At 71.9% G+C, this 54817-nt stretch carries 54 protein-coding genes, 1 tRNA gene and 2 pseudogenes (1 of these 57 running past the window's edge); 26 read left to right on the top strand and 31 right to left on the bottom strand.

Annotated features, from left to right (window positions below):
- On the top strand, nt 1-485 hold the 3' portion of the coding sequence (locus AB0B40_RS09860) for a 1-phosphofructokinase family hexose kinase (protein ID WP_345051369.1). It extends 445 nt beyond the left edge of the window; 485 of the gene's 930 nt are visible here — the last part of the coding sequence; its start codon lies off the left edge, out of view; it ends in the stop codon at nt 483-485.
- Between the two features lie 142 nt (nt 486-627).
- Here the strand turns inward: AB0B40_RS09860 and AB0B40_RS09855 are convergent, their stop codons facing one another.
- Together AB0B40_RS09855 and cdgB are read right to left on the bottom strand one after the other, a co-directional pair.
- Nucleotides 628-1554 (bottom strand): CBM35 domain-containing protein, encoded by a 927-nt coding sequence (locus tag AB0B40_RS09855; protein WP_345051372.1) that lies wholly within the window; start codon nt 1552-1554, stop codon nt 628-630.
- Between the two features lie 117 nt (nt 1555-1671).
- Nucleotides 1672-3327 carry a diguanylate cyclase CdgB gene (gene cdgB / locus AB0B40_RS09850; protein WP_362263646.1) on the bottom strand — a complete coding sequence of 552 codons (1656 nt, stop codon included), beginning with the start codon at nt 3325-3327 and terminating at the stop codon, nt 1672-1674.
- Nucleotides 3328-3675: 348 nt separating this feature from the next.
- Between cdgB and AB0B40_RS09845 the strand changes: the two genes are divergently transcribed.
- Complete coding sequence (locus AB0B40_RS09845; protein ID WP_345051378.1) at nt 3676-4248, top strand: flavin reductase family protein; 573 nt, start codon at nt 3676-3678, stop codon at nt 4246-4248.
- A 115-nt stretch (nt 4249-4363) separates the two neighbouring features.
- On the opposite strand, the gene AB0B40_RS09840 is transcribed toward AB0B40_RS09845, so the two are convergent.
- Both AB0B40_RS09840 and arfB read right to left on the bottom strand, forming a co-directional pair.
- Nucleotides 4364-5203 (bottom strand): sigma-70 family RNA polymerase sigma factor, encoded by an 840-nt coding sequence (locus tag AB0B40_RS09840; protein ID WP_345051381.1) that lies wholly within the window; start codon nt 5201-5203, stop codon nt 4364-4366.
- An 88-nt stretch (nt 5204-5291) separates the two neighbouring features.
- Nucleotides 5292-5729, bottom strand: coding sequence for an alternative ribosome rescue aminoacyl-tRNA hydrolase ArfB (arfB, locus tag AB0B40_RS09835; protein ID WP_345051384.1), 438 nt, complete (start codon nt 5727-5729; stop codon nt 5292-5294).
- A gap of 155 nt (nt 5730-5884) precedes the next feature.
- Between arfB and AB0B40_RS09830 the strand changes: the two genes are divergently transcribed.
- A complete protein-coding gene (locus AB0B40_RS09830) occupies nt 5885-6460 on the top strand; it encodes a TerD family protein (protein ID WP_345051387.1) in 576 nt (191 codons plus the stop codon).
- Between the two features lie 221 nt (nt 6461-6681).
- Here AB0B40_RS09830 and AB0B40_RS09825 read toward each other — a convergent pair whose 3' ends face one another.
- Nucleotides 6682-8076 carry a M1 family metallopeptidase gene (locus tag AB0B40_RS09825; protein ID WP_362263645.1) on the bottom strand — a complete coding sequence of 465 codons (1395 nt, stop codon included), beginning with the start codon at nt 8074-8076 and terminating at the stop codon, nt 6682-6684.
- A 63-nt stretch (nt 8077-8139) separates the two neighbouring features.
- Between AB0B40_RS09825 and AB0B40_RS09820 the strand changes: the two genes are divergently transcribed.
- Entirely contained in the window at nt 8140-8640 is a 501-nt protein-coding gene (locus tag AB0B40_RS09820; protein WP_345051392.1) for a hypothetical protein, read from the top strand.
- 24 nt (nt 8641-8664) lie between these two features.
- Here AB0B40_RS09820 and AB0B40_RS09815 read toward each other — a convergent pair whose 3' ends face one another.
- The 3 genes from AB0B40_RS09815 to AB0B40_RS09805 all read right to left on the bottom strand — a co-directional run bounded on the left by AB0B40_RS09815 (nt 8665) and on the right by AB0B40_RS09805 (nt 11552).
- Nucleotides 8665-9354, bottom strand: coding sequence for a pentapeptide repeat-containing protein (locus tag AB0B40_RS09815; protein WP_345051395.1), 690 nt, complete (start codon nt 9352-9354; stop codon nt 8665-8667).
- Between the two features lie 127 nt (nt 9355-9481).
- Complete coding sequence (locus tag AB0B40_RS09810; protein WP_362263644.1) at nt 9482-10888, bottom strand: FAD-dependent oxidoreductase; 1407 nt, start codon at nt 10886-10888, stop codon at nt 9482-9484.
- 10 nt (nt 10889-10898) lie between these two features.
- Nucleotides 10899-11552, bottom strand: a complete 654-nt coding sequence (locus AB0B40_RS09805; protein ID WP_362263643.1) for a rhomboid-like protein — start codon at nt 11550-11552, stop codon at nt 10899-10901.
- Nucleotides 11553-11678: 126 nt separating this feature from the next.
- Between AB0B40_RS09805 and AB0B40_RS09800 the strand changes: the two genes are divergently transcribed.
- On the top strand, nt 11679-12434 hold the full coding sequence (locus AB0B40_RS09800; protein WP_345051402.1) for a carbonic anhydrase: 756 nt from the start codon (nt 11679-11681) through the stop codon (nt 12432-12434).
- Between the two features lie 60 nt (nt 12435-12494).
- On the opposite strand, the gene AB0B40_RS09795 is transcribed toward AB0B40_RS09800, so the two are convergent.
- Nucleotides 12495-12568: transfer RNA gene (locus AB0B40_RS09795), tRNA-Thr, on the bottom strand.
- 204 nt (nt 12569-12772) lie between these two features.
- Here AB0B40_RS09795 and msiK point away from each other — a divergent pair.
- The 3 genes from msiK (at nt 12773) to AB0B40_RS09780 (ending at nt 15379) form a co-directional block, all read left to right on the top strand.
- On the top strand, nt 12773-13909 hold the full coding sequence (msiK, locus tag AB0B40_RS09790) for a diacetylchitobiose ABC transporter ATP-binding protein MsiK (protein ID WP_345051405.1): 1137 nt from the start codon (nt 12773-12775) through the stop codon (nt 13907-13909).
- A gap of 193 nt (nt 13910-14102) precedes the next feature.
- Complete coding sequence (locus tag AB0B40_RS09785) at nt 14103-14561, top strand: hypothetical protein (RefSeq protein ID WP_345051408.1); 459 nt, start codon at nt 14103-14105, stop codon at nt 14559-14561.
- An 86-nt stretch (nt 14562-14647) separates the two neighbouring features.
- Nucleotides 14648-15379, top strand: coding sequence for a nucleotidyltransferase family protein (locus tag AB0B40_RS09780; RefSeq protein ID WP_362263642.1), 732 nt, complete (start codon nt 14648-14650; stop codon nt 15377-15379).
- 136 nt (nt 15380-15515) lie between these two features.
- Here the strand turns inward: AB0B40_RS09780 and AB0B40_RS09775 are convergent, their stop codons facing one another.
- The 7 genes from AB0B40_RS09775 to AB0B40_RS09745 all read right to left on the bottom strand — a co-directional run bounded on the left by AB0B40_RS09775 (nt 15516) and on the right by AB0B40_RS09745 (nt 22313).
- A complete protein-coding gene (locus tag AB0B40_RS09775) occupies nt 15516-17186 on the bottom strand; it encodes a DoxX family membrane protein (RefSeq protein ID WP_345051413.1) in 1671 nt (556 codons plus the stop codon).
- Between the two features lie 161 nt (nt 17187-17347).
- The gene (gene rlmB / locus AB0B40_RS09770; RefSeq protein WP_345051416.1) at nt 17348-18289 is read right to left on the bottom strand and encodes a 23S rRNA (guanosine(2251)-2'-O)-methyltransferase RlmB; all 942 of its coding nucleotides are present in this window, start codon (nt 18287-18289) and stop codon (nt 17348-17350) included.
- A gap of 93 nt (nt 18290-18382) precedes the next feature.
- The gene (gene cysS, locus AB0B40_RS09765) at nt 18383-19786 is read right to left on the bottom strand and encodes a cysteine--tRNA ligase (protein ID WP_345051419.1); all 1404 of its coding nucleotides are present in this window, start codon (nt 19784-19786) and stop codon (nt 18383-18385) included.
- Nucleotides 19787-19844: 58 nt separating this feature from the next.
- Nucleotides 19845-20249: a PPOX class F420-dependent oxidoreductase gene (locus AB0B40_RS09760; RefSeq protein WP_345051422.1), complete on the bottom strand. Its 405-nt coding sequence runs from the start codon at nt 20247-20249 to the stop codon at nt 19845-19847.
- Between the two features lie 54 nt (nt 20250-20303).
- Entirely contained in the window at nt 20304-20801 is a 498-nt protein-coding gene (gene ispF / locus AB0B40_RS09755; RefSeq protein WP_345051425.1) for a 2-C-methyl-D-erythritol 2,4-cyclodiphosphate synthase, read from the bottom strand.
- The gene (gene ispD / locus AB0B40_RS09750; protein WP_345051428.1) at nt 20791-21543 is read right to left on the bottom strand and encodes a 2-C-methyl-D-erythritol 4-phosphate cytidylyltransferase; all 753 of its coding nucleotides are present in this window, start codon (nt 21541-21543) and stop codon (nt 20791-20793) included. The genes ispF and ispD overlap by 11 nt, the downstream gene beginning before the upstream one ends.
- A 287-nt stretch (nt 21544-21830) precedes the next feature.
- Complete coding sequence (locus AB0B40_RS09745) at nt 21831-22313, bottom strand: CarD family transcriptional regulator (RefSeq protein ID WP_003953493.1); 483 nt, start codon at nt 22311-22313, stop codon at nt 21831-21833.
- 615 nt (nt 22314-22928) lie between these two features.
- Here AB0B40_RS09745 and AB0B40_RS09740 point away from each other — a divergent pair.
- Entirely contained in the window at nt 22929-23627 is a 699-nt protein-coding gene (locus AB0B40_RS09740) for a DUF461 domain-containing protein (RefSeq protein WP_345051430.1), read from the top strand.
- Nucleotides 23628-23706: 79 nt separating this feature from the next.
- Here AB0B40_RS09740 and AB0B40_RS09735 read toward each other — a convergent pair whose 3' ends face one another.
- A complete protein-coding gene (locus tag AB0B40_RS09735) occupies nt 23707-24387 on the bottom strand; it encodes a response regulator transcription factor (RefSeq protein ID WP_014673455.1) in 681 nt (226 codons plus the stop codon).
- Entirely contained in the window at nt 24384-25634 is a 1251-nt protein-coding gene (locus tag AB0B40_RS09730; protein ID WP_345051433.1) for an ATP-binding protein, read from the bottom strand. The genes AB0B40_RS09735 and AB0B40_RS09730 overlap by 4 nt, the downstream gene beginning before the upstream one ends.
- A 250-nt stretch (nt 25635-25884) precedes the next feature.
- On the opposite strand from AB0B40_RS09730, the gene phoU reads away from it, so the two are divergent.
- From phoU to AB0B40_RS09715, 3 genes are all read left to right on the top strand, one after another.
- Nucleotides 25885-26574 (top strand): phosphate signaling complex protein PhoU, encoded by a 690-nt coding sequence (gene phoU, locus AB0B40_RS09725; RefSeq protein ID WP_345051435.1) that lies wholly within the window; start codon nt 25885-25887, stop codon nt 26572-26574.
- Between the two features lie 117 nt (nt 26575-26691).
- Nucleotides 26692-26847 (top strand): hypothetical protein, encoded by a 156-nt coding sequence (locus AB0B40_RS09720; protein ID WP_345051437.1) that lies wholly within the window; start codon nt 26692-26694, stop codon nt 26845-26847.
- Between the two features lie 142 nt (nt 26848-26989).
- Nucleotides 26990-27238, top strand: a complete 249-nt coding sequence (locus AB0B40_RS09715; RefSeq protein ID WP_345051440.1) for an SCO4226 family nickel-binding protein — start codon at nt 26990-26992, stop codon at nt 27236-27238.
- Nucleotides 27239-27296: 58 nt separating this feature from the next.
- Here the strand turns inward: AB0B40_RS09715 and AB0B40_RS09710 are convergent, their stop codons facing one another.
- The 4 genes from AB0B40_RS09710 to AB0B40_RS09695 all read right to left on the bottom strand — a co-directional run bounded on the left by AB0B40_RS09710 (nt 27297) and on the right by AB0B40_RS09695 (nt 30531).
- Complete coding sequence (locus tag AB0B40_RS09710) at nt 27297-28136, bottom strand: GAF and ANTAR domain-containing protein (RefSeq protein WP_345051443.1); 840 nt, start codon at nt 28134-28136, stop codon at nt 27297-27299.
- Nucleotides 28137-28223: 87 nt separating this feature from the next.
- A complete protein-coding gene (locus AB0B40_RS09705) occupies nt 28224-28478 on the bottom strand; it encodes a hypothetical protein (protein WP_345051446.1) in 255 nt (84 codons plus the stop codon).
- Between the two features lie 180 nt (nt 28479-28658).
- Nucleotides 28659-29228: a DUF4232 domain-containing protein gene (locus AB0B40_RS09700; RefSeq protein WP_345051448.1), complete on the bottom strand. Its 570-nt coding sequence runs from the start codon at nt 29226-29228 to the stop codon at nt 28659-28661.
- Nucleotides 29229-30198: 970 nt separating this feature from the next.
- A complete protein-coding gene (locus tag AB0B40_RS09695) occupies nt 30199-30531 on the bottom strand; it encodes a hypothetical protein (protein WP_345051451.1) in 333 nt (110 codons plus the stop codon).
- Nucleotides 30532-30643: 112 nt separating this feature from the next.
- On the opposite strand from AB0B40_RS09695, the pseudogene AB0B40_RS09690 reads away from it, so the two are divergent.
- Both AB0B40_RS09690 and AB0B40_RS09685 read left to right on the top strand, forming a co-directional pair.
- Nucleotides 30644-30772: pseudogene (locus tag AB0B40_RS09690) on the top strand (conjugal transfer protein TraS); the annotation flags it as partial.
- 43 nt (nt 30773-30815) lie between these two features.
- Nucleotides 30816-31028 (top strand): annotated as a pseudogene (locus AB0B40_RS09685) (hypothetical protein); the annotation flags it as partial.
- Nucleotides 31029-31031: 3 nt separating this feature from the next.
- On the opposite strand, the gene AB0B40_RS09680 reads toward AB0B40_RS09685, so the two are convergent.
- Nucleotides 31032-31793: a phosphoglyceromutase gene (locus AB0B40_RS09680; RefSeq protein WP_345051453.1), complete on the bottom strand. Its 762-nt coding sequence runs from the start codon at nt 31791-31793 to the stop codon at nt 31032-31034.
- A 271-nt stretch (nt 31794-32064) separates the two neighbouring features.
- Here AB0B40_RS09680 and AB0B40_RS09675 point away from each other — a divergent pair, with 271 nt between their 5' ends.
- From AB0B40_RS09675 to AB0B40_RS09660, 4 genes are all read left to right on the top strand, one after another.
- Complete coding sequence (locus tag AB0B40_RS09675) at nt 32065-33711, top strand: stealth family protein (protein ID WP_362263641.1); 1647 nt, start codon at nt 32065-32067, stop codon at nt 33709-33711.
- An 11-nt stretch (nt 33712-33722) separates the two neighbouring features.
- Nucleotides 33723-35861 (top strand): stealth conserved region 3 domain-containing protein, encoded by a 2139-nt coding sequence (locus tag AB0B40_RS09670; protein ID WP_362263640.1) that lies wholly within the window; start codon nt 33723-33725, stop codon nt 35859-35861.
- A gap of 90 nt (nt 35862-35951) precedes the next feature.
- The gene (locus AB0B40_RS09665) at nt 35952-37211 is read left to right on the top strand and encodes an MFS transporter (protein WP_362263639.1); all 1260 of its coding nucleotides are present in this window, start codon (nt 35952-35954) and stop codon (nt 37209-37211) included.
- Nucleotides 37212-37338: 127 nt separating this feature from the next.
- Complete coding sequence (locus tag AB0B40_RS09660; RefSeq protein ID WP_362263638.1) at nt 37339-37812, top strand: carboxymuconolactone decarboxylase family protein; 474 nt, start codon at nt 37339-37341, stop codon at nt 37810-37812.
- Between the two features lie 50 nt (nt 37813-37862).
- On the opposite strand, the gene AB0B40_RS09655 is transcribed toward AB0B40_RS09660, so the two are convergent.
- Nucleotides 37863-38288 carry a DUF2000 domain-containing protein gene (locus tag AB0B40_RS09655; RefSeq protein ID WP_362263672.1) on the bottom strand — a complete coding sequence of 142 codons (426 nt, stop codon included), beginning with the start codon at nt 38286-38288 and terminating at the stop codon, nt 37863-37865.
- Between the two features lie 121 nt (nt 38289-38409).
- Between AB0B40_RS09655 and AB0B40_RS09650 the strand changes: the two genes are divergently transcribed.
- Nucleotides 38410-39207: an AraC family transcriptional regulator gene (locus AB0B40_RS09650; RefSeq protein ID WP_345058707.1), complete on the top strand. Its 798-nt coding sequence runs from the start codon at nt 38410-38412 to the stop codon at nt 39205-39207.
- Here AB0B40_RS09650 and AB0B40_RS09645 read toward each other — a convergent pair.
- Nucleotides 39186-40853, bottom strand: a complete 1668-nt coding sequence (locus tag AB0B40_RS09645; RefSeq protein ID WP_345058709.1) for a glycosyl hydrolase family 28-related protein — start codon at nt 40851-40853, stop codon at nt 39186-39188. The genes AB0B40_RS09650 and AB0B40_RS09645 overlap by 22 nt on opposite strands.
- 141 nt (nt 40854-40994) lie before the next feature.
- On the opposite strand from AB0B40_RS09645, the gene AB0B40_RS09640 reads away from it, so the two are divergent.
- A complete protein-coding gene (locus AB0B40_RS09640) occupies nt 40995-41474 on the top strand; it encodes a hypothetical protein (protein ID WP_345058711.1) in 480 nt (159 codons plus the stop codon).
- Between the two features lie 15 nt (nt 41475-41489).
- On the opposite strand, the gene AB0B40_RS09635 is transcribed toward AB0B40_RS09640, so the two are convergent.
- Both AB0B40_RS09635 and mshA read right to left on the bottom strand, forming a co-directional pair.
- Nucleotides 41490-41990, bottom strand: coding sequence for a YbjN domain-containing protein (locus AB0B40_RS09635; protein ID WP_345058713.1), 501 nt, complete (start codon nt 41988-41990; stop codon nt 41490-41492).
- Entirely contained in the window at nt 41983-43374 is a 1392-nt protein-coding gene (gene mshA / locus AB0B40_RS09630; RefSeq protein WP_345058715.1) for a D-inositol-3-phosphate glycosyltransferase, read from the bottom strand. Before mshA ends, AB0B40_RS09635 begins: the two co-directional genes overlap by 8 nt.
- 299 nt (nt 43375-43673) lie before the next feature.
- Here mshA and AB0B40_RS09625 point away from each other — a divergent pair, with 299 nt between their 5' ends.
- From AB0B40_RS09625 to AB0B40_RS09615, 3 genes are all read left to right on the top strand, one after another.
- Nucleotides 43674-44411, top strand: coding sequence for a class I SAM-dependent methyltransferase (locus AB0B40_RS09625; RefSeq protein ID WP_345058767.1), 738 nt, complete (start codon nt 43674-43676; stop codon nt 44409-44411).
- Nucleotides 44412-44703: 292 nt separating this feature from the next.
- A complete protein-coding gene (locus AB0B40_RS09620) occupies nt 44704-45789 on the top strand; it encodes an NlpC/P60 family protein (protein ID WP_345058717.1) in 1086 nt (361 codons plus the stop codon).
- Between the two features lie 303 nt (nt 45790-46092).
- Nucleotides 46093-47394 (top strand): fused response regulator/phosphatase, encoded by a 1302-nt coding sequence (locus AB0B40_RS09615; RefSeq protein ID WP_345058719.1) that lies wholly within the window; start codon nt 46093-46095, stop codon nt 47392-47394.
- A 231-nt stretch (nt 47395-47625) separates the two neighbouring features.
- Here AB0B40_RS09615 and AB0B40_RS09610 read toward each other — a convergent pair whose 3' ends face one another.
- The 4 genes from AB0B40_RS09610 to AB0B40_RS09595 all read right to left on the bottom strand — a co-directional run bounded on the left by AB0B40_RS09610 (nt 47626) and on the right by AB0B40_RS09595 (nt 50046).
- Complete coding sequence (locus tag AB0B40_RS09610) at nt 47626-47973, bottom strand: DUF2516 family protein (protein ID WP_345058721.1); 348 nt, start codon at nt 47971-47973, stop codon at nt 47626-47628.
- A 108-nt stretch (nt 47974-48081) separates the two neighbouring features.
- Complete coding sequence (locus AB0B40_RS09605) at nt 48082-48669, bottom strand: hypothetical protein (protein ID WP_345058723.1); 588 nt, start codon at nt 48667-48669, stop codon at nt 48082-48084.
- Between the two features lie 81 nt (nt 48670-48750).
- A complete protein-coding gene (locus AB0B40_RS09600) occupies nt 48751-49239 on the bottom strand; it encodes a helix-turn-helix transcriptional regulator (RefSeq protein ID WP_345058725.1) in 489 nt (162 codons plus the stop codon).
- A gap of 219 nt (nt 49240-49458) precedes the next feature.
- A complete protein-coding gene (locus AB0B40_RS09595; RefSeq protein WP_362263637.1) occupies nt 49459-50046 on the bottom strand; it encodes a hypothetical protein in 588 nt (195 codons plus the stop codon).
- Nucleotides 50047-50081: 35 nt separating this feature from the next.
- Between AB0B40_RS09595 and AB0B40_RS09590 the strand changes: the two genes are divergently transcribed.
- The 3 genes from AB0B40_RS09590 (at nt 50082) to AB0B40_RS09580 (ending at nt 54521) form a co-directional block, all read left to right on the top strand.
- Nucleotides 50082-51320 (top strand): histidine kinase, encoded by a 1239-nt coding sequence (locus AB0B40_RS09590; RefSeq protein WP_362263636.1) that lies wholly within the window; start codon nt 50082-50084, stop codon nt 51318-51320.
- Nucleotides 51308-51958 carry a response regulator transcription factor gene (locus tag AB0B40_RS09585; protein ID WP_345058731.1) on the top strand — a complete coding sequence of 217 codons (651 nt, stop codon included), beginning with the start codon at nt 51308-51310 and terminating at the stop codon, nt 51956-51958. The genes AB0B40_RS09590 and AB0B40_RS09585 overlap by 13 nt, the downstream gene beginning before the upstream one ends.
- A 172-nt stretch (nt 51959-52130) precedes the next feature.
- Nucleotides 52131-54521 (top strand): excinuclease ABC subunit UvrA, encoded by a 2391-nt coding sequence (locus tag AB0B40_RS09580; RefSeq protein WP_362263635.1) that lies wholly within the window; start codon nt 52131-52133, stop codon nt 54519-54521.
- The last annotated feature ends 296 nt before the right edge of the window (nt 54522-54817 follow it).

Here is a 54817-nt window from a genome sequence, read left to right as displayed (position 1 = left end):
ACGCGAACCTGATCCGCACCGCCCGCTCCGCCGGCGTGCCGGTCCTGCTGGACACCAGCGGCGAGCCACTGCGCCGCGGGGTGGCCGCCCGCCCGGACATCATCAAGCCGAACGCCGACGAACTGGCCGAACTCACCGGCTCCCACGAGCCGTTGCGCGCCACCCAGGACGCCCGCCGGCGCGGCGCCCACGCGGTGGTCGCCTCCCTCGGCGCCGACGGCCTCCTCGCGGTCACCCCCGAGGGCCGCTGGCGCGCCGCCCCGCCCGCCCCGCTCCACGGCAACCCGACCGGCGCGGGCGACTCGGCGGTGGCGGCCCTGCTGTCGGGCCTGATACGGCAACTCCCATGGCCGACCCGCCTGGCCCGCGCGGTCGCTCTGTCGGCGGCGACGGTGGTGGCTCCGGCGGCGGGCGAGTTCGACCGGTCCGCGTATGAGGAGTTGCGGGGGCGGGTGGCAGTGGCAAGTGAGGTCACCGCGGCCTGAAACCGGCCGATCCACGACCCCGTGGGCGAAGGGGGACGGAAGGACGGGCCGGGTGGCCGTCCTGTGTGTCGAAGGCGGACGCATCTGAGCAGAGGGTGTCGCGACCTCGGCGGCAGGCGAGGTCGCGACACCGCTTCAGGACTCAGCCCCCGACCCAGCCCTTCACCAGCCACATCTGGTCGATGAGGGCGTCGCACTGGTTGCCCTGCTCGCACGAGAGCTTGATGGTGTTCGAGCCCTTGGCGAGCTGGATCCAGCTGTACGTCTTCGTCCAGCCGTTCTCGTAGTCGCCCGCAGCGGCGTGTGCCCAGTTCTTCAGGCCGGCAGGCGTATTGGAAGCCGTGCCGTTGACCGTGAGGGTGGCGGTGGCGTCCTTGCCGGGAACGCTGTAACCGACGTAGACACTGTATTTGCCGGCCTCGGGGATGCCGTTGACGGTCCAGGTGACCGAGGCGCCGGCAGCGTTGAACCCGGTCACATAGACCCCGCCGGCCGCTTTCGACCCCTTGACGTCCGAGGCCGTGGTCGCGCCGCCGGCCAGCTGGAGGGTCTTCGCGTCGGCCTTCGGCAGCTCGCCCGGCGCCGCCGAGTTGCTGCCCGACGGGCTCGGCTCGCTGCTCTGGGACTGGGACGGGCCGGAACCGGCCTGGTCGCCGGACTTGCCGTCGTCCGTGTTGCCGTTGATCATCGCCACGCCGATGCCGATGACGACCGCGGCGACCACCGCGATCGCACCGATCAGCAGGCCCTTGGTGTTCGGGCCCCGGCGGCCGGCGGGCGGCGTCTGCTGGCGGCCGGCCGGGGCGCCGCCGGGGAGGGTCTCGGGGGCCTGGTAGCGGACGTTCGGCTGGCCGTAGGCGCCCTGCTGCTGGGGGCCCGGCTGACCGTAGGGGGCTTGCTGCGGCTGGTACGAACGCTCGCCGACCGCGCGCACCCTGCTGACCGAGTTCGGGTAGCCGTAACCGCCGCCGGACGGTGGCTGGGCTCCCCGTGCCTGGCCGTCTGCGTACAGGTAGCCGAACGGGTCGTCGTCCTCGGGCGTGCTCGCGCCGTTGTCGCCGGGCGTCATCCCTTGGTACTCCTCAACAGGTGCGGGCGGATGCGGTTGGGGTTGGAATGGCGAGCCTACCCGCTCTCACTCGGCCAAACGGGTGACTCAGACCGCATCAGCTCGCTGACCTGGGGATCATCCGGCGCGTCGGTGCTGTTTGGGACGAGATCGTTTCTCTACGTACATCCGCTCGTCAGCGGACTTCAGCACTTCGTCCGCCGTCATGCCGCAGTGTGCCCACCCGATGCCGAAGCTCGCGCCCACCCGGACGGCCCGGCCCTCGGCCCGGATCGGCTGGATGATCTCGTTGCGCAGCCGTACGGCGAGGTCCTGCGCGTCCGCCCGGCCGAGGCCGTCGGCGAGGATCACGAACTCGTCGCCGCCGAGGCGGGCCACCGTGTCGCCGTCGCGGACACCCCCCGAGAGGCGTCGGGCGACCTCGATGAGCACCGCGTCACCCGCGTTGTGCCCGAAGCGGTCGTTGATCGACTTGAAGCCGTCGAGGTCGCAGAAGAGCACCGCGAGACCCTTGGTGCCGTCGTCGCGGCCGTCCTCGGGGGCGACGGCGTGCACATGGTGGTCGTAGGCGTCGTACGCCTCCGCACCCGGCGCGAAGTCGAAGCCGTGGCCGGCGGGGGCGTCGAAGGCCGGATGGCCGTAGGCCGCGTCCAGGGAGGCCAGGGTGTCGGCGTGGGCGGGACGCCGGCAGAGCCGGGCCGCCAGGCGCGAGCGCAGCTCGGCGGAGTTCGGCAGGCCGGTCAGCGAGTCGTGGGAGGCGCGGTGGGCGAGCTGCAGCTCGCGCCGCTTGCGCTCCTCTATGTCCTCGACGTGGGTGAGCAGGAAGCGGGGGCCGTCGGCGGCGTCCGCGACGACCGAGTTGCGCAGCGACACCCACACGTACGTGCCGTCCCGGCGGCCGAGCCGCAGCTCCGCGCGCCCGCCCTCCGCCGAGGTGCGCAGCAGGGTGCCGATGTCCTCGGGGTGGACCAGGTCGGAGAAGGAGTAGCGGCGCATCGCGGAGGCCGGCCGGCCCAGCAGGCGGCACAGGGCGTCGTTGGTCCGCAGGATCCGGCCGTGCTGGTCGCCGCCCATCTCGGCGATGGCCATGCCGGAGGGGGCGTACTCGAAGGCCTGCCGGAAGGACTCCTCGCTGGCGCGCAGGGCCTGCTGGTCGCGCTCCAGCCGCACCAGGGCGCGCTGCATGTTGGCGCGCAGGCGCGCGTTGCTGATCGCGATGGCGGCCTGGAAGGCGTACATCTGGAGGGCCTCGCGGCCCCAGGCGCCGGGGTGGCGGCCGTTGCGCGGCCGGTCGACGGAGATGACGCCGAGCAGCTCGCCGGAGGAGCCGCCCTGCACACCCGGGGTGTACATGGGCGCGAAGAGCCGGTCCGAGGGGTGCCACTCGTCCTCGAAGCGCGGCGCGGGCCCGTCGGTGTACCACTGCGGGACGTCGTCGTCGTCGAGCACCCAGCCCTCGGTGTGCGGTATGAAGACGAGGTCGCCCCAGCGCTCTCCCATGTTCAGCCGCCGGTCCCAGGACTCGCGGGAGCCGACCCGGCCGGTGATCAGGGACTCCGCGGCGGAGTTGCCGGAGAAGGCGGCGACCACGAGGTCGCCGTCGGGGCGTACGAGGTTGACGGCCGCCATCTCGTATCCGAGGGCGCCCACGGCGCCGTCGGCGACGCTCTGCAGTGTGTCCGCCAGGCTGCGTGCCGTGTTCATGTCGGCCATGACCTGGTGCAGCTGTCGCAGGGACGCAAGGCGGACATACGGCTCCGACTCGGTCTCCATGCTCGCCCTCCCCCCGAGACCTCGCAGCGAATCAAGGGTTGTCTTCGGCGCTTCTCGCGCGTCTTTCGCGGCGGCTCTTTCCGGTGCTCTTCGCGGCTTCCCGCCACTGAATCACAGCGCGCTGCCCACTCGGTACACAGGGTCAACAATTCCTGCCTCTTGTGACTCAAGTCACAGAAGAACGTGAACAATTGAGTGGAGTTTCTGCGTTTGCCCTGTGCGTTTGACGAACGCACAGTGTGCACACGTGAGCACATCGGACACGCGGAAATGCGCCTCTGGTCCTAGGACCAGGCTCCGGCGAAGGGCCGATGCGGCCCGCGCCGGGCGAAGACTAGCGTTTGCGGCGTGCTGAAGACTCCCTCCGCCGTCACCCCCCTGGCCACCGGGCATCCTGTGGGGGTGAGCAACGACGAGTTCCGGGCCGCGATGTCCCGGCTGGCCGCGGGTGTGGTCCTGGTCACCGCGCAGGAACCGCCGCTGGACCCGGACGACCCCGGGGCGCCGGACGTGGAGGACGTCGGCATGACCGCCACCGCCTTCATGTCGGTCTCCCTCGACCCGCCGCTGGTGCTGGTCAGCCTGCGCGAGGGCGCCCGCATGGACGACCTGCTGGCCGAGCAGCCGCTGTGGGCGGTGTCGGTCCTCTCCGAGAGCCAGCGGCACATCGCGGGCCGCTTCGCCATGAAGGGCCGGATCAGCGACCGGCTGCTCTTCGAGGACATCCCCTACGTCCGCGGCGAGGTCACCGGCGCCCCCCTGGTCGGGGGCGCGCTGGCCACCCTGGAGTGCCGCACCGAGCAGCGGGTGGCCGCCGGGGACCACACGCTGGTCATCGGCCGCGTGCTCACCGCGCACGTGCCCAGCGCCGAGGGCGGGCCGCTGCTCCACTTCCGCGGCCGGTACCGGCAGTTGGGCTGAGCCGGACGCCCCGCCCGCCACGGGGAGAGACCCGGGTCGCCGACGGGCCCCCTGGCCGGTGATCGACCACCCCGGGCCGCCAGGGGACCGCCCTGATGCACCGCCCTGATGCCCGCTAGACCTCCTCGACGGTGAGGTCCGACAGGCGGGACGGCTCCGAGACGACGTCGATCACCGAGATGCGGTCGGCGACGAACGTGAAGACCAGCACCCGCTCCGGGCGGCCGTCGGCGAACACGGCCAGGCCGATCGCACCGTCGACCAGCACCGGACGCGCCACACGCGCCAGGTGGGCGAAGCTCGCCGCGCCGGCGGCGACCCGCTGCGCACCGCTGTTCACACCGCCCTCGCTGCGGGCCACCACGTCCGGGTCGAGCACCGCGAGCAGCCCGTCGAGGTCACCGCCGCGCGCGGCGGCCAGGAAGGCGTCCACCACCTCCCGCTGCCGGGCCAGGTCGGCCTCCGGCGCCTCGACGCCGCGCACCCGGCGCCGGGCCCGGCTGGCGAGCTGCCGCGCCGCGGCCGGGGCGCGCCCGAGGATGCCGCCGATCTCCTCGAAGGGCACTCCGAACAGATCGTGCAGCACGAACGCCAGCCGCTCGGCCGGTGAGAGCGTGTCGAGGACGACCAGCAGGGCGAGGCCCACGGAATCGGCGAGCAGCGCGCTCTGCGCGGGGTCCGGCTCGGCGGACGGCGCCGGCTGCCAGCTGTCCAGGGGCTCCTCGCCCCGGGAGCGGCGGGAGCGGAGCATGTCGAGGCAGACCCGGCCGACCACGGTCGTCAGCCAGCCGCCGAGGTTCTCCACCTCCCGCGTGTCGGACCGGCTCAGCCGGAACCACGCCTCCTGCACGGCGTCCTCGGCCTCGGCGGCGGAGCCGAGCATCCGGTAGGCGACGGCCCCCAGATGCCCGCGGTACGCCTCGAACCGCTCGGCGAGAAAGTCGTTGTCGGTCATCGGGAACCCGGCCTCTCCGTCGTCATCCGCGGTGCTCCTCACCACTACTGACGCCCGAGAACCCGTCGGTGTGACATGGCGCCCCCGGTCAGGTCCAGTCACGCCCCGAGCGGCCCCGCTTGCGCTCCGAGTGCTGCTTCTTCTCCCGCAGCCGGCGTTCGTTGATGCCCCGCGGGATACGGGTCGGTCTGCGGGGCTTGGGCGGCGGCGCGGTGGCCTCCGCGAGGAGCGCGGCGAGGCGTACGGCGGCGGCCTCCCGGTTGCGCCACTGCGAGCGGTGCTCGGAGGCCCGTACGGACACCACCCCGTCGACGAGGCGTCCGGCCAGCCGGTGCAGCGCCCGCTCCTTCCACACCTGGGGGAGCGCCTCGGTGCGGGCGAGGTCGAAGCGCAGCTCCACCTGGGAGTCGCTGGTGTTGACGTGCTGTCCGCCGGGCCCGGACGACCTGGAGAAACGCCACATCAGCTCGGCCTCGGGAAGCGAGACGGAGCCACGGATGAAGTAGGGCCCGGACATGCATCCCATGTTCCCGGCCCGGCCCGGCGTACGTCACCTGGATTTCCGGCTGGGTAAAAAAGGTAAAGGGATCCGGAACCACCAGGACCCCCCTCGACGTTCTCCCGGGTGACGGTAGCTTCGTCGGCACAGATACACAGATGTCCAAGGAAGGGACTCCCAACATGGCTGTAAGCCTGTCCAAGGGTGGCAACGTCTCGCTGACCAAGGAGGCTCCGGGCCTGACCGCCGTCACCGTGGGCCTCGGCTGGGACGTCCGCACCACCACCGGCACCGACTTCGACCTGGACGCCTCCGCCATCGCGGTGAACACGCAGGGCAAGGTCTACTCGGACGCGCACTTCGTGTTCTTCAACAACAAGCAGACCCCGGACAACTCGATCGTCCACACCGGTGACAACCGCACCGGCGAGGGCTCGGGCGACGACGAGGCGATCAACGTCAACCTGGCCGCGCTCCCGGCCGACATCGACAAGATCGTGTTCCCGGTCTCCATCTACGACGCCGAGAACCGCGGCCAGAACTTCGGCCAGGTCCGCAACGCCTACATCCGCATCGTCAACCAGGCCGGCGGCTCCGAGATCGCGCGCTACGACCTCTCGGAGGACGCGGCCACCGAGACGGCCATGGTCTTCGGCGAGCTGTACCGCAACGGCGCCGAGTGGAAGTTCCGCGCGGTGGGCCAGGGCTACGCCTCGGGCCTGGTGGGCATCGCCCAGGATTTCGGCGTGAACGTCTGACGCACGCCGTACCAGGCCTCGGGCCGCCGCGCGCGGACGGCGGCGCCGGGCCGTCGGCAGCGGGGCACCGCACCCCGCGGAAGCCTCTGGCCGTGGTGACCGGCGGCCACCGCCGCGGCGGGCCGCGGCCAGGGGCTCACGGCCCGTGGCAGGGCCTGGCCGGGCGATGGCGCGGGCGGCGCTGAACCGGGAGCCCGCTCCGCGGTGCAGTGCGCGGCCGGTCAGGCGTGGGCCGGCTTGCGGTCTCCGTACAGCCAGTCCCTCCAGATCGCGGTGAAGTCCTTGTGCGGGGCCGACTTCTCCACGTACGCGGTGAAGTCGGCGGTGCTCACGCTGCCGTGCCGGTGGGCGGCGGCCCAGCCCTGGAGGATGTCGTAGAACGTGTCGTCGCCGACCTTCTGCCGGATCTTCTGCAGGACCATCGCACCGCGCTCGTAGACGGGCCTGTCGGAGATGTGGGCGGCGCTCGACGGCCTCGCGGGCGGGTAGGCCCAGACGGCCTCGTCGTCGCCGTCGTAGAGGTCCTCGAAGATCTCCTGGGCGCTCGTGTCGCCGTGGTCCTCCTCGTACAGCCACCACGCGTAGGTGGCGAAGCCCTCGTTGAGCCACATGTCCCGCCAGGACTCCGGGGTGACCGAGTCGCCGTACCACTGGTGGGCGAGTTCGTGCACGAGCGTTTCCGTGTCGAGCTGGTCGCCGGGGAAGACGGGCCGGTTCTGGGTCTCCAGCGCGTACCCTGCGTCGCCCGGCCGGTCGACGATCGCCCCGGTGGAGGAGAAGGGGTACGGGCCGAAGTTGGTCTCCTCCCACTCGATGATCCCGGGCAGCTTCGCGAGCACCTTCTCGGTCGCCTTCGCCTGCGTGGGGTCGACGGCGACGAGGACCGGCAGTCCGTGCGGGCCGGTGGTGCGGGAGATGTCGTAGTGGCCGACGGCGAGCGTGGCGACGTAGCTCGCCATGGGCTGGGCGGTGTGCCAGTGGTACGTCGTCCGGCCGGACTTGGTGGACTGGGCCGTCAACTCGCCGTTGGAGATGGCCTGCAGGCCCTCGGGGACGGTGGCGGTGAGGTCGTAGGCCGCCTTGTCGGAGGGGTGGTGGTTGCCGGGGAACCAGGCCATGGAGCCGACGGGTTCGCCGAGACCGAGGGCGCCGTCGGCGGTGGGCAGCCAGCCCTCCTGGGAGCCGTCGGGGTCGGTGAGGGTGCGCGGGGTGCCGGAGTAGCGGACGGTCGTGCGGAAGGTCTCGCCCTTGCTCAGGTCGTCGTGCGGGCGGACCGTGAGTTCCTGGCCCGCGCGGTTGAAGCGGGCCTTCCTGCCCTCGACGGTGACCGAGTCGACGTGCAGCCCGGCGAGGTCGAGGTCGAAGGCGGACATGTCCCGGGTGGCCCGGGCGGTGATGACGGCCGTGCCGGTGAGCCGGCGGGTGGCGGGGGTGTAGCCGAGGGTGAGGCCGTAGTGCCCGACGTCGTAGCCGCCGTTGCCGGCCTTCGGGAAGTACGGGTCGCGTACGCCGGAGCCGCCCGGGGTGCCGTGGACCCCGCCGTCGCACGCGGTGCCGGTGAGGGCGAGGGCGAGCAGGGCCGCGACGGCCGGGGCGAGGCGCACGGATCTGGACATGTCAGTGATCTTATGTGTTCTTATGCGCCGGGGCCGGGGCGCGGGCGTGACACCATCTCTTCCGTGCTCGACATCGGCTACGCCCTCTCCAACCGGTTCCCGGACCCCCCGCAGACCGACTACCGCCGCGCGGACGTCCACGCGCTGCGGCACGACCTGTTCTGCGGTGATGTGTATCTCGCGGACACGAAGACCGACCGCGAGCTGTCCACAGCCTGGGGATGGGTGCCGGTGCTGGACTTCGCGTGGGCGCTGTGCGACATCGTGGAGCTGCTGGACCGGGACCCGATGGGCTCCCGCGCCGCCCGCCCGCAGCGGGCCGAGCTGGACTTCACCGAGTCCACCGACCGGATGCTCTTCGAGCGCCGCTTCGGCTGGGTGGACGTCACCGCCGACTGGGTGCCGGCCGAGGAGTCCCCGCTGTCCTTCTCCCACGCCGAACTGCGCCGCGAGGCCCGCGACTTCCTGCACGACCTGATCGCGGACCTCACCGACCTCCACGAGGACCTGGCGGAGAACCCGGCCCTGTGGACACTGCAGGCCCGCTTCCCGCGGCTGAAGTGACCCCGCGCGGCCCGGCTCCCGCCCCTACTCCACCCGGATCCCCAGCTCCGCCGCCAGCGCGGGCGCCAGATCCAGCAGCTGCCCCGCACTGATCACCGCGCCGGACAGACGGTCCAGGCCGCGGGTGATCTCCAGCGGACCGGCGCCGCGCAGGTCCACGTCCTTCAGCGTCGCGTTGCCGAAGTCGGCCCCTCTCAGGGCGCAGTCCGCGAACTCCACCCGCTCCAGGTGCGCGCCCGCGAAATCCGGCTCGACCAGGACGCAGGACTCGAAGACCACGTCCTTCAGGCGGGCCTCGCGCAGGTTCAGACAGTCGATCTTGCCGCCCCGGATCACGACCCGTTCCAGCACGGCGCCGTGCAGCTGGGTGCCGCCCAGCCGCGCGTCGACCAGCTCGACATCGCGGAACGTGGACTCCGCGAGCTGTGTGCCGACGCCCCGCAGCCCGGTCAGGACCGAGTCCAGGATCCGGGCCCGGCCCAGCGCCGTCTCGTCCACCGCGCAGCCCGTCAGCGCGCAGTCCATGAACCGGGCGCCCACACCGTCCTGACCGGCCAGGTCCCGCTCCAGGAACTCCAGCCCGTCATAGTCGCCGTCCGGCTCCAGCTCGCCGCCGGCCCACGCCCGCAGGGCCGGCAGCCGCACCTCCGGCCGCCGCACGCCCCGCACCGCCGCCCGGCCCCCGGGCCGGCTCCCCGTCGCTCGCCTCACCATGCGCCCATGCTGCACCCCACCACTGACAACCCGCCCTGACCAGGCAGGACGTGGGCACGGCAGCGGCGAGCCACGCTTGCGGACCGGCCGCGGCCGCCGTACGCGCGATGCGAGCCGCCGGGACGGGTCAGTGCCGTCCCGCCACCCGGTCCGCCAGCTTGGCCAGCCGCGAGGACTCCGCACCCGGGTGGAGGCGCTCGCGCCGGTCGGCGGTGCGGTAGGTGGCGTACATACCCTGGACGCCCAGCCAGCGCAGGGGCTCCGGCTCCCACCTGCGGACCTTGTGGTTCACCCAGGGCAGCTCCGTCAGCTCGGTCCGCCCGCTCTGCCCGGAGTCCCGCTGGACCAGGTCGCGCAGGGTGCGGGCGGCCAGGTTGGCGGTGGCGACGCCCGAGCCGACGTAGCCGCCCGCCCAGCCGAGGCCCGTGGAGCGGTCCAGCGTGACGGTCGCGCACCAGTCGCGCGGGACGCCGAGGACACCGGACCAGGCGTACGCGATCCGCACCCCCGCCAGCGACGGGAAGAAGCGGGTCAGGATCTCGCGGAGCGCCTCGACCGTCGCCCCTTGCGTCCGGCCGTCGTTGTCCGTGCGGGAACCGAAGCGGTAGGGCACCCCGCGCCCGCCGAGCGCGATGCGGCCGTCGGCCGTGCGCTGGGCGTACATGTAGGCGTGCGCCATGTCGCCGAGGGTCTCGCGGCCCGTCCAGCCGATCCCGGCCCACTGCTCCTCGCTCAGCGGCTCGGTCGCGATCATCGAGGAGTTCATCGGCAGCCAGGTCCGCCTCTGGCCCTTGAGGGACGCGGTGAAGCCCTCGGTGCAGCGCAGGACGTAGGGGGCGCGGACGGTGCCGTAGGGGGTGACCGCGTGCTTGGGACGGATCTCCGTCACCGGCGTCGACTCGTGGATCGTGACGCCCAGCGCCTCCACGGCCGCCGCGAGCCCCTTGACCAGCTTCACCGGGTGCAGCCGGGCGCCGTGCGGGGTCCAGGCCGAGCCCACCGCGTCCGCGATCCGGATCCGCTCGGCGGTCTCCCGGGCGCCGTACAGCTCCCGGTCCTTCTCGCCGAACGCCAGCTCGTGCTCGTGGAACGCCTTCAGCCGCGCCAGCTGCGCCGGCGTGGTGGCCACCTCCAGGACACCGCCCTGGTGCACGTCGGCGTCGACGCCCTCCGCCTCGGCGACGGCGATCACCTCGGCGACCGTGTCGTTCATGGCCTTCTGCAGCCGTACGGCGGCCTCGTGGCCGTGCAGCTTCGCGTACCGGTCCCGGCCCGCGATCCCGTTGTACAGCCAGCCTCCGTTGCGGCCGGAGGCGCCGTACCCGCAGAACTTCTGTTCCAGCACGGTGATCCGCAGGAAGGGCGCCGCCTTCTTCAGGTAGTACGCCGTCCACAGACCCGTGTACCCGCCGCCGACGATGACGACATCGGCCGACGCGTCCCCGGACAGCGGCTCCCGCACCGCCGGAAGACCGTCGTCCGCGTACCAGAACGAGATGCCACCGTTGACGACACTGCTTGCCCAGCTGCTCATGGCCGGGACGTTAACCCCTGAGGGCGGCCAGTGTCTCCTTCGGATTCCATGCTTTTCCGCGCCCCCTGACCAGCGGATAGCAGGCCAGACCGAGCAGTATCGCGAGGAAATGACCGAAGTCGGTGAAGCTCGGCGCCGCGGCGAGCGGCAGCGCGAACACGGCGAGCACCGCCGGCAGGTACACGTACCGCCAGGGCGCCGCGATCCGGTACACGAGCACCGCGATCACCCCGGCCAGGGCGTAGCTCACCCCGATGTCCAGCGTGTGGACCGCCGCCTGCGGGGCCATGCCCTTGCGGATCGCCGCCAGCAGCATGGCCTCGCTGATCAGCGAGGCCAGCACGTGGGCGAGCGCGCACACCGCCAGCCAGCGGGCCGTCCCCAGCCAGCGCTCGGCCGGCGCGTGGAACACCGTGTACAGCGAGGCGTACGGCAGCCAGTGCCCGCTGTCGATCCACATCGCGCTCGTCACCAGCACCCGCACGGGGCTGCGCGACAGCTCGTGGATGTTCGTCGACCGGTGCCGCAGGAAGTGCTGCTCGAACTCCGGCGGCATGTAGTGCAGCACCACGGTCGTGACGAACAGGATCCCCAGCCACACGTAGGTGCCGGGAGCACTGCGGACGTACGCCCACACCCCCTTCAGGCCCCGGTTGATTCCCATGAGCCGATTCAGCCACGCCGGTGTCGTCGCCCCCGTGATTGACATCCCCGGTGAGCGGAGGAGCCCTGTCACCCCGATGGGGCGCCGCCGATGGCCGGGGGCTCGCGGCATGCCTACATTCCGTTCATGGACGAGCACGCAGCAGCGCCACTTCCGGCGGAACGCCCGCACCGCAGAGCCCTGCTCGCGGGCGCCCTCGCCGGCACGACGGCCGCGCTGGCGGGGTGCTCGGCCACCAGCGTCGCCGCGCGGGCGTCCAGCCCTTCGCCCACAGCACGGCCGACCACGCCCGCCGGGGCACTCGCACGGCTGCTGGCAGGCAACGAGCGCTGGGTCGGCGGGGACCTGCGACACCCTGACCGGGACCCGGACCGGCGTCAGCTCGTGGCCCAGACGCAGGAACCCTTCGCGTCGGTCCTGTCCTGCATCGACTCCCGGGTGCCGCCGGAGATCCTCTTCGACACCGGGCTGGGCGACCTCTACGTGCTCCGCACGGGCGGGGAGGCGGTCGGCCCGGTGGTCACCGCTTCCGCCGAGTACGGGCCCGTGACGAGCGGCACGCCACTGCTGGTCGTCCTCGGCCATCAGCGCTGCGGCGCCGTCAAGGCGGCGTACGAGTCCCTGCGCGACGGCAAACCGCTGCCGGGCAACCTGCAGGCGATCGTCGACGCGCTGCGGCCGGCCTACCGGCAGGCGGTCCGGGAAGGGGGCGCCGACCCGGTCGACACGATGACCCGCGCCCAGGTCACGCTGACCGCGACGGATCTGCGCTCCAACCGCGACCTCGCACCCCTCGTGGCCAGGAACGCCCTGGCCGTGGTCGGCGCCTACTACTCACTGGACAGCGGCAAGGTGGAAGTCCTGACGGGCGCGCCGTCCTGAACTTCGCCGCGACCGCGGCGCGCCCCGGGAGAGACTCCCAGGCCGGAGCGGTGTGAGAAGAGCCCCCTGTCGGATTCGAACCGACGACCTTCGCTTTACAAGAGCGGCGCTCTGACCAGCTGAGCTAAGGAGGCGTGCACCAGGTGCTCGTGCAGTGTACCCAGGTCCGCCGGGTGCACCGGCGAGAATTTCCGCGAAGTTCACCGCGGCCCGGGTACTGACAGAGCAGGTGAACGCCGGGTACCGTCACGCCCAGTTCACTCACGTGGACTACACCAACCACCTTCCTACAACGGATCGTCCGGCACGTTCCTGCCGGTAGAAGGGGGCCCATCACCATGGCCACTGTCACGTTCGACAAGGCGACCCGGATCTATCCGGGTTCCACCAAGCCCGCCGTCGACTCGCTCGACATCGCGATCGAGGACGGCGAGTTCCTCGTCCTGGTCGGCCCGTCCGGTTGCGGAAAGTCCACCTCCCTGCGGATGCTCGCGGGCCTGGAGGACGTCAACGGCGGCGCCATCCGCATCGGTGACCGCGACGTCACGCACCTGCCGCCCAAGGACCGGGACATCGCCATGGTGTTCCAGAACTACGCGCTCTACCCGCACATGTCGGTCGCCGACAACATGGGCTTCGCGCTCAAGATCGCCGGCGTCAACAAGGCGGAGATCCGGCAGAAGGTCGAGGAGGCCGCGAAGATCCTCGACCTCACCGAGTACCTCGACCGCAAGCCGAAGGCGCTCTCCGGCGGTCAGCGCCAGCGCGTCGCGATGGGCCGCGCGATCGTGCGTGAGCCGCAGGTCTTCCTCATGGACGAGCCGCTGTCCAACCTGGACGCCAAGCTCCGTGTGTCGACGCGTACGCAGATCGCGTCCCTGCAGCGCCGTCTCGGCATCACCACCGTCTACGTCACCCACGACCAGGTCGAGGCCATGACGATGGGCGACCGGGTGGCCGTGCTGAAGGACGGCCTGCTCCAGCAGGTCGACTCGCCGCGGAACATGTACGACAAGCCCGCGAACCTCTTCGTCGCCGGCTTCATCGGCTCCCCCGCCATGAACCTGATCGAGGTCCCGATCACCGACGGCGGGGTGAAGTTCGGCAACAGTGTCGTCCCCGTCAACCGGGAGGCCCTGAAGGCCGCCGCCGACAAGGGTGACCGCACGGTGACCGTCGGCGTCCGCCCCGAGCACTTCGACGTGGTCGAACTGGGCGGCGGCGCCGCCGCGTCCCTGACGAAGGACGCCGCCGACGCCCCGGCCGGCCTCGCCGTCTCGGTGAACGTCGTCGAGGAGACCGGCGCCGACGGCTACGTCTACGGCACCGTGGAGGTCGGCGGCGAGCGCAGGGACCTGGTGGTCCGCGTCAGCAGCCGCGCCGTGCCGGAGAAGGGCTCCACGCTGCACGTCGTGCCGCGGCCGGGCGAGATCCACGTGTTCTCCACGTCCACGGGCGAGCGGCTGTCCGACTGACCCGCCCCACCCGCCCGACGACAGGGCCCCGCGGTCTGACCGCGGGGCCCTTCGCATGGGGTGCCGATACCCCGGCACAGCAATCGTTTCGGGCGGTGGCCGTCAACCCATTACCCAGAAAGAGGTGCGATCTCATCCCCCATAAGGGTGACGCATTGTCTTCGGGTCGTTACCGGGCGCTACCCTCACACGCGTGAAGCACTCCACCACCCCACAGACGCGACGCGGCCACCGGGGCGGCCCTGCCCGCCGGATCGGCCGCACTCTCGCCCTCGTCCTGCCCGTCGTCCTGGTGCTCTCCGGGACCCTCGCCGTCACCCGGGTCAACTGGACGGGTAACCCCTCCGGCTCGGTGCTGACCGCCTCCGACGTCTCGTCGGAGCTGCCCGCCAGGGCCGCCGCCCGCGCCCCGCAGGACGTGCTCCGCGACCAGCTGATGACCGAACTGCAGGACAAGGACCCGGGGGTGGTGCTCACCCACCTCCAGCGGGCCGTCAACGGACACCCCGCGCTGGCCCGGCACTGCTCCTCCATCGCCCGTGCCCTCGGTACGGCCGCGGTGCGCATGTACGGCGTCTCGCGCGCCCAGTCGTACGCCCGCCCGGTGTGCGACACCGCCTTCGCCTCGGGCGTCCTCGCCGCGCGCGGCTGAGCCCGGCCGGGCCGGGAGGCCGGCGGCGGCTCCGCGCGGGAGCCGCCGCCGACGCACAGCGGTGGGGCGCCACGTACAGTGCCGTCATGACCCATCCGAACGCCGCGTTGCGCCCCACTCAAGCCGTGGTCCTGGCCGGTGGCCAGGGCTCCCGGCTGCGTCCGTACACCGACGACCGGCCCAAGCCGATGGTGGAGATCCCCGGCACGGGCACTCCGATCATCGGCCACCAGCTGAACTGGCTCGCCGAGGAAGGCGTGACGGACGTGGTGGTCTCCTGCGGCCACCTCGCCGACGTCCTGCAGAAATGGCTGGGCTCGGCCGACCTGCCGGTCTCCGTCACCACGGTCGTGGAGACCGAGCCCCTCGGCCGCGGCGGCGGCCTGCGGTACGCGGCTGCCCATCTGCCCCATCCCGAGCGGCCCTGGTACGCCACGAACGGCGACATCTGGACGCGGTTCTCCCTGCGGGACATGGCCGACTTCCACACCGAGCGGGACGCGGTCGCGACCCTGGCGCTGGCCCGCCCGCGGATCCCCTGGGGAGCGGTGCGCACCGACGGGTTCGGGCACATCACCGACTTCATCGAGGCACCGCTGTCGACGTTCGAGATCAACGCGGGCGTGTACGTGTTCTCGCCCGGGTTCGCCTCCCTGCTGCCCGAGCGCGGGGATCACGAGCGGACGACGTTTCCGCGGCTGGCCCGGGAGAGGAAGCTCGCCGGGTTCCCCCTTCCGCAGGGGGCGTACTGGCGGGCCATCGACACGGCCAAGGACCTGACGGAAGCGGCCAAGGAGCTGGCGGCTCCGGGACGGTGATCCAAAAGCGCGGGACGGTGATCGGGGCGCGGGCGCGTCGCGGCTGCCGCCGGCCCAGCCCCCGCGCCCCGCGGAGCACACGCCGCGAAAAGGCCCCGTACCTTCCCGGGTACGGGGCCCTTCGCGTGCCGGTCGGCTAGCCCAGCAGGCCGCCCACCAGGCCCGGCTGGCCGGAGGAGGAGGTGCCGCCCGAGCCGGTGGTACCGCCCGTCGACGTCGTACCGCCGCCGCCGGAGGTACTCGTGCCGCCCGTGCTCGTCGGACCCGCCGTCGTGCTCGGGACGCCGCCCGTGGGGGCGGTCTGCCGGGGCGGGACCTGGCCCGTGGTGCCCTGCGTCTGGCTGGGTGTCGTGACGGTGGCGCCGGTGCTGCGGCTCGCGCCCGGGGTCGTCGCCGCCCCGGAGGGGCTCGCGCCGGCCGTGGCGCCGCCCGTCGGCGAGGCGGAGGCCGCCGGGGCCTTCTTGTGCCGCTTGCCGGGCTGCTGCGGCAGCGGGGAGCCGGGGAGCTGGTTGCGGGGCGCCTCGCCGGGGCCGGGGACGACCACGCGGCTGGAGTCACGGACCGCGCCGCCCAGCAGGGAGCCGACGAGCAGGGTCAGGCCGACCGTGACGGCGGTGATCAGCGCGCCGCGGCGCAGGACGTAGCGGCGCAGCTCCCACAGGTCGGAGCGGGGACCGAGCCGGCGCCAGGCGCCGCCCGCGAGGCGGCCGTCCACGGAGTAGACGGGAGCGCCGGCGATGACCAGCGGCGACCAGGCGGCGAGGTAGATGATGTCCGGGGCGTCGTAGGCCGGGACCGTCTTCCAGCTGACGGTGACGATCAGGGCGGCCGAGAGCAGGGCGCCGAAGACCGCGGCCACGCGCTGCCAGCAGCCCAGGATGGTCAGGACACCGACGACGACCTGGAGGAAGGCGATGACCAGGCCGGAGCCGACCGGGTGCTGCAGGGCGAACTGGCGCAGCGGCTCGGCGACGTCCCAGGGGTGCAGGGTGTTCAGCCACTTGACCATGGAGCCGCGCTTGCCGCCGTCGAAGTAGACGGGGTCGCACAGCTTGCCCATGCCGGCGTAGATGGAGATGAAGCCGAGGAAGATGCGCAGCGGGAGCAGGACGACGCCGAGGTTCATCCGGCGGCCCGGGTAGTAGGCGTGCCGGGCCGGGTCGTCGCCCTGGCGCCTGGCGGCCCGCGGTTCGTCGGTCTCCGGCTCGGTGCCGGGATCGGCCGGGTAGGAGTCGTACGGCTCGTAGCCGGCGTCGGTGCGGGACGGGTCGTCGTAGGCGCCGGTGACCGTGCGCATGTGCGGTAGCAGGCGGGTGCCGGCGGCGTCCGGGGCGGTGCGCTGGTGGCCCACGACCGGGGTCTCGACGGTCTGGTCGAGTGTGTCGTAGGTGTCGGCGTAGCCCGTCTGGACCCGCGGGATGACCTGGGTGGCGCCGGCCTCGGGCTCGTCGGCGTGGCGGACGCTGCTGCCCCGCACGGCCTGGAGGAGCCGGTGGGCGCCGGTGTCGTCGGGGGCGGACTTGCCGCTCCACACGACGGGACGGCGGCGGCCGGCGGCGGCCGCCCGGCCCGCCGTGCCCACGACGGGCGTCCGGGCGGTGTTCTGGCCGGCGCTCAGGTGCCGGGAGATCCGCGGGGATTGGGTGCCCCTGGCCGCCGCGCCCAGCTGCACGCGGAAACTGGCGTGGTTGACGATGACCTGCGCCGGATCGCTCGGCACCTTCACCATGCTCAGCGCGGGAGCGTCGTCGAATCCCGACGAGCGGTCCCCCGTGGGTGTGCGGGGTGTTCTGGTGTCCACACTCATCTAACCGAGTGACGTGGCGTTAGGACACTGCTTTGACCGGCCGGATGTGTCCGGACTCCGTCAAACCCGTTCCGAGCGCCATATGGGCGCCTCGATTACCCCGCGAGGGTGAAGTTCCGGACGGGTGTTCAGTCCCGTCCGGATCCTTGTTCAGCTCCGGTTCAGCTCCGCCTGCGTGACGCCTCGTACAGCACGACACCGGCGGCCACACCGGCGTTGAGCGACTCGGCGCCGCCCGGCATGGGGATGCGGACCCGGTGGTCGCACGTCTCGCCGACCAGGCGGGACAGACCCTTGCCCTCACTGCCGACGACGATGACGACGGGGCCGCCCAGGGCCTCCAGGTCGCCAAGTTCCACCTCGCCGTCCGCCGCCAGGCCGACCACCGTGAGCCCGGCCTTCTTGTAGGCCTCCAGGACCCGGGTGAGGTTCGTGGCGCGGGCGACCGGCGTGCGGGCGGCCGTACCGGCGGAGGTCTTCCAGGCACCGGCGGTCATGCCGGCCGAGCGGCGCTCGGGGACGACCACGCCGTGGCCGCCGAAGGCGGAGACCGAGCGGACGACGGCGCCCAGGTTGCGCGGGTCGGTCACGCCGTCGAGGGCGACCACCAGCGGGGCGTCGCCCTCGTCGGCCGCGGCGTCGAGCAGGTCCTCCGGGTGCGCGTACTCGTACGGCGGGACCTGCAGGACCAGGCCCTGGTGGTTGAGGCCGTTCGTCATGCGGTCCAGCTCGGGGCGCGGGGCCTCCATGAGGTTGATGCCGCCGCGCTCGGCGGCGAGCTGGAGGGCCTCGCGGACGCGCTCGTCGTTGTCGATGAACTGCTGGACGTAGAGGGTCGAGGCGGGGACGCCCTCGCGGAGTGCCTCGACCACCGGGTTACGGCCGACGACCAGCTCGGAGGCGGACTTGCCGCCGCGGCCGCGGGCCACGGGGCGGCGCACGGCCTGCTTCGCCTTGGCGTTGGCGACGCGGTTCTTCTTGTGGCCCTTGCGCATCTCGGCCGGCGGGGTCGGCCCCCTGCCCTCCAGGCCCTTGCGCCGCTGGCCGCCACTGCCGACCTGCGCGCCCTTCTTGCCGGACATGCGACGGTTGTTCGCGGCCATGACCTACCTGTCTCTGTGGTGCGTGCGGATGCGTACGTCTATGCAGTGTGCCGCCCGGAGGGCCGGGCGGCACAATCGATCAAGCGCCGGTGCTCAGCGCGGGCCGAGACTCCACCGGGGCCCCTGGGGGCTGTCCTCGATGACCAGACCCGCCTGGCCCAGCTGGTCGCGGATGGCGTCGGCGGTGGCCCAGTCCTTGCGGGCCCGGGCCGACTCGCGCTGGTCCAGCACCAGGCGGACGAGGCTGTCGACCACTCCGTGCAGGTCCTCGCCATGGTCGCCGGTGTCGCCGGCCCAGTGCGGGTCGAGCGGGTCGAGACCGAGGACGCCGAGCATGGCCCGCACCTCGGCGAGCCGGGCGACGGCCGCGTCCTTGTCGTCGGCGGCGAGCGCGCTGTTGCCCTGCCGGACGGTGGTGTGCACGACGGCGAGGGCCTGCGGGACGCCCAGGTCGTCGTCCATCGCCTCGGCGAAGGCGGGCGGCACCTCGGCGGCCGGCTCCACGGTCTTCCCGGCCAGCTCGGTGACCCGCTGGACGAAGCCCTCGATCCGGGCGAACGCGGACTCGGCCTCGCGCAGCGACTCCTCGCTGAACTCGATCATCGAGCGGTAGTGCGGGGTGCCCAGGTAGTAGCGCAGGACGATCGGGCGCCACTGCTTGACCATCTCGCCGACCAGGACGCTGTTGCCGAGCGACTTGGACATCTTGTCGCCGGCCATGGTCACCCAGGCGTTGTGCACCCAGTACTGGGCGAAGTCGTCGCCGAAGGCCCTGGCCTGGGCGATCTCGTTCTCGTGGTGCGGGAAGATCAGGTCCAGGCCGCCGCCGTGGATGTCGAAGGCGGTGCCCAGGTACTTGTGGGCCATCGCCGAGCACTCCAGGTGCCAGCCGGGGCGGCCGGGGCCCCACGGGGTCGGCCAGGTCGGCTCGCCCGGCTTCGCCGCCTTCCACATGGCGAAGTCGCGCGGGTCCCGCTTGCCGGTCTCGCCCTCGCCGGACGGCTGGAGCAGGTTGTCCAGCTCCTGCCGGGACAGCTGGAGGTAGCCGGGGAAGGAGCGCACGTCGAAGTAGACGTTGCCGTCGGCCTCGTAGGCGTGCCCGCGCTCGATGAGGCCCTGCATCATCTCGATCATCTCGGTGATGTGGCCGGTGGCGCGCGGCTCGTACGTCGGCGGCAGGCAGCCGAGGGCGTCGTAACCCTCGTTGAACGCGCGCTCGTTCGCGTATCCGATCGACCACCAGGGCCGGTTCTGCTCGCGGCTCTTGGCGATGATCTTGTCGTCGATGTCGGTGACGTTGCGGATGAACGTCACCTCGTAGCCGCGGTACTCGAACCAGCGGCGCATGATGTCGAAGTTGAGGCCCGATCGGATGTGGCCGATATGGGGTGCCGCCTGCACGGTGGCGCCACACAGGTAGATCGAGACACAGCCCGGCTTGAGCGGGGCGAAGTCACGGATCTGCCGGGCGCTGGTGTCGTACAGGCGAATACTCACCCCTCCAGGGTAGTGGGCGGCGGGCAGTGCCATGCGCCGTACCGCCGGGGAGGGCGCCTCACATCATGCCGACGACCTTCTGCGGCCGGATGCGCACCACCACGCGCTGGGCGTCCTGCGCCGACGCCGGGTTGAAGTCCGCGTAGTCCTTGCCCGTGTACTTGCGGCTCAGCTCGTCGATGAGTTCCGCGCCGCCCTCCGTCGTCAGCTCGGCGGTGCCGCGGATCTCGGCGTACTCGTACGGCTGCTCGGGGTTCATGACGACCACCGTCACCCGCGGGTCCCGCCGCAGGTTCTTCTCCTTGCGGCGGCCCATCGTGGTGGAGAACAGGACGTCGTCGCCGTCGCGCTTCACCCACACCGGGGACATCTGCGGGCTGCCGTCGGGCTGGATGGTGCCGACGACGATGAACACCTTGTCGTCGAGCAGGGACTTCACTCGGTCGGGCAGAGCAGTGGACACGGGTACCTCCCGGAGGCCGATCAGCGGTGACTCTCCGGGTACCCTCGCACGCGCTCAGCTCACCCGCACCACGAGTGCCGTGGCCACCGCCATCAGCCCCTCCTCACGGCCCGGGAAGCCGAGGCCGTCGGTCGTCGCTCCGGAGACGGACACCGGGGCGCCGGCCGCCTCGGAGAGGATCTTCTGCGCCTCGTCGCGGCGCTTGCCGATCTTCGGGCGGGGGCCGACCACCTGGACGGCGACGTTGCCGATGGCGAAGCCCGCCTCGCGCACGATCCGGGCCGCCTCGGTGAGCAGGGTGACCCCGGAGGCTCCGGACCACTGCGGGCGGCCGGTGCCGAAGTGCTGTCCCAGGTCACCGAGCCCGGCGGCGGAGAAGAGCGCGTTGCAGGCCGCGTGGGCGACGACGTCGGCGTCGGAGTGCCCGGCCAGACCGGTCCCCTCCCCCTCCCACCTCAGGCCCGCGCACCACAGCTCGCGGCCCTCCTCGAAGGCGTGGATGTCGGTGCCGATGCCGACCCGGGGAAGCGCGAAGGGAAGCTCAGAAGCCATCGTTCAGCCTCCTGCGGGCCAGGACCGCCTCGGCGAGGACCAGGTCCAGGGGACGGGTGACCTTGAACGCCTCCTCGTGACCGGGAACGGCCACGACCGTCAGCCCCAGCTGCTCCACCATGCCCGCGTCGTCGGTGACGTTCCCGGTGACGGTCTCGTGGGCGCGGACCAGGGTGGCGCGGTCGAAGCCCTGCGGGGTCTGGACCGCACGCAGCCGGGCCCGCTCCGGGGTGGCGACGACCGGCTCCGGGTCACCGGCGACGGCCGCGGGCTCGACCTCCTTGACCGTGTCGGCCAGCGGCAGCGCGGGCACCACGGCGGGGGCGCCGTCCCGTACGGCCTCGATGACCGCGTCGACCGTGTCGACCGGGACGAGCGGGCGGGCCGCGTCGTGCACCAGGACGATGCCGTGCTGCGGCGGCAGCGCGTCCAGGCCGAGCCGGACCGACTCCTGGCGGGACTCCCCGCCGGGCACCACCAGGAAGTCCGTGCGGTCGGGCAGCGCGTGCGCGTCGAGCAGGGACTTGACCTCCGCGGCGCCGTCCGGCGGGGCCACGACGACGACGAGCGAGACATGCCGGGACGCGGCGAGGGCGCGGACCGCGTGGATGAGCATGGGCGTGCCGTTCAGCGCGCGCAGCGCCTTGGGGGCGCCCGGACCGAGGCGCACGCCCCGGCCGGCGGCGGGAATCACGGCGGCGACGGGGGTCTGCACGGGCGTGGAACGTGATTCGTCAGACATCGGATCCTGTCAGGTTTGTGTGCTCGACCTACGTGGGTATGGCCTGGAGGAGTGCCGGGCGCGACGCCTTGACCGGACCCTTTCCGTGACCCTGGTCGAGCCGACCGCCCGGGCCCGGCACATCAAGTATCAGGGGGTCGATCCGCAGGATTCCCCGAGGAACACCCCGGCGGGGAACTGCGGGGACGAACATGCCGCAGCGCCCGGCGACAGGATCAGTGTCATCGGGCACCGCGGCATTTACTGTGCTGAGCGTGCCGGAAGCGAGGGTTCGCTGCCGCTGCGCGTCAGGAGGCGAGCACCTCGTCGAGCAGGGCCTCTGCCTTGTCCTCGTTCGTGTTCTCCGCGAGAGCCAGCTCGCTCACCAGGATCTGGCGGGCCTTGGCGAGCATGCGCTTCTCACCGGCGGACAGTCCGCGCTCGCGCTCGCGACGCCACAGGTCGCGCACGACCTCGGCGACCTTGATGACATCGCCGGAGGCGAGCTTCTCCAGGTTTGCCTTGTAGCGACGGGACCAGTTGGTGGGCTCCTCGGCGTACGGCGCGCGCAGCACCTCGAAGACCCGGTCCAGTCCATCCTGACCGACCACATCACGCACGCCGACGAACTCCGCATTGTCCGCTGGCACACGTACCGTCAGGTCACCCTGGGCAACCTTCAGCACCAAGTAGGTCTTGTCCACGCCTTTGATCTGGCGAGTTTCGATGGCCTCGATCAGCGCGGCCCCGTGATGGGGATAGACCACGGTGTCGCCAACCTTGAACGTCATGTGACAGGTACCCCTTCCGTGGCTATCCAGGGTAACACGGATACGGCGTCTTCTGAATGGCGTTTTCGCAGGTCAGGGCATATCTCGGGGCTTGACAACAGCAACCGGAACGTGCTGTGAGGAGCCTGCGGAAGCGGGTATTCGCAGGTCGGAGGGGCTCTCCAGGCAAGGGGAAACTCGTACGCTACACACTCCGAGAGCTCGTTCCAAGTGGCGGAACATCCCGATTTGTCCGGTCCCAAGCGTACGACTTCCGCTACTCCGTTCGGTGACCGGAGGTGGCTGTGAGACGAATCCGGAATTGATCAACGGTCCCCGAAGGGGTGCTCCGTGATCGATATCGGGAGGGGCGCGCATTCCTCCACGGAAAATTCGCGAGGGGTGATGAGAGGTGCGCGCCGTCGCGTTATGTGAATGACAGACGAGCAGATCCGCAATGTGGCCGGGGAGTCACCTGCGTCCCGGCGGGTACCCCCACCTGGAGGGAAGCCCGGGGCTTGGGGGAGGGTCGGGTGCGGTGGCGCGGGAACGGCTCGGTAACCTAAGGCCGCTGACAGACACTTAGGGTGGCTTTATAAGGGGAGCCGCCCGCGCGTTCAAGGAGTTGCCGCCGCCGTGAGCAGCAGCCTTCGACGCGGCGCCCTCGCCGCCTCCGCCATCGTTTTCTCGCTCGCCTCGCTCGCCGCCTGTGGCGCCGGCAACAACTCGCAGACCCTGGAGATCAAGCCGGACAACGCGGCGACCAGTGTAGGCAACATCAAGATCCAGAACGCCCTGGTCATCACCCAGCCCGACCGGAAGTCGACGGGTCCCGCGGTGATCTCCGCGACCGTGTTCAACTCCGGCAACAGCCCCGAGACCCTCCAGTCGGTCACCCTGGAAGGCACCGGCACGTCCGCCGACCTGAAGCCGGCCAAGGGCGGGAGCCTGACCGTTCCGCCGGGCGGCTCGCTGATCCTCGGCGGCAAGGGCAACGCCTCCGCGTCGCTGCCCGGCGGCCGGGAGGCCGTCCAGGACGGCAACGTCCAGAAGATCACCTTCACCTTCAGCAAGACGGGCAAGGTCACCCTGAGCGGCTTCGTGGTCCCGGCCACCAGCTACTTCGACAAGTGGGGCCCCTCCCAGATCCCGTCCGCCCCGGCGTCCGCCTCCGCGTCGGCGTCCGCCTCGGCTTCCGGCTCCGGCGCGCCGGGCGCGGGCGCGTCCAGCAGCGGCAAGCCGCAGAAGGGCGGCAAGCCGGCCCCGTCCGGCTCCGCCTCGGGTTCCTCCGTCACCCCGAGCGACTCGGCCTCGCAGTCGGCCGCCGGCCACTGACCGGCCGCACGTACGCCGAAGGGCGGCACCCCGCAGTGGGGGTGCCGCCCTTCGGCGTACGCCTGATGGCGACGGCGGTTTACGGCTCGAACTTGTAACCCAGCCCCCGCACCGTCACCAGGTACCGCGGCGCGCCCGGGTCCGGCTCGATCTTGGCGCGCAGGCGCTTGACGTGGACGTCGAGGGTCTTGGTGTCGCCCACGTAGTCGGCGCCCCAGACGCGGTCGATGAGCTGCATGCGGGTGAGCACGCGGCCCGCGTTGCGCAGCAGCATCTCCAGGAGGTCGAACTCCTTCAGCGGCAGGTCGACCTTGGAGCCGCCGACGGTGACCACGTGACGGTCGACGTCCATGCGGACGGGGCCCGCCTCCAGCGCGGCCGGGGTGACCTCCTCCGGCTCGCCCCGGCGGCGCAGCACCGCGCGGATGCGGGCGACCAGCTCGCGGGAGGAGAAGGGCTTGGTGACGTAGTCATCGGCTCCTATCTCGAGACCGACGACCTTGTCGATCTCGCTGTCCTTCGCGGTCACCATGATCACGGGGACGTTGGAGCGGCCGCGCAGCTGGCGGCAGACCTCGGTGCCGGGCAGGCCCGGCAGCATCAGGTCGAGCAGGACCAGGTCGGCGCCGTTACGCTCGAACTCGTCCAGACCGTCGGGGCCGGTCGCCGCGACGGCGACCTCGAAGCCCTCCTTGCGGAGCATGTACGACAGGGCGTCGGAGAAGGACTCCTCGTCCTCGACGACGAGCACTCGGGTCACGGAAGGACCTCCGGGGCGGGAAGCGGTTCGTACGGGGATGGTTCGGAGGGCCCGGCCTCGTCCTCGAGGTCGGGGTGCTGGTGCGCGCGGTCGCGTGCCGCGGCCGCCTCCGGCAGTCTGAGGGTGAAAGTGGAGCCCTGGCCCTCGGCGCTCCAGACCGTGACCTCCCCGCCGTGCGAGGCGACCACGTGCTTGACGATCGCGAGACCCAGACCGGTGCCCCCGGTGGCCCGGGAGCGGGCGGGGTCGACGCGGTAGAAGCGCTCGAAGATGCGCTCCTTGTCCTTGTCGGAGATGCCGATGCCCTGGTCGGTGACCGCGAGTTCGATCATGTCGCCGCCCAGGGCGTTGATCCGGCGGGCGGCAATGCCGACGCGGGTGCGGGCCGGGGAGTAGTTCACGGCGTTCTCGACGAGGTTTCCGAGGGCCGCGGCCAGCTGGCCCCGGTTGCCCCAGACGTGCAGGTCGGCCGTACCGCCGGCGGCCATGGTGATCTGCTTCGTGCCCGCCTGGTGGCGGCAGCGGTCGATGGCCTCGGCGACCAGCTCGTCCACCCGGACGGGCTCGGCGTCCTCCAGCGGGTCGTCGTTCTGCACCCGGGAGAGATCGATCAGCTCCTGGACCAGGTTGGTCAGGCGGGTCGCCTCGATCTGCATACGGCCGGCGAAGCGCTGTACGGCCTCGGGGTCGTCGGAGGCGTCCATGACGGCCTCGGAGAGGAGGGAGAGCGCGCCGACGGGCGTCTTCAGCTCATGGCTGACGTTCGCCACGAAGTCGCGTCGTACGGCCTCGATCCTGCGGGCCTCGGTCAGATCCTCGACCAGCAGCAGGACCAGGCGGGAGCCGAGCGGGGCCACGCGGGCGGAGACGGCGAGGGCGTCGCCGCGTCCGGTGCCGCGCCGGGGAAGATCCAGCTCGACCTGGCGTATCTCCCCGTCCCTTCGGGTGTCCCGGGTCATCTGGAGCATCGGCTCCACGGCGAGCTTGCCGCCGCGCACCAGCCCGAGGGCGTAGGCGGCGGAGCTCGCCTTGACCACGGCGTCGGCCTCGTCGAGGACCACGGCGGAGGAGCGCAGCACCGACAGCACGGTGTCCACGCCGGGCGGGAGTACGGGATCGGTGTGCAAAGAAGTCCTGGTGGGTCGCTTCTGGTCGCGTTCGCTCCAGCGGAACGCCAGCATGGCGATGACACCGGTGAGCACCCCGGCGATCGCTGCCGCTGCGGCGACCGCCGCGTTCACGTCCATGCCTCAAGGTTAGGCATGCCGTGCGAGATGCCCACAGCCGTCCGGGTGCGACCTCGAACACTCGTCGCCCAGAGTTCACCTTGGAGCCAGCATTGATTCATTTGGGGTGGCGGAAACAGACGCGTAGGGGGCACAGCGTGGCAGCGTGGGGTTCGTACCGCCGGTTTCGCCGGGGGCGCACGCGTGACGTGACGGCCCCTCCCGAACCCCGAACGACCCCCCGAACGATGACGCACGAGAGGGAACCCTGATGCGGGACGCGTACCACGAGGAACTGGACTCGATCGGCGACGGACTGGTGGAGATGGCCCGGCTGGTCGGATCGGCGATCGGACGCGCCACGACCGCCATCCTCGACGCCGATCTGAAGCTGGCCGAGAGTGTGATCGAGGCCGACCAGAGGGTCGACGAGCTCCAGCACGACCTGGAGGCCCGGGCGATAGCCCTGCTGGCCCGGCAGCAGCCGGTGGCGACGGACCTGCGCATAGTCGTCACCTCGCTGCGCATGTCCGCCGACCTGGAGCGCTCCGGCGACCTCGCCCAGCACGTGGCGAAGCTCGCGCGGCTGCGCTTCCCGTCGCGCGCGGTCCCGCAGGACCTGCACGCCACCATCCTGGAGATGGGCCAGCTCGCCCAGCGCCTGATGGCCAAGGCGGCCGAGGTGATCATCACCAAGGACGTCGACCTCGCGCTCCAGCTGGAGCAGGACGACGACGAGATGGACCTGCTGCACCGCACGCTCTTCCAGCACCTGATCGACGACCGCTGGAAGCACGGCATCGAGACGGCCGTCGACGTCACCCTGCTGGGCCGTTACTACGAGCGGTACGCCGACCACGCCGTGGCCGTCGCCAAGCGCGTGGTCTATCTGGTCACCGGCGAGCACGCGGACGAGCTGCAGTCGGACATCAAGCCGGTGACGGGCGTCGACGGCGCGTAACCCCTGCGGGGAGCGGGACGCCGCACGGCCGGGCGCCTCCGTGCGCCGTTGATGCGCCCGGCCGAACGGGCATGAAATGGGCGAGGGCATCCCTGCCCCTAGGTCTAGGAGGGACCCATGGCCGAATCCCCCGGCACCACGCCCGACCCCACGCAGGACCGAGAGACCGAGCAGCCCGCCGAGATCAGGAGCCTGCCGCTGTTCGGCGCGTGCGGCTGCGGCTCGGGCTGCGGCTGCGGGTGCCAGTCGGGCAATCCCTGCCAGTGCGGCTGAACGACACCCCGGGGCCGGTGGGAGCACGTCTCCCGCCGGCTCTTCGCCGTACCGGATGCCCATCTCGTCGTACCGGATGCCCATCCCTCCCGCGGGGCGCAGCATGGACGTGCGGGTAGGACCTGCGGGAAGGAGCTTGGCCATGGCCAGGTTCATGGACATCCACCGCGGTATGCGGGGCATCACGGCCGACCAGCTGGCGGAGGCGCACCAGGCCGACCTCGCCATCGAGAAGGACGAGTCCGTGCACTTCGAGCACGCCTGGGCGGACCCGGTGTCCGGCGTCGTCTACTGCCTGTCCGAGGCGCCCTCGGCCGAGGCCGTCCAGCGCGTCCACGAACGGGCGGGGCACCCGGCGGACGAGGTGCATCCGATACCGCTGGAGGCGTGAGGGGCCCGGGCCGACGGGAACCGCGCGCCCGGCGCCGCTCGGCCGAACGCGGCCGGTATCAGCGTCCGGCGTCGCCGCCGTACGCCTCGGACCAGAAGCTCAGCCGGCGGGACAGGACGTCCCGGGCCAGCTGGCTGACCGTGCGGCCGTCGGCGTACGCGCGGCCCCGCAACCGGTCCAGGGCCTGCTCGGGGTCCACGTCCAGCTGCACCATCAGCATGCCGACCGCCTGGTAGACCTCGGTGTGGTCGGCCTCCGAGGCCGCGACCCAGGACGCCACCCGCTCCTCCGTGTCGCCTCCCGCGGCGCCGTTCCGGGCGTGGTCGCCTGTCTGGAGGTTCATCAGCGCGACGGTGACCGCGTCCCGCACGCACAGCGCGGTGCGCAGGTCCAGTACCGCGAGGCCGCCCACCCGGTCGCAGTACAGGTCGAGCGTGCCCACGGTGGCGCCGCTGGGGCCGAGCGGCAGTGAGAACACCGCGCGGACTCCGAGGCCGACCGCCTCGTGCGCGAAGATCGGCCAGCGGCGGGAGGCGGGGCCCTCGGTCAGGTCGGCGGCGAGGACCGGGGCGCCCTCGTCCAGCGCGCTCTGGCAGGGGCCGTCGCCCACGGTGTACTGCAGCTCGGCCATCCGGGCGGCGACCCGGTCGCTGGCACACCAGGTCACGCGGACGCCCTTGCCGCCGGAGATCGACACCGAGGCCCCGGTGACCGGCAGCAGCCGCACGCACGCCGCGCACAGCGCGCCTGGCACCGCCCGGGGTTCCCCGGCGTCCCGCACGGCGGCGGCCATCGTCTCGCTGACCCGCAACCGGGCCTCGGCCTCCGGCGTCAGACCCGACGGCCCGGATCCCTCGGGCGGCATGTACATCACCCCCGGTACGCAGACACCCGACATGCTCCACCAGCATCCCGTCGGCTTCCGAGTTCCCAGGGCGCGGAAAGTATCTGCGCGTTTTCCGCGTCCCGGCGGCCGCCGTACCTCTCACCCCGCCGTGTGGGCACCCGTCAGGTAGTCGAGGTCGGGACGGGGCGGCCCGCACCGCAGGATCGCGTCCACCGCCGGCCACCGGTCGAAGGGCACGGGGTAGCAACGGAGCATCCAGGGGTCGTCGGCGTCCGGCGCGATCACATCCCGCAACCGGCGGATCTGCTCCCGGCTGATGGGGTGCTCGGCACGCAGGACGTCATCCGCCTTGCCGTACCCCTCCAGGACCCAGACGACGTCAGGCTCTTCCACGCACATTCCTTGATCGGCGAATCTCTGTGAGCTCGGGCCGGGGTCGACGGACGCCGAGTTCGCGCGCGGCAGATGCCGCAGGGACGGAGAAAAGCCCCCTGCCGGCGCAGTAACGCAGGCAGGGGGTCGTCAGAGCCTTGCGATCGTCATGCAGGCTGCTCGATTTGCGGGGACGGGGGGTCAGGAAGGCTTGACCGCCGTGACCGGGGTGACGGTCACCTTGTTGTCGCACTCGGCCCACACCCCGTCGTTCAGGGCGACCTGGTGCTTCCCGGAGTGCGGCAGCCCGACGACCATCGTCGGATACGTCACCGGGGCCTTGCCCGACACGCAGTAGCCGTCGCCCTCCCCCTGGACCTGGACGAAGGTCAGCTTCACCCACGCCTTGCCGTGCGGCCGGACCGTCACGGTGGCCGCCCTGCCGGTGGGGGTGACCTTGAGCGGGGTGTTGTGGGAGGGGGAGCCGTTGCCGGCGCCCGCGACGGTCGGATGGCCCTTCAGGACGCACGTCCTCCGGGAGGCGTTGGTGAACTGCACGACCGCCGCCCCGGTCCCGGTCCCGACGGGCCGGTGGACGGCCTGCCAGGCGCTGACCTGGAGGGCGGAGGCCGGGCAGGCGGGCGGCGGGGTGGAGGTGGTGGTGCTCTCCGCCATGGCGGTGCCGGGCAGGATGCCGGTCACCGCCGCCGCGACGGCCGTGACCGCCGTCGTCGCCAGAGCCGCCCTGCGAATGCCGTTGCTGTGACGCATGCTGTGGTCCCCCTGAGTCGTCTCGTCCGCGGGTTCCGGTCGTCGTTCGTTGCCCCGCGGTACGTGTGGTCGTGGTACGTGGGTGCAGACAGGGCGGGGCAGCGGCAGGGTTCCGTGCGGCGACCACTTGTGACGGAACGGTGACGACAGGCTGCACCCGGTTCGTGACCCGGCTCGTGTTCCAGGGCACGAAAATGCCTCCCATCCGCGCCGTAGGCACAGGTGGGAGGCATGATCGCCCAGCTTGGGTCTTGCCGGGGACCTTGGCGACCTGCGTCTTCGCTGCTCAGAGGCGGTGGGCACGTAAGCGTGGTGGTCGTCGTTGGACGTCCTTGGCCACTGTTGAGCGCCCTCGGACGGCCCAGAGACGGCCCAGCCGCGGATTACATGAACGCGGCCTCAGCCGGCGGAGGCAGCCCGCCACTGCGCGGTCAGGCATCCCTCTTCCATGTCCCACCATTCCTTGGCCACGCTATGGCTGAGGAGCCTCTGCACCTTGGCGAGGTCGTCCAGTGCACAGGGCTGAATAGGACGGAACCCGAGCGGACCGCCCAGCGTACTCCCACAGGGCTGCCAGCAGGTCCGTGACGCCGAAGGCACGGCCATCGGGCAAGACGACCTGGACCTGAGCCGTGATGCTGTACCGCCCCTGGACTGACTTGATGACGGCCACTGGTCCGATGCCGGAGCAGGACGGCACCATCTTCGAAGGGAGCAGCGAACACCTCCATGTCGGGCGGCACGCTAGCGGCTGCCCCCTCTTCAGGTTCGAACTCAACTGATGGTGCGTGCTCGATGGTCTGCGGTGCCAGATCCGGCTTGACGAGGTCCGGTCCCCGTAGATGCTTGACACTTCGGTCCCAGCTGATGGTTGACAGTGGCCGTGATCGGTTTTTCTGCGCGCGTCGTTGCGGCGTGTGTGGGGAGGCCGGGATTGGCGCTGGTGGAGTTGTCGATTGCGAGACCGACCTCAGGACCGCTCACTGCGACGGTGCATGGGTGGCCGATCGAGCACTTCGACGTACATGATCCGGCCATCAACGACGTCCAGGCACAGCATGCCTCGCAAGGGCAGGAGCGGCACGCACCGGTGGCCGGCGCCGTATGGCTGTCCCTGCGGATGAGCTGCGGTCTGGAAGCTCTGGCAGAAGTCATCGCCGCAGGGGCACTCGTCTACCAGGCGAAGGTCCCAGGCGCAGATGGCCAGCTCGCGTTCTCCTTCGTTCTCCAGGAGAGTGATCAGCTCCGTGACGAGCTCCGGGAAGACGTCGCGGACAAGGGGGTAGTCCTGCTCCTGCTCCATGGCCGGAGGGTAGCCGGAGATGGGACAACCCATAGGCCCACCGTCAAGCGTCACCTGGGACCAGAACGTCAAGCATCAGCCGGGACCCGACACTGCGCGGCGGGGCTTGAAGCTGTGTGCGCAATCGGCCCACCTCGACCCCGAGCTGCCCGCGCTCAAGCCCTTCCGGCCCGACGCACCCGTGCGGCCGCCCGTCGAGACGCCGAGCCCGGTCGTGCGGCCCCGACCGGTGACCGACTGACCCGCACCCGCACGCATCCCCGGTCGGCGTGACCACCTCACGCCAGTACCTCGGCCACTCGGACCCCGGCCTGACCCTCCGCGTCTACGCGCACCTCATGCCGTCGAGCCAGGAGCGCACCCGCAAGGCGGTCGCCGCCGTCTTCGACACGGCCCGGTCGGGTCCCCTCCAGCACCTGACGGCCCAGAGACGGCCCAGAGACAGCAACAAGCCCCCTACTCGCGGAGAAACCGAAGGTAGGGGGCTTGATCAGTGAGGTTTACTTCTTCTTGCCCTGGTTCTTGACCGCCTCGATCGCGGCCGCCGCCGCCTCCGGGTCGAGGTACGTGCCGCCGGGGTTGAGCGGCTTGAAGTCGGCGTCCAGCTCGTAGTAGAGCGGGATGCCCGTCGGGATGTTCAGGCCCGCGATGTCGGCGTCGGAGATGCCGTCGAGGTGCTTGACCAGGGCGCGCAGGCTGTTGCCGTGCGCGGCGACCAGGACCGTGCGGCCGGCCAGCAGGTCGGGGACGATGCCGTCGTACCAGTACGGGAGCATGCGGACGACGACGTCCTTGAGGCACTCCGTGTTCGGGCGCAGCTCCGGCGGGATCGTCGCGTAGCGCGCGTCGTGGGCCTGGGAGAACTCGGAGTCGTCCGGGAGCGGCGGGGGCGGGGTGTCGTACGAGCGGCGCCAGAGCATGAACTGCTCCTCGCCGAACTCCGCGAGCGTCGCCGCCTTGTCCTTGCCCTGCAGAGCACCGTAGTGGCGCTCGTTCAGACGCCAGGAGCGGTGGACCGGGATCCAGTGGCGGTCAGCGGCCTCCAGGGCCAGCTGGGCCGTGCGGATCGCGCGCTTCTGGAGGGACGTGTGCACCACGTCGGGCAGGAGGTCGGCGTCCTTCAGGAGCTCGCCGCCGCGGACTGCCTCCTTCTCGCCCTTCTCGTTCAGGTTCACGTCCACCCAGCCGGTGAACAGGTTCTTCGCGTTCCACTCGCTCTCGCCGTGGCGGAGGAGGATCAGCTTGTACGGTGCGTCGGCCATGGCCTTGAGCCTACCCAAGGGCCCCGAGAGCCGCGCCACGCGTGTGGGCCCTGACACACCGGGCCGCATAAGCCCTGTTGGCTGGTCGGGCTCTCCCAAAAATCGGGTTAACTCATGTACAACCTTTCAGAACATTGATCTGTCTGGTAATCGCCAGAAGGTTCAGGCAGCAGGAAGAGGGGCACAGAACGTGACCGTGCGTTCCTTTGCGCGGCGGATGCGACCGCGAGTCGAGCGGAAGGCCGCCGAGCGAGTGTGGCAGCTGCGTACCATGCGGCGACGCCGCAAGGCGGCGGTCACGGACCCGGTGCTGCGTCCGGTGGCGGTGCGCGGCCAGCAGTTCTACGGCCGTGTCGTGGACCGGTTCACCGCGGCCGAGGCGGCCGCGTCCAACCTGGACCTCGTGGTCGCCGCGCTGGAGCAGGAGGGCATCGCCTACTTCCTGGTCCCGCCCTCCCGTACCCGCTACACGGTCGGCGTGAACATCGTCGACCGTGAGCGTCTCCTCGCCGCCCTGGAGGCCCGGAACGCCGGTACGGCCGTGTTCATCGGCCGCCCCCTGCCCGGCGGCCAGCTCAAGCACCCGGCGCTGTTCCTCGACGGCGTACTGCCGGTCCAGCTGCGCACGGCCCCGGTGCTGCGCGTCGGCGAGAACCTCCTCGGGCCCGCCGGCCAGCTGCTCGCCGGTCCGGAGCTGGCCTGCGACATCGAGTTCTGGGAGGACGGAGCACAGCTCCTCGCCGGCCCCGACGGGCCCCGGCGGCTGGCCAAGGTGCAGCCGCAGGCCTCGGAGGACGTCTTCGCGGAGTCGCTCATCACGCCCCGTAACAACGGCGTGACGGACGTCCTGCCGGCGAGCGAGCAGAAGCCCGCCACCGTGCGCGTCGGCGACCGCGAGGTGCCGAGCTTCGTCCCGCTCACCCTGCCGACCGTGAACCAGGTCACCTTCCCCGTCGACATCGTCTACACCTGGGTCGACGGCGAGGAGCCGGCGATGCGGGCCAAGCGGGCCCGCTACCAGGAGAACGGCATCGCCGAGATCCTGGACAAGGAGACCAACGCCTCCCGCTACACCAGCCACGACGAGCTGAAGTACTCGCTGCGCTCGCTCGCGATGTACGCCGACTTCGTGCGGCACATCTACATCGTGACCGACGGCCAGAAGCCGCACTGGCTCGACGACAGCGCCCCGGGGATCACGGTCGTCGACCACCGCGACATCTTCCCGGCGGACGTGCTGCCGGTCTTCAACTCGCACGCGATCGAGACCCGGCTGCACCACATACCGGGCCTGTCCGAGCACTACCTGTACTTCAACGACGACGTGTTCGTCGGCCGCCGGGTCACCCCGGAGCACTTCTTCTTCGGCAGCGGTCTGATGAAGATCCCGGTGTCCCCGCTCAAGATCGGCATCGGCAAGCCGCACGCCGAGGAGACCGCGACCAACTCCGCCAGCAAGAACGTCCGGCAGCTGCTGCTGGAGAAGTTCGGCCGGATGACGACGAACAACTTCATGCACACCCCGCTGCCGCAGCAGCGCGGGGCGCTCCAGGCGCTGGAGGAGCTGTTCGCGGAGGACGTCCGCCGCACCACCGCGTCCCGGTTCCGCTCGCCGCAGGACATCGCCATGACGGCCCCGCTGCTGTACCAGTACGCGCTGATGACCGGCCGCGGCGTGCCCGGCAAGTTCAGCTTCCGCTACGTGAACATCAGCCGGCCGGACGCCGAGCGGCGCCTGGCCGACCTGCGCCGCAACCGCCGTTTCGACTTCTTCTGCCTCAACGACGTCGACGTGCCGCCGGAGGAGCGGGAGCAGGTCAGCGTCCGGATGCACGAGTTCCTCGAGAACTACTTCCCCTTCCCGAGCCCCTTCGAGAAGCAGGAGCCGGCCTCTGGTTCCGCCGAGACGCAGAGCTGACGGGACCGGTCATGGCCATCGACATCCGCCACAGGCTCGCGGTGGCGCCGCCCGGCCTGCGGGTCGCCCGGGGCCTCCTGGTGGGCCTGCGGCTGTGGCTGTCGGCCCGGTTCTGGGCGCTGCGCGTGGCCCCGGCCCGCCGCCGGCTGCGCGCCGCGGTCCCGGGGCTGCGCCGCGTCGGCCACGGCCCGGTGCGGCTGTACGGCCGTACGGTGACCGGGTACACCGCCGCGGACGCCGCCGCCGCCGACCTGGAGCAGATGTGCGCCGTGCTGGAGGCGGCCGGCGTCCCGTACTTCCTGGTCCCCCCCGAGCAGGGGCCCGGGGTGCCGCGGCCGGTGGTCGGGGTGGAGGAGTCGTACCGGGGGGCGGTCCTCGCCCGGGCCCGGCAGGACTTGGCACGTAGCGCCGGGTACGTCGGCGCGGTGGGCGCCGACGGCGCCGTGACACGGGCCGTGCTGTGGGCCGACGGGAAGCTGCCGCGGGCGCTGCGCGGGGCGCCGGTCCTGCGGACCGGTGTGGTGCGGCTGGGGCCCGCCGGGCAGGTGCTCGGCGGCCTGGACACGGGCTGTGACGTCGAGTTCTGGCGGTACGGCCGGGACCTGGGCGCGGATCCCGCGTACCTCACCGTGCCCGGCACCCGGCTCCAGGACGACTTCGGCCCGGCGCTGGTCGCTCCGCGCCGCAACGCCGTCTCCGAGGTGCTCCCGGCAACGGCCTGGCAGCCCGCCGTGGTGGCGGAGCAACCCGCCGTGGTGGCGGAGCAACCCGCCGTGGTGGCGGAGGAACCCGCCGTGGGTGCGGATCAGCAGACTCCGGTGGCGGGGCAGCCGGCCACGGTGTTGCCTGGTCAGCGGGCGGCCGGTGCGGTCGCCGGGCAGCGGGCGGCCGGTGCGGTCGCCGGGCAGCGCGCCGACGCGGTGCCCGGGTCGCAGCCGTCCGCCCCGTCGCGGCAGCGGCCGGTCACGGCGGGCGGGCAGCCGCCCCTCGCGCCGGCGGAGCAGCGGCCGGCTGCGGTCCCGGGGCCGGCGCGCGGTGTGCCGACGTTCGCGGCGTTCGCCGAGCACGGCATCGACCAGGTGCGCTTCCCCGTCGACGCGGTGTACACCTGGGTCGACGGGGACGACCCGGTGCTGGCCGCCAAGCGCCGTGCCCACCAGGCGGCGTCCGACAACGTCATCGCCCCGCGCGAGACCGGCGCCTCCCGCTACACCAGCCACGACGAGCTGAAGTACGCGCTGCGGTCGCTGGAGATGTACGCCGGATTCGTCCGGCACGTCTACCTGGTGACCGACTCCCAGACTCCGGACTGGCTGGACCCGGACGCGGCGGGCCTGACCGTGATCGACCACCGGGACATCCTCCCGGCGGACGCGCTGCCCGTCTTCAACTCGCACGCGATCGAGAGCCGGCTGCACCACATACCGGGCCTGTCGGAGCACTACCTCTACTTCAACGACGACGTCTTCATCAACCGCCCGGTAGGGGCCGAGCAGTTCTTCCACGGCAGCGGCATAGCCCGCATCCCGCTGTCCCCGCTCAAGCTGGGGGTCGGCGCCCCGCACCCGCTGGAGCCCGCGCCGAACTCCGCCGGGAAGAACACCCGCGAGGTGATCCGCCGCTTCCACGGCAGGTACATCACGCACAAGTCGCTGCACACCCCGCATCCGCAACTGCTGTCGGTCATGCGGGAGATGGAGAGCCTCGGCATCGAGGAGCTGGAGCGGACGTCGTACTCCCGCTTCCGGTCCACCGCCGACGTCGCTCCCGCGTCCACGCTGCACCACCACTGGGCGATCGCGACGGGCCGTGCCGTGCCGGCCGACTACAGCTTCCGGTACGTGCAGCTGGGCACGCCCGACATGCGGCGGCGGCTGGCGCGGCTCGCGGCCGGCGAGGACGTGGACTTCTTCTGCCTCAACGACGTGGACACCGATCCGAAGGACCGGGCACCGGCCCAGGCGGCCATCCACGCCTTCCTGGAGCGGAGGTTCCCGTTCCCGAGCCGCTTCGAGCAGGTACCGCGGGCCGCCGCGGTTCCGGCCGAGCCGCGCGAGGTGTCCCGGCGCCGCCCGGCCGCCCGCCGCGTGGGGCGGCCCAGGCGGCAGGCGCGGCCGGTGGGACTGGAAGAGGCGCGGCGCGTCGATTGACGCGACCTGCTAATTGACTGGCGACCCGGAACCCCCCGTTTGTAAGTTGTGGCTGCCGCTTGAGCCGCTTACAGACGTGGGGGATCGTCGATGTCACCAGCCCGTGTGAGACGTGCCGTCCGGGAGTCCGTCTCCGGACTCCCCCGGGAGTTCTGGTGGCTGTGGACCAGCACCCTCGTCAACCGGCTGGGCGCCTTCGTGGCCACGTTCATGGCCCTGTACCTCACCCTCGACCGCGGTTACTCCGCCTCGTACGCCGGGCTCGTCGCCTCGCTGCACGGGCTCGGCGGGGTCGTCTCCTCGCTGGGCGCCGGCGTGATGGCCGACCGGCTCGGCAGGCGGCCCACCCTGCTCATCGCCCAGACCGCCACCGCGGCCTCCGTCGCCCTGCTGGGCTTCATGACCACCCCGGCCGCCATCGCGGCCGTCGCCTTCGTCGTCGGCATGGCCTCCAACGCCTCCCGGCCGGCCGTGCAGGCCATGATGGCCGACATCGTCCGCCCCGAGGACCGGGTGCGCGCCTTCTCCCTCAACTACTGGGCCATCAACCTGGGCTTCGCCGTCTCTTCCATGGCCGCCGGGTTCATCGCCGAGTTCAGCTATCTGGCCGGGTTCCTGATCGAGGCCGGGATGACCCTGGTCTGCGCGGTCGTCGTCTTCGCCAAGCTGCCGGAGTCCCGGCCCACGGCCACGGCCAGGCAGGCGGAGGCGGAGGCCGCGGTCCGGCTGGGCACGGTGCTGCGGGACAGGCGGTACATGGCCGTCGTCGGGCTGTCCTTCCTGGTCGCCCTGGTCTTCCAGCAGGGCTCGGTCGGGCTGCCGGTGGCCATGGGGCGGGCCGGGTTCTCCCCCGCCGACTACGGCCTGGCCATCGCCGTCAACGGCGTCCTGATCGTCGCGCTGCAGATCCCCGTCACCCGTTTCCTCGAACACCGCGACCCGCGCACGCTGCTGGTCGCCTCCTCGCTCCTGGCCGGGTACGGCTTCGGGCTGACCGCGTTCGCCGGGTCGGTCGGTGTCTTCATGCTGACCGTGTGCGTGTGGACCCTCGCCGAGATCGTCAACGCCCCCACCCAGACCGGTCTCGTCGTCCGCCTCTCCCCCGTGCACGGCCGCGGACGCTACCAGGGCATGTACACCCTGTCCTGGTCCGTCGCCGCCCTGGTCGCCCCGCTGATGTCGGGCACGGTCATCGACCGCCTCGGCGCGGAGTGGCTGTGGGGCATGTGCGCGGTGGTCGGCTCGGCGGCCGGCGTCGGCTACGGCGTCCTCATGCGCCGCCTGCCCCGGGAGCACCCGGCTCCGGTGCCGCTGCCTGCGGACGCGGGGGCCGAGGTCCGTACCGCCTAGGCGGTCAGGCGCGGTCGGCAGCGCCACCGTGTCGAACAGTGACCCAGCTCACTCCAGCCCGTGTCACACCCCTCCGGTCCCGTCCGTCAGTGAGGTGTAAACCGTCGCGACCACACAGGAGCAGGTCATGGATGCTCGGCTCAACCTCCACACCAGCCCCGTCCTCGGCAGGATCTTCAAGCACCTCAACGCCGCGGGCAAGGTGATCACGGACTCCGCGCTGTCGGCCGCCACCCAGGAGCTGGTGAAGATCCGTGCCAGCCAGATCAACGGCTGCGGCTTCTGCACCGACATGCACACCAAGGACGCCGTCGCGGCCGGCGAGACCGCCACGCGGCTGAACCTGATCGCGGTGTGGCGCGAGGCCACCGTGTTCACCGACGCCGAGCGGGCCGCTCTGGAGCTGGCCGAGCAGGGCACCCGCATCGCCGACGCGGCCGGCGGGGTCACGGACGAGGCGTGGGCGAACGCCGCCAAGCACTACGACGAGGAGCAGCTCGCCGCCCTGGTGGGCATCATCGCCCTGATCAACGCCTACAACCGCGCGAACGTCGTCGTCCGGCAGCCCGCCGGAGACTACGTGCCCGGCATGTTCGGCTGAGAGAGGACAGCGGCGCTCACAGGTGCACCGGAGTCACGGGTGCACCGGAGTCACGGGTGCATCCGGGCGCCCTTCAGCACCTTGTCCACGCCGTTCCGGGGGCCGTACACCGCCAGCCCCACCAGGTCCAGGTCGGCCGTGGGTACGGCCCGGACCGCCGCGCGGTTGTCGCGGTCGTTGCCCGTGGCGAACAGGTCCGCGGTGAACACCGCACACGGCAGGGCACGGCTCAGTGCCCTGCCGTGGGCCGCCTTCAGGATCTCCTTCGTGCCCTCGAAGACCAGCACCGGCTGCCGGAACATCGGCTGGTAGGGCACGCCGTCCGCGTCCTCGTACCGCTCCCCGATCACCTCGGGGAGCGTGGTGCCCAGGCCGCTGACCAGGAAGGCGGTGACGTTCAGCCGCTGCCAGGGCTCCAGGTCCGCGCGCAGCAGTACGGCGATCTTCGTCTCGAAGCGGACGGGCTCCGTGCTCATGGGCCCGTTCCGGGGCTCGTTCGTGGACTCGGTCGTGGACTCGGTCGTGGACTCGGTCGTGGACTCGTTCATGGGCTGAGACTGCCGGTCGGCGCGCGGCGGCGTCTTGTACGTTCTTTGCATGGCCACCGGGCAGGAAGTCACCGCGTGGCGTCCCTCCGTCCCGGGCGTCACCGAGGTCTTCCACGCGCGCTTCACCGAGTACGCCTATCCGATGCACGTCCACGACGCCTGGACGCTGCTCATCGTGGACGACGGGGCCGTACGGTACGACCTGGACCGGCACGAGCACGGCACCCCGCACGACACCGTGTCGCTGCTGCCGCCGCACGTGCCGCACAACGGCTCGCCGGCCACCCCGGGCGGCTTCCGGAAACGGGTCGTCTACCTGGACGGCAGCCGGCTCGGCGACGAGCTGATCGGGCCGGCCGTGGACTCGCCCGACCTGCGTGACCCCGTGCTCCGGCTGCGCGTCGGCCGGCTGCACGCCGCCCTGGCCAGGCCCGGTGACGAGCTGGAGGCGGAGAGCAGGCTGACCCTGGTAGCGGAGCGGCTGTGCGGACATCTGCGGCACCGCACCGACCCGCCGCACCGGCCGCGGGACCCGGTGATCGCCCGGGAACTGCGGGAGTTGCTGGACGCGCGGGTCGTCGAGGGGGTGGCGCTGGAGGAGGCCGCCGCCCTGCTGCACGCCCACCCCGCCCATCTGGTGCGGGCGTTCAGCGCTGCGTACGGCATCGCCCCGCACCAGTACCTCATGTCACGTCGGGTCGGCCGCGCCCGGCGGCTGCTCCTGGACGGGGTGCCGCCGGGCGGGGTGGCGTCGCTGACCGGGTTCTACGACCAGGCCCATCTCACCCGGCACTTCAAGAAGCTGGTCGGGGTCACCCCGGGGCGCTACCGGAACAGGGCCCGCTGAGCCTCGTGGAGGTTGCGCGGGCGTACGGCGTCCGTGGTGCCGTACAGCTCCAGGCGGGAGTGCAGGTCGCCGGTGAAGTCGGGGACGTCGGTCTGGCCGAACTCCCGGACCTCGTTCAGCCCCACCGTCGCCGAGTAAGGGGCCAGGCCGTCGATCCTCATCAGGCCCGCCCGGCCGTTGGTGACCCGGATGTTCCAGTGGGTGAAGCGGGCGCCGAAGAGCGGTCCGGCGCTGGCGTCCCCGCCGTGCCGGCCGTCGTTGTTCACGGTGATGTCGGTGCGGACGTCGGCGAAGGGCAGGCCCCGGTGGCTGTCGAAGGTGCCCATCCGCATGTCGCCGCGTGACCAGACGTTGTAGGAGGACAGCCCCTCGACGTTGATGCCGTGCAGCTGGGTGTCCGCGGGCGCGGGGACCGTGCGCTCCTCGATGGTGAAGTCCTCGATCAGGTTGTCGTGGGAGCCCTCGCGGCAGAAGTACGGGTGGTGCGAGCCGCGGCCGGCGACCCGGGTGCGGCGCAGGGTGCAGGCGGACGCGGCGACCAGACCGAAGCCGTTGTCGACGTGGCGGACCGTGACGTCGTCCACCCAGCAGTCGTAGGCGCACTGGAGGACGACGCCGTTGTAGCCCTTGTCGAGGAGGTGGGGCGACTGCGGGGTCTCGACCGCCTCCAGGGTCAGGCCCTCGACACCCGACCCCGCCAACTCCCCGGCGTGCGTGGTCAGCCGGGGGTCCCACTCCGGGCGGACGTCCAGAGGGAGGGGGCGTTCGAGGGTGACGCGGTCGCCGTGGACGCGGGTGATGCGGACGGGCCACTCGTAGGGGACGTAGGACGTCAGTTTCGTCTTGTCGTCCCAGACGTACGACGCCGGGCCGGGACCGCCGCCCGCCATGTGCTGGAGGAGGGTGTGGTCGGCGTCGTCGGCGAGGCGGAGGAGGACGAGCCGGCCCGGGCGCAACGCGGTGGCGTCGGCGACCGTGACCGTCCATGAGCCCTGCCTGGCCGGTGCCACGGTCGTCAGGGTGGTCCACTCGTCCCGCCGGTTGCCGGTCCAGCCCTCGAAGGGCCAGGCGCGCGACCGGATGGCGGCGACCAGCGAGTCCCAGCGGGCCCTCGGTGCCAGCCAGAGCAGTCCGCCGGCCCAGGACCAGGAGGACTTGTCTCCGCCGTAACGGGAGCCGTAGACGCCGATCAGCTCGGTGAGGTTCTTGGTCGCGTACAGCGTCGTACGGCCGCTGCCGGCACCGCGCAGGACGACGTTCGAGTCACCGATGCGGATGACGTCGTCGATCCGGTACGTGCCGGGCGGGATGGTGACCGTGCCACCGCCGGCCCTTCCGGCGGCGGCGATGGCACGGTTGATCGCGGGGGCGCAGTCCGTGGTGCCGTCGGGTACGGCGCCGTACGCGGTGACGTCGGCGACGGTCCGGGGGCGGGGGAAGCGGGTGGCTCCGCCCCGGCAGCCCGCCCGGCCGATGTACGGGATCTGCGGGTGGGTGAACGGGGTGCGGGTGAACTCGCCCCAGAGGGCGGGTGCCCGGGGAGGCGAGGGCGGCTGGGCCGCCCGGGCGGTGCCGGTCGCGGCGCCCAGGGCCACCGCGGTCGCGGTCGCGAGCAGGGTCCGTCTGGTGAGGTGCGCGTTGCTCATGTCCACCCGCCCCTTTAATCCACGGATATGAATACGGTTCAGGAATGCGTTGGCGGTGAGCATTCCACCACCGACCCTCGGCGGGGAAGAGTCGCGCGGAAGTCTCGCGTCCGGTGATCACGGCGGGCTAGCTTCACCTCCATGGATGACACACAGAAAGCACAGGAAGAACAGACTCCTCGCGATCCATCCATCAAGAACCGCCCGCTGCCGCTGCGCCGGGTCACCACCGCCGTCGTGGGCGCCGTGGCCCTCGTCGGCCTGAGCGTCGGCGTGGCCCTCGCGGCGACCTCGGGCGACGCCTCCGGCTCCCGGCACGGCGTCACGAGCTCCGTCCCGCCGGACGGGGACTCCACGGGCGTGACCGGCGGTGACACCACCACCATCGGCGGAGGCGGAAGCGTCGGCGCGAGCGACGGCGGCGGCACCGGCGGTGCCGAGCCGAGCCCGACGCCCACCTCCTCCGACGAGCTGGCCGAACTCGACCGGCGCATCACCGAACTCGACAAGAAGGTCGATCAGCTGCCGACCAAGAAGGAACTGGCCGACGCCCTGCGGGCCTTCGCCGACCAGCTCGACAGGAGCGGCACCGGCGCGACGCCCGCCCCGGACCCCTCCTGAGCGTCCCGCCCGGGGTCAGTCGGCCGGACGCCGGGTCAGATGCGCGAACGCGTCCAGGTTCCGCGTCGACTCACCCCGGGACACCCGCCACTCGTACTCCCGGCGGATCGAGGAGGCGAAGCCCAGCTCCAGCAGGGTGTTGAAGGCGCCGTCGGCCGCTTCCAGGACCTGGCCGAGGATGCGGTCGACCGTGTCCGGGGTGACGGAGGCCAGGGGCAGCCGGGCGGTGACGTAGATGTCGCCGAGGTGGTCGACGGCGTAACTCACGCCGTACAGCTTGAGGTTGCGCTCCAGCAGCCAGCGGTGGACGCCCGGTTCGTTCTCGTCGGGATGGCGGATGACGAAGGCGTTCAGCGACAAGGAGTGCCGGCCCACGAGGAAGGACACCGTCGTGGACAGCTTGCGGGTGCCGGGGAGCTTGACCACGTAGTTGCCGGGCCCGGGGCTCTCCCACTCCAGTTCGGCGTCCTTGAGGACGTCCTCCAGGACCTGTCCCGCCTTCTCGACATCACCCATGGTGGGAGCGTACGCGACGACGGTGGGACTGGGTCGCGGCCGTGTAGACGTCGGCGGTGGCGGCGGCGGCCGTGTCCCAGCCGAAGGACTGGGCGTGCCGGGCGGCGGCCTGCCCCATGCGCACCGAGAGGTCCGGCTCGTCGGCGAAACGGGCCAGCACGCGCGCGTAGTCGGCCGGATCGTGCCCCCGGACGAGGAAGCCGGTCTCGCCGTCGCGCACGGCCACCGGCAGGCCGCCGACCGCGGCGGCGAGCACCGGGGTCCCGGCCGCCTGCGCCTCTATGGCGACCAGGCCGAAGGACTCGCTGTACGACGGCATGACGAGGACCGACGCGGCCCGGAACCAGTCCGCGAGCTGCTCCTGGCCGACCGGCGGACGGAACCGTACGACGTCCGCGACGCCCAGCCGGGCCGCGAGCTTCTGCAGGCCCTCAGGCTTGGCGAGCCCGCTGCCGCTGGGGCCGCCGACGACCGGGACATGGATGCGGGAGCGCAGCTCGGGGCGCTCCTCCAGCAGGACGGCCACGGCGCGCAGCAGGACGTCCGGCGCCTTCAGGGGCTGTATGCGGCCCGCGAAGAGCGGGATCAGCGCTTCCTGCGGGAGCCCCAGGCGGGCGCGGGCGGCGGCACGCGAGTCGGCCGCGGCCCGGTGGTCGGCCGCGGCGGAGCGCTGCGGGCCGCCGGCGTCGGGGAAGGGCCGGAAGCGCTCCAGGTTCACGCCGGGGTGGACGACGGCCACCTTGGCGGGATCGGCCGCGTAGTGCCGGGCCAGCTCCTCGGCCTCCTCGGCGGTGTTGGCGATGAGCCGGTCGGCGGCGGCGACGATCTGCGTCTCGCCGATGACCCGGGCGGCCGGCTCGGGGCTGTCGCCGTCGGCGAGGTGGGCGTTCTTGACCTTGGCCATGGTGTGCATGGCGTGCACCAGGGGCACGCCCCAGCGCTGGGCGGCCAGCCAGCCCACATGGCCGGAGAGCCAGTAGTGGGAGTGGACCAGGTCGTAGTAGCCGGGGCGGTGGCCGGCCCACGCCTGCATCACGCCGTGCGTGAAGGCGCACAGCTGGGCGGGGAGGTCCTCCTTGGCGAGGCCCTCGTAGGGGCCCGCGTCGACGTGCCGGACGAGCACGCCGGGGGCCAGCTCGACGACCGGGGGCAGGCCGCCGGCCGTGGCCCGGGTGAAGATCTCGACCTCGATGTTGATCGCGGCCAGCCGCTGGGCCAGCTCCACGATGTAGACGTTCATCCCGCCCGCGTCGCCCGTGCCGGGCTGGTGGAGCGGCGAGGTGTGCACGGAGAGCATGGCGACGCGCCGGGGCCTGCGGTACAGCCGGAGGCGCTGGGCGGCCGACGGGGAGCGGCGCCCGAGCCTGCTGACGTACTGGCTCACGTGGCGGTCCTCCTTGCTGCGGGCATGCCGGGGAGGGGCCACCGCGCCCTCCAAGGGGGGTCAACAGCGAGCGGGTGCCCGGCCATTTCCGGATCAGGCGGCTTTGCCGAATCATTACCTCGTGTCGATCAACCGTTCGACGGACCGCCGGTCCGGCCCCTCCCCCGGCCCCGCTTACCCTCGTATCCATGACAGCCCGCGCATCGGCCCTCCCGCACTCCCGGCCGCGCCCGGCCGGGGGCACGCCCGTCGTGGGAACGGTGACGCGCGGGACGACGAACCCCAACCGGCTGCGCCGCATGGACCGCTGGATCGCGGCCGTGCACGGCGCCGAGCTGCGGCGCGCCGCCGACCCGGTGGCGGTCGACCTCGGCTACGGCGCCGCCCCCTGGACGGCCGTGGAACTGCTCGGCCGGCTGCGCACCGCCGCCCCACGCGCGCGCGTGGTCGGTGTCGAGATCGAGCCGGAACGGGTGGCGGCCGCGCGGCCCTACGAGCGCGAGGGGCTCACCTTCCGGCACGGCGGCTTCGAGGTACCGGTCGCCGGGCGCCCGCCGCTCATCCGGGCCGCCAACGTGCTGCGGCAGTACGACGAGGCCGAGGTCGCCGCGGTGTGGGAGCGGCTGTGCGCGCGGCTCGCCCCGGCCGGCGGCGGCTCGCGCGGCGGGCTGCTGGTGGAGGGCACCTGCGACGAGATCGGCCGCCGGCACGTGTGGGTGGCGCTCGGCCCCGAAGGCCCCCGCACGGTCACCTTCGCGACCCGGCTGGGCTCCCTGGAGCGCCCCTCCGACCTCGCCGAACGGCTGCCGAAGGCGCTGATCCACCACAACGTCCCGGGCGAGCCGGTGCACGCCTTCCTCCGCGACTTCGACCGCGCCTGGGCCGCCGCGGCGCCCTACGCCTCCTACGGCGCCCGCCAGCGCTGGATCCGCGCGGTACGGGACCTGGCGGCCGACTGGCCGGTGACGGACTCCCCGGCCCGCTGGCGGCAGGGCGAAGTGACGGTGGCCTGGGAGGCGTTGGCGCCGGTGCGCTGACCTCCCGCCGTCGGCGCGCGGGTCGCCCCGCGGACGTGCCGGCGCCCCGCGCCCGTCGGAGGACGGGGGAACGCTCCGCCTGCGCCGTTCGTCACATGGGTGGGTAGATCGTCGTATCCGGCGGCCGGTGGGGAATTACGGGCTTCCGGGCGGCCGGTGGGGATTTCGGGTTCCCGGGAGCCGGTGGGGGAAGTCCGGTTTCCGGCGGCCTCTGTCGCTTTGCGCGCGGCCGTGGCACGATCCCTCAGACGACCGTAAGTTACTGACGGTAAATCAGTTTGGGGGAAGAGGTATGGGTTCGGGCAAGCGCGGCCTCCTTACGGCCGCCCTGACCGTGGTGTGCGCGGTGACCGTCCTCGCGGCACCGGGCACGGCGTTCGCGGCCCCCGCTCCCACACCGACGACCGGCGGTGCGCCGGCCCCCTCACAGACTCCCCGTCCCGGCAAGGACCTTGAGCGGATACGGCAGAAGCTCGACACGCTCTACCACGACGCCGCCGTGGCCACCGACGCCTACAACGCGGCAGAGGAGAAGGCCGAGAAGCAGTCCGCGGAGATCGTGGCGCTGGCGAAGCGGATCGACCAGGGCCAGCAGCGCCTGGACCGGCTCAAGAACCAGGCGGGAGCGGCCGCCCGGGACCAGTACCGCACCGGCGGTCTGTCGTCCACCGCCCAGTTCCTGCTCAGCGACGACCCGGGGCAGTTCCTCGACGGCGCCGGCCGGGTGCTCCAGGGCCAGCAGGCGGCGACCAAGCTGATGGCCGAAATGAACCGCACCCAGAAGGAGTTGCGGGAGTACGCCGCCGACGCCGCCGACCGCTGGAAGGAGCTGGACGCCAACCGCGAAGCCAAGGCCGCCGCCAAGAAGAAGATCGAGAAGCAGATCGACGCGGCCGAGAAGCTCCAGTCCCGGCTGGAGAAGAAGGAGAAGGAGCGCCTCGCCCAGCTGGAGCGGGAGGCCGCGGAGCGGGCACAGACCGCCTGGCTGGACACCGGCGTCCTCAAGGACGTCGGCGGCAAGGCGTCCGAACAGGACGAGAAGGCCGTGAAGTACGCCACCGAGCAGCTCGGCAAGCCGTACGTGTGGGGCGCCGAGGGGCCGGACGCCTTCGACTGCTCGGGCCTGACCTCGCAGGCCTGGGCGTCGGCCGGCCACGCCGTCCCGCGCACCTCACAGGAGCAGTGGAAGCAGCTCCCGCACGTCGACGTCAAGGACATGCGCCCCGGCGACCTCATCATCTACTTCCACGACGCCAGCCATGTCGCCATGTACATCGGCGACGGCGCGATCATCCACGCCCCCCGCCCCGGGCGCACGGTGACGATCGCGGGCGCCGGCTCGATGCCCATCCTCGGGGTCGTACGACCGGACGCGTGAGGCCTGCCGCGCGGGCACCCCGGCACGGCGGGCGGCTCGCCCATGTGCCCGGTGACGCACCTCATGTGACCCACCCCACGGCGTTGCGGCCCGGACTGTCCCGGACGTGAGCTTCGTCATCCCCTCCGGACCGCCGACGTGTCCAACTGCGGTACGGAACGCGGCATATGACAGCGGCGGACGCCGGAGCGACGCGGCTCACACCATTCCATCGGGGCGGTCGTAGCCGCTATGGTCCCGGTCGGTGGGTCGAGACCCCTCGACGCCGCCGTGCCCTCGGGGGGAGGGAAGGAACCCAAGACGATGCCCGTACCCATACCGCGGCAGAGAGCGATCCCGGCCGTGGAGAGTGGTCAGGCGCAGGCCGCCCCCACAGCAGGCGGCCCCCTCAAGGAAGAGGCCCACCGCGACGCCACGGCCGTGAACGGCACCGGCGCCACTCTCACCCTGCTGCTGATCGAGGACGATCCGGCCGGCTCGCCGATCGTGCCCGAACTGCTGGACCCGGCCGGCAAGCCGATCCGCGTGCGCACCGCCCGCAACCTCACCGAGGCCGAGCGGCTGCTCACCGACGACGTCCACTGCATCCTGCTGGACCTGGCGCTCCCGGCGCCGGGCGGCGGCGACACCGACGACGAGCTGGCCGTGCTCAGGCACGTCCTCCGGCTCGCGCCCCGGCACGCCGTGCTCGCGCTGACCGCCTCCGGCGACGCCGAGCGCGGCGCCGAGGCCGTGCGCGTGGGCGCCCAGGACTACCTGTTCCGGGACGAGCTGGACGGCCGGCTGCTCAGCCGCGCCATTCGCTACGCGGTGGAGCGGAAACGCTCCGACACGGCCGAGCGGCGGCTCGCCGAGGGCAAACTGCGCGCGCAGGAGAACCGCCGCCTGGAGCGCGGTCTGCTGCCCACCCCGCTGCTGGAGGGCTCCTCGCTGCGGTTCGCCGCCCGCTACCGTCCGGGCCGCTCCCGGGCCCTGCTCGGCGGCGACTTCTACGACGCCGTCCGCACCCCGGACGGCACCGTGCACGCCATGATCGGCGACGTCTGCGGGCACGGCCCGGACGAGGCCGCGCTCGGCGTGGAGCTGCGCATCGCCTGGCGGGCGCTGACCCTGGCCGGACTGTGCGGGGACGAGCTGCTGAACACCCTGCAGCAGGTGCTGGAGCACGAGCGCGCCGACGAGGAGATCTTCGCGACGCTGTGCACGGTGGACATCGCCCCCGACGGCCGCCGCGCGGGCCTGTGCCTGGCCGGCCACCCGGCCCCGCTGATCGCCCGCCCGGGCCGGCCGGCGCGGCTGCTCCCGTACGACAACAACGGCCCCGCCCTGGGCCTGCTGCCCGGCGCCCGCTGGCCGCGGACGCAGGTGGAGCTGGGCCCCGAGTGGAGCCTGATGCTCTACACCGACGGCCTGATCGAGGGCCGGGTCGGCACGGCCGGGGAGCGGCTCGGCCAGGACGGCATGCTGGAGATGATCCGCCGCCAGCTCTCCCAGGGCTTGCGGGGGGAGGAACTGCTGCGGGCCGCGGTCCACGAGGTGGGTGAGCTCAACGGGGGCGAGCTGACGGACGACGTGGCGGTCGTCCTGCTGGACCGGGCGGCGTAAGCCGGGTCTTCCCGCGGGGGAGCCCGCCCGACCGGGCCTCCCGCCATCGACGGGTGACGGTGACCGGCGCTCACCCCGCGCGGTTCTCGGCCTCGGCGTTCAGCCGGAGGAGCGGCGCCCTCGGGCAGGCGAGCAGCAGCCTGCCCGCCCCAGGGGCGCCGCGGGTGACGTGACCGTCACGAACGACGACCGCGCCCGGCGACGGCCGGGCGACCTCTCGGCGGGATGCCGCTAACGGCCGCCGTTCCACGGCCCGTAGGGGCCGTCGCTGCTGCTGCCCTTCCCGCGGCGGCCCCAGCCGCGGCCACCGCCGACCTGCGCGAGCGCGGGGCGTACGTCCACCAGGTAGACGATGCTCGCCACCGCGCCGGCGATCGGCAGGATGGACAGGAGCGAGAACAGATAGCTGACCACGAGCGCGATGCCGAGGATGATCAGCCAGAAGACCTTGTTCTGCTTGTCGGCCGCACGGAAGGCGTCCTCACGCCGGAACGCGGCGTCGAACAGCCCGAACGCGGACAGGGCCATCAGAATGATCTTCAGAATGCCCAAGAACCCCGCGAAGCCCAACATCAGCATGCCGCCCACCGCCCGTTTGATTCCCGATCCCTGCTACGCCGCCACCGTACCCATAGAACGGACCGGACACCCCGAAGGTGCCCGGCCCGCACGTTCCGCCGGTCCCGGTCACTTGACCGGCGGGGTGGTCTTCCTCGCGTTGGTGGTGGGCTTGCGGGTGGCCGGTCCCTTCTTCGCCGCGTTCCTCGCCTCGGCGGACTCGGCCGGGCTCGGCTCGTCGTCCTTGGTCTCGACCGGGTCCGGCTTGCCCTCGACGGCGATCGCCAGGTCCTCGATCTCCTCGGCTGCCTCGCCGCGCCAGGTCTTCACGGCCTGCTCGCCGTGCTCGGCGACCTTCTCGTAGGTCTCGCGGGCCCGGACGGCGTACTCGGCGGCGACGCCGACACTGCGCAGCGCCAGGTCCTGGGCGGTCTCACCGAGCTTCTTCAGGTCGACGTCGAGGGCGCCGATGAACTCGTTGACCTTGGTCTGGAGGCTCTCCTGTGCCTCCTTGGCACGTGCGGCGGCCTTCTCCTGCACGGCCTTGGGGTCGGTGTTGCGTACGGCCTCGATACGGGCCGGGGCCTCGACACGCAGCTGCTCGACCAGGGCCGGCACCTTCCTGGCCTGCTGAAGCGCCAGGTCGGCGGTGCCGGCGGCGAAGTAGAACGGGGTCGGGTCGCTGAGGGTCTTGCGCAGGTCGTCGGTGATGGCCATGGTGAGGGTCCTCCCGGATCGGATTCGCGTTCGACTGGGTTGGTGTGGTCCGCGGCGGGCGTCCGGAGCCCTGGTCCGGCGTTACCCGGCCGTCCGCCGCGGACCGGCGTCCGTGTCATTCACGGCGGCATCGCGTCCGCCGGCCGTACGGCTGCCGCCGCCGGTCCCCTGGTCCACGGCTCCGTCCCCGTCCGCCTCGCCGTCGGCGCTCTCGCCGAACCCGAATCCGTTCTCCTTGCGGAAGGACTCGTAGATCTGGAGCAGCACCTGCTTCTGCCGCTCGTTGAGCGAGGGATCGGCGAGGATGACGGCGCGCGTCTCCACCTCGTCGCGGTCCCGCTCGGCGTCGAGGATGCCGGCGCGGACGTACAGGGTCTCGGCGGAGATGCGCAGGGCCTTGGCGACCTGCTGGAGCACCTCCGCGCTGGGCTTGCGCAGCCCGCGCTCGATCTGGCTCAGGTACGGATTGGACACCCCGGCGGCGTCGGCGAGCTGCCGCAGCGACAGCTGGGCGTTCCGCCGCTGCTCGCGCAGGTACTCACCGAGATTGCCGACGTTCAGCGATGCCATGCCTCCACCTTGCCCCACCAACGCTAACAATTGCAAGCACCCGCTTGCAAGAGTGTGCCGCGGGGCGGCCCGAAGCGGTGAGTCAGCCTTGGCGCAGTGAGGTGGGCTACGGCCGGACGCGTCGGCGAGACGGTGCAGAGGGCCGAAGGGGATCCAGTGCCGGTCGAAGAACTCGCCCACGACCAGCCGTGGTTGCAGCCCGGGTCGGTGTGGCGGGTTTCATGGGGTGCGGGGCAGCGTTCGAACCGCCAGGCGGACGCATACCGCTGCGAGCGGAAGTTCTGCGAACAACGCCATGACCAGCGCCGCGCGCAGTTCGCTCCCGCCGGCCGCGGTCATCGTGTCGAACCAGGCGTCGACGGTGAGCAGGGCGGCCGTCGCGGCGGCGGCCGGTGCCAGTCGCCGATCCCCGCGGGTGGCCAGCAGACCTGTGGTGATCAGGCCGACCGCCTCCAGCGCGTCCAGACCCACCCAGGCGGCGGACCAGTGCGAGACACGGGAGGTGGTCGGCAGGCTGGTGGCCAACACGACGAGCCACGGCAGCAGCGCCACCCCGCAGCCGGCCAGGACAAGACCCCGCCGTCGGCCTGGAAGGCGGTCCGGAGGACGGCGCTGCGGGCTGGGGAGCGATCCCGTGCGCGGGCCGTGCGGCCTGCGTATGCCGCGCTCGGCGTCCGGCTCCGGGAACAGTTCGATGATTTCCTGCATGCCCTTCAGCCTGAGCCGCACAGCGATCACAATCAGTAATGCCGGCTGCCGTTCCCAGGGTGGTGCCAGCTTCACCACCGATCCGGACGCACGGTGCATGGCATAGCCCTCACCTGGCGTTTTACCGTCGAGCCATGACGATTCCCCGGGGGCTGCGCCGCAGAGTTGTTCGGGTCCGGCGGGACACCGGTTTCTTGGCGGCCGGGATTCCGCCGCACCTTGCGCTGGTGCCGTTGTGGAGCTGGATGGCGAGTGCCGCGAACTCGAGGGCGTGGCCGTGGCTCCCGCTCCCGTTTGTGCTGATCCTGCTCGGTGTGCTTGCGCTCACCGCCGTGCAGCGACGCCGTTACCGGGCACTGCTGGGAGTGGAGATCCTCCGGCTGCCGACCGCGCGCGAGCAAGGGTGGCTGAGGCGCGCTCAACGGTGGCTGTCCGTGGCCCAGACCTGGCGGCAGGCCGGATACCACCTGCTTGTCGGTCCGCTCCTGGCTCTGGTCGAGCTGGGGGTGCTCGCTGCGTGGGTCGCGGGCCTTGCTGGCGTCACCGTCAACGGGTGGGCCTGGATGTTGCCGGTACAGGTCCGCCTGGACTATGTCGACTACGCGACCCAAGCGGTGTACTACACCGCGGCCGGCGCGCTGCTGCTGTGCGCCGCACCCTGGCTGACCGGGCCGGTGACCCGCGCCGAGACCCGGATCGCGCTCGCACTGCTCGGGACCAGCCGCTCCCAGCAGCTTCAGCAGCGTGTCGAGCACCTGTCCGAGAGCCGCACCGACCTGATCGACGCCGTCGATACCGAACGCCGCCGCATCGAACGCGACCTGCACGACGGCACCCAGCAGCGCCTGGTCTCCCTCGCGGTCAACCTGGGCCTGGCCAAGGCCACCCTCACCAACCTGCCGGACGAGGCCCGCACGGTGATCGACGAGGCGCACCGCGAGGCGAAGGAGGCCATCGCCGAACTCAACGACCTGGTGCGCGGCCTGCACCCGGCCGTCCTCGAAGACCGCGGGCTGGACGCGGCGCTGTCCGGGCTGGCCGCCCGGGTACCGATCCCGGTACGGCTGCGAGTCGACCTCGAGGAGCGAGCGGCGCCCACCGTGGAGTCGGTCGCCTACTTCGTGGTCTGCGAGGCGCTCACCAACGTCACCAAGCACGCCCGCGCCACCCGCGTGGACGTCACTGTCAAACAGATCGGGAGAATGCTGCGCGTGAACATCACCGACGACGGGATCGGCGGCGCCGACACCTCCACCGGCAGCGGACTGGGCGGGCTGGCCAAACGGGTCGGTTCCGTCGACGGCACCTTCCACATCAGCAGCCCGGTCGGGGGCCCGACCACCATCGCCGTGGGGCTGCCGTGCGAGCCGTGATCGCCGAGGACTCACTGCTGCTGCGCGTCGGGCTCGTCAAGGTCCTGGAAATGGCCGGCTTCGAGATCGCCGCCGAAGTCGGCGACGCCGAAGCCCTGCTTGCGGCCGTCGAGGAACACCGGCCCGGGCTGGCCCTGGTCGATGTCCGCATGCCACCCGGCTTCACCGACGAAGGCGTGCGCGCCGCGCTGGTGATCCGTGAGCAATGGCCGCAGACCGCGGTGGTACTGCTCTCGCAGTACGTCGAGGAGCGGTATGCGGCCGACCTGCTGGCGGCCAACACCAGCGGCGTCGGCTACCTGCTCAAGCAACGCGTCGCCGACGTGGAGGAGTTCGTGGCTTCCGTTCGGCGGGTCGCAGCCGGGGGCACGGCACTGGATCCACAGGTGGTCGCCCAGCTGCTCGTGCGCCGCCGCAGTGACCCGCTCGACCGGCTGACGCCACGCGAACGGGAGGTACTCGCCCTGATGGCCGAGGGACGCTCCAACACCGCGATCGCCGAGGCCCTGGTCGTCAGCGACAGCGCAGTGGCCAAGCACATCAACAACATCCTCGCCAAACTCGACCTGCCCGCAGCCGACGCCGGCCACCGGCGCGTTCTCGCCGTCCTGAGATTCCTCGGCGCTTCCCCGCCCTGACCGACCCGCCGCCCGAAGCGGTCCCGCGGAGGAAGGGCCGGGCGCCAGGCGTGACCATGTCATCCCCACCACTGGGGCCGCGCCGCCGAACTCGTCAGGAATCGAGAAGCACCGTCCGGGCCGTCGCGGTTAGCGTGGCGGAGGCGGCCCCACGGACGGAGTGACGAAGACGATGAGCATGACCATGAGGACCGACGCGCCGGCGAACGCCTCGCACGTCGCCGACAGCCACGAGCTGATCCGCGTGCACGGCGCCCGCGAGAACAACCTCAGGGACGTCAGCGTCGAGATCCCCAAGCGACGGCTGACGGTGTTCACCGGCGTCTCCGGATCGGGCAAGAGCTCGCTGGTGTTCGACACCATCGCCGCGGAGTCGCAGCGGCTGATCAACGAGACGTACAGCGCGTTCGTCCAGGGCTTCATGCCCACCCTGGCCCGGCCCGACGTCGACGTGCTCGACGGGCTGACCACCGCCATCATCGTCGACCAGCAGCGGATGGGCGCCGACCCGCGCTCCACGGTCGGCACCGCCACCGACGCCCACGCGATGCTGCGCATCCTCTTCAGCCGGCTCGGCACCCCGCACATCGGCTCGCCCAAGGCGTTCTCCTTCAACGTCGCCTCGATCAGCGGAGCGGGCGCGGTCACCCTGGAGCGCGGCGGGAAGACGGTCAGGGAGCGCCGCGAGTTCAGCATCACCGGCGGGATGTGTCCGCGCTGCGAGGGCCGGGGCACGGTCACCGACATCGACCTCACCCAGCTCTACGACGCCGACAAGTCGCTGAACGAGGGCGCGCTCACCATCCCCGGCTACAAGTCCGGCGGCTGGAACCACCGCCTCTACGCCGAGTCGGGCCTCTTCGACGCGGACAAGCCGATCCGCACGTTCACCAAGCGGCAGCTGGACGACTTCCTGTACCGGGAGCCGACCCGGATGAAGATCGCGGGCATCAACATGACCTACGAGGGTCTGGTCCCGCGGATCCAGAAGTCGATGCTCGCCAAGGACCGGGAGGCGATGCAGCCGCACATCCGGGAGTTCGTGGACCGGGCGGTCACCTTCACGACCTGCCCCGACTGCGACGGCACCCGGCTGAGCGAGGCGGCCCGCTCCTCGAAGATCGAGGGCGTCAGCATCGCCGACGCCTGCGCCATGCAGATCAGCGACCTCGCCGAGTGGGTACGCGGCCTGGCCGAGCCGTCGGTGGCACCGCTGCTCACCTCGCTGGGCGGCACCCTCGACTCGTTCGTGGAGATCGGCCTCGGCTATCTCTCGCTGGACCGGCCGGCCGGCACGCTCTCGGGCGGCGAGGCCCAGCGTACGAAGATGATCCGCCACCTCGGCTCCTCGCTGACCGACGTCACGTACGTCTTCGACGAGCCGACCACCGGCCTGCACCCGCACGACATCCGGCGGATGAACGACCTGCTGCTGCGGCTGCGGGACAAGGGCAACACGGTGCTGGTCGTGGAGCACAAGCCGGAGGTCATCGCGATCGCCGACCACGTGGTGGACCTCGGCCCCGGCGCCGGCACGGCGGGCGGCACCGTCTGCTTCGAGGGCAGCGTCGCCGGGCTGCGGGCGAGCGGCACGCTCACCGGGCGGCACCTGGACGACCGGGCCGCGCTGAAGGAGACGGTGCGCAAGCCGACCGGGGCCCTGGAGATCCGCGGCGCGACCACGCACAACCTCCAGGGCGTGGACGTGGACATCCCGCTCGGCGTGCTGGCCGTCGTCACCGGCGTGGCCGGATCCGGCAAGAGTTCGCTGGTGCACGGGTCCGTCCCGGCCCACGAGGGCGTGGTCTCGGTCGACCAGGCGCCGATCCGCGGCTCGCGGCGCAGCAACCCGGCGACGTACACCGGGCTGCTGGACCCGATCCGCAAGGCGTTCGCCAAGGTCAACGGCGTGAAGCCGGCGCTGTTCAGCCCCAACTCCGAGGGCGCCTGCCCCGCCTGCAACGGCGCCGGTGTCGTCTACACCGACCTGGCGATGATGGCCGGAGTCGCCACGACCTGCGAGGAGTGCGAGGGCAAGCGGTTCGACGCCTCGGTGCTGGAGTACCACCTCGGCGGCCGGGACGTCAGCGAGGTGCTGGCGATGACGGTGACCGAGGCCGAGGAGTTCTTCGGCGCCGGGGAGGCCCGCACCCCGGCCGCCCACCGCATCCTGCGGAACATGGCCGACGTCGGCCTCGGCTACCTCACCCTCGGCCAGCCGCTCACCACGCTCTCGGGCGGCGAACGACAGCGGCTGAAGCTGGCGACGCACATGAGCGAGAAGGGCGGCGTCTACGTCCTGGACGAGCCGACCACGGGCCTGCACCTGGCCGATGTGGAGCAACTGCTCGGCCTGCTCGACCGGCTGGTCGACGCCGGCAAGTCGGTGATCGTCATCGAGCACCACCAAGCGGTCATGGCGCACGCCGACTGGATCATCGACCTCGGGCCGGGCGCCGGTCACGACGGCGGCCGGGTCGTCTTCGAGGGCACCCCGGCCGAGCTGGTCGCGGCGCGCTCGACCGTCACCGGCGAGCACTTGGCGGAGTACGTCGGCGCGTGACGCCTGCCGGCGGGGGGGGCGGGTAGAGCGGTGCCGGTCAGCCGACGGGTGTTCGCCCGGGTGCGGGTGCGCTGTGGCCGGTCGCGCGGTTCCCCGCCGTTGCGCCGCCGCGGGGCCTCCGGGTGCGGGTGCGCTGTGGCCGGTCGCGCCGTTCCCCGCGCCCCTTCAGGGCGCCGCGTGGCCTCCGGGTGCGGGTGCGTCGTGGCCGGTCGCGCAGTTCCTCGCGCCCCTTCGGGGCGCCGCGTGGCGCTTGCGGGTGCGGGTGCGCTGTGGCCGGTCGCGCAGTTCCCCGCGCC

The sequence above is a fragment of the Streptomyces sp. NPDC042638 genome, from assembly GCF_040647235.1.
GTDB lineage: Bacteria > Actinomycetota > Actinomycetes > Streptomycetales > Streptomycetaceae > Streptomyces > Streptomyces rameus.
Note: the sequence above shows the minus strand (reverse complement) of the source record. Positions and strands in the feature narration are given on the sequence as shown.

Excerpts from the sequence above, each read along its gene's own strand:
- AB0B40_RS09815 (WP_345051395.1), bottom strand. The coding sequence starts at position 9,354 with ATGGTGAGGCGAGCGACGGGGAGCCGGCCCGGGGGCCGGGCGGCGGTG.
- AB0B40_RS09650 (WP_345058707.1), top strand. The coding sequence starts at position 38,410 with ATGGCCACCGGGCAGGAAGTCACCGCGTGGCGTCCCTCCGTCCCGGGC.
- AB0B40_RS09600 (WP_345058725.1), bottom strand. The coding sequence starts at position 49,239 with ATGGCATCGCTGAACGTCGGCAATCTCGGTGAGTACCTGCGCGAGCAG.
- arfB (WP_345051384.1), bottom strand. The coding sequence starts at position 5,729 with ATGGGATGCATGTCCGGGCCCTACTTCATCCGTGGCTCCGTCTCGCTT.
- AB0B40_RS09830 (WP_345051387.1), top strand. The coding sequence starts at position 5,885 with ATGGCTGTAAGCCTGTCCAAGGGTGGCAACGTCTCGCTGACCAAGGAG.
- AB0B40_RS09695 (WP_345051451.1), bottom strand. The coding sequence starts at position 30,531 with ATGGAGCAGGAGCAGGACTACCCCCTTGTCCGCGACGTCTTCCCGGAG.
- AB0B40_RS09670 (WP_362263640.1), top strand. The coding sequence starts at position 33,723 with ATGGCCATCGACATCCGCCACAGGCTCGCGGTGGCGCCGCCCGGCCTG.
- ispF (WP_345051425.1), bottom strand. The coding sequence starts at position 20,801 with ATGGCTTCTGAGCTTCCCTTCGCGCTTCCCCGGGTCGGCATCGGCACC.
- AB0B40_RS09775 (WP_345051413.1), bottom strand. The coding sequence starts at position 17,186 with ATGAGTGTGGACACCAGAACACCCCGCACACCCACGGGGGACCGCTCG.
- AB0B40_RS09655 (WP_362263672.1), bottom strand. The coding sequence starts at position 38,288 with ATGAGCACGGAGCCCGTCCGCTTCGAGACGAAGATCGCCGTACTGCTG.
- phoU (WP_345051435.1), top strand. The coding sequence starts at position 25,885 with ATGCGGGACGCGTACCACGAGGAACTGGACTCGATCGGCGACGGACTG.
- AB0B40_RS09620 (WP_345058717.1), top strand. The coding sequence starts at position 44,704 with ATGGGTTCGGGCAAGCGCGGCCTCCTTACGGCCGCCCTGACCGTGGTG.
- AB0B40_RS09720 (WP_345051437.1), top strand. The coding sequence starts at position 26,692 with ATGGCCGAATCCCCCGGCACCACGCCCGACCCCACGCAGGACCGAGAG.
- AB0B40_RS09825 (WP_362263645.1), bottom strand. The coding sequence starts at position 8,076 with ATGTCCAGATCCGTGCGCCTCGCCCCGGCCGTCGCGGCCCTGCTCGCC.
- AB0B40_RS09715 (WP_345051440.1), top strand. The coding sequence starts at position 26,990 with ATGGCCAGGTTCATGGACATCCACCGCGGTATGCGGGGCATCACGGCC.
- AB0B40_RS09810 (WP_362263644.1), bottom strand. The coding sequence starts at position 10,888 with ATGAGCAGCTGGGCAAGCAGTGTCGTCAACGGTGGCATCTCGTTCTGG.
- ispD (WP_345051428.1), bottom strand. The coding sequence starts at position 21,543 with ATGTCTGACGAATCACGTTCCACGCCCGTGCAGACCCCCGTCGCCGCC.
- AB0B40_RS09625 (WP_345058767.1), top strand. The coding sequence starts at position 43,674 with ATGGACCGCTGGATCGCGGCCGTGCACGGCGCCGAGCTGCGGCGCGCC.
- AB0B40_RS09615 (WP_345058719.1), top strand. The coding sequence starts at position 46,093 with ATGCCCGTACCCATACCGCGGCAGAGAGCGATCCCGGCCGTGGAGAGT.
- msiK (WP_345051405.1), top strand. The coding sequence starts at position 12,773 with ATGGCCACTGTCACGTTCGACAAGGCGACCCGGATCTATCCGGGTTCC.
- AB0B40_RS09640 (WP_345058711.1), top strand. The coding sequence starts at position 40,995 with ATGGATGACACACAGAAAGCACAGGAAGAACAGACTCCTCGCGATCCA.
- AB0B40_RS09855 (WP_345051372.1), bottom strand. The coding sequence starts at position 1,554 with ATGACGCCCGGCGACAACGGCGCGAGCACGCCCGAGGACGACGACCCG.
- AB0B40_RS09645 (WP_345058709.1), bottom strand. The coding sequence starts at position 40,853 with ATGAGCAACGCGCACCTCACCAGACGGACCCTGCTCGCGACCGCGACC.
- AB0B40_RS09745 (WP_003953493.1), bottom strand. The coding sequence starts at position 22,313 with ATGACGTTCAAGGTTGGCGACACCGTGGTCTATCCCCATCACGGGGCC.
- AB0B40_RS09700 (WP_345051448.1), bottom strand. The coding sequence starts at position 29,228 with ATGCGTCACAGCAACGGCATTCGCAGGGCGGCTCTGGCGACGACGGCG.
- cdgB (WP_362263646.1), bottom strand. The coding sequence starts at position 3,327 with ATGGAGACCGAGTCGGAGCCGTATGTCCGCCTTGCGTCCCTGCGACAG.
- AB0B40_RS09805 (WP_362263643.1), bottom strand. The coding sequence starts at position 11,552 with ATGGGAATCAACCGGGGCCTGAAGGGGGTGTGGGCGTACGTCCGCAGT.
- rlmB (WP_345051416.1), bottom strand. The coding sequence starts at position 18,289 with ATGGCCGCGAACAACCGTCGCATGTCCGGCAAGAAGGGCGCGCAGGTC.
- AB0B40_RS09605 (WP_345058723.1), bottom strand. The coding sequence starts at position 48,669 with ATGGCCATCACCGACGACCTGCGCAAGACCCTCAGCGACCCGACCCCG.
- AB0B40_RS09590 (WP_362263636.1), top strand. The coding sequence starts at position 50,082 with ATGACGATTCCCCGGGGGCTGCGCCGCAGAGTTGTTCGGGTCCGGCGG.
- AB0B40_RS09840 (WP_345051381.1), bottom strand. The coding sequence starts at position 5,203 with ATGACCGACAACGACTTTCTCGCCGAGCGGTTCGAGGCGTACCGCGGG.
- AB0B40_RS09610 (WP_345058721.1), bottom strand. The coding sequence starts at position 47,973 with ATGCTGATGTTGGGCTTCGCGGGGTTCTTGGGCATTCTGAAGATCATT.
- AB0B40_RS09710 (WP_345051443.1), bottom strand. The coding sequence starts at position 28,136 with ATGTCGGGTGTCTGCGTACCGGGGGTGATGTACATGCCGCCCGAGGGA.
- AB0B40_RS09780 (WP_362263642.1), top strand. The coding sequence starts at position 14,648 with ATGACCCATCCGAACGCCGCGTTGCGCCCCACTCAAGCCGTGGTCCTG.
- AB0B40_RS09595 (WP_362263637.1), bottom strand. The coding sequence starts at position 50,046 with ATGCACCGTGCGTCCGGATCGGTGGTGAAGCTGGCACCACCCTGGGAA.
- AB0B40_RS09675 (WP_362263641.1), top strand. The coding sequence starts at position 32,065 with ATGCGGCGACGCCGCAAGGCGGCGGTCACGGACCCGGTGCTGCGTCCG.
- AB0B40_RS09635 (WP_345058713.1), bottom strand. The coding sequence starts at position 41,990 with ATGGGTGATGTCGAGAAGGCGGGACAGGTCCTGGAGGACGTCCTCAAG.
- AB0B40_RS09680 (WP_345051453.1), bottom strand. The coding sequence starts at position 31,793 with ATGGCCGACGCACCGTACAAGCTGATCCTCCTCCGCCACGGCGAGAGC.
- AB0B40_RS09800 (WP_345051402.1), top strand. The coding sequence starts at position 11,679 with ATGGACGAGCACGCAGCAGCGCCACTTCCGGCGGAACGCCCGCACCGC.
- AB0B40_RS09730 (WP_345051433.1), bottom strand. The coding sequence starts at position 25,634 with ATGGACGTGAACGCGGCGGTCGCCGCAGCGGCAGCGATCGCCGGGGTG.
- AB0B40_RS09665 (WP_362263639.1), top strand. The coding sequence starts at position 35,952 with ATGTCACCAGCCCGTGTGAGACGTGCCGTCCGGGAGTCCGTCTCCGGA.
- AB0B40_RS09660 (WP_362263638.1), top strand. The coding sequence starts at position 37,339 with ATGGATGCTCGGCTCAACCTCCACACCAGCCCCGTCCTCGGCAGGATC.
- AB0B40_RS09580 (WP_362263635.1), top strand. The coding sequence starts at position 52,131 with ATGAGCATGACCATGAGGACCGACGCGCCGGCGAACGCCTCGCACGTC.